Genomic DNA, 57,426 nt, shown 5'->3' on the forward strand with positions numbered 1-57,426 from the left:
GAAGAATGTCAATATATCCCGAAGCATAAGTTAAGTGTCGGCCGTGGATGTCTATAATAGAACTTAGTAGAAAATTTCTTATTCAATAAACCCTATCTCTTCATAGTCTCCTAACTTTAGATATTTGTTATATTGACTTTATGGTATTATGGTCATACCAGTTTCATTTATATTTTATCATATAATTCGCATAATTTCTACTATAATTATAAATTATACACATTTATCATATAAATTCCATAATAAATTTTAGTTTTAAAAAATCTTAATAATAAAAATAGCTAAAATAAAATCCAATAGGAAATCATCTTATTACTTTCTATTAAATCTATTTGATCTTATTATGCACATAAATTCATAAGTCTAATATTTTACTTAAATATATTAAGACATTACCCAAAACCTTTAAAATAGTTTTGAATAATGTCTCTTTTAAGTTTCTACACATTTAGTATTAATATTTTTACTTATAATTCAGTATATATTAAAATATTAATGACATTCCCTTATTTTAAATTCAATTTAGCTAAAGCATCTGCTAACGCTGAATTCATTGGCGCTTCGGTTTCTTTTTTTATCTTCTTCATGTAATTTGCCACATCTCTTTTACTGTTCTTGCCTTCCTTGTTGTCAAATCTCTTATTGAAAGAGGCCGCTTTTTCTCTAAAGGTACAAGTTGTACATACATAGATTTGTCCTTCTCCCTGTCCTCTAAGCTCAAGCTTCTTATGACAATTCGGGCATCTTGCATTTGTTAATCTAGCTAAATTTTCTCTATGTCCGCATTCCCTATCTTGACATACTAACATTCTGCCCTGCTTACCTTTAACTTCAAGCATATATTTTCCACAATCAGGGCACTTTTTTCCTGTAAGGTTGTCATGTCTAAACTTATCACTACTTCCTTTAACATCCTTAACAAGTTCTGTTGCATAATTCCTCATTCTATCTATGAATGCTCTAGGATCTTTCTTTCCTTTGCTTATAAGCTCTAATTCCATTTCCCACTCTGCTGTTAGTAATGGAGATTTAAGTTCATCTGGCACTAGCTCTATAAGCTGCTTTCCCTTTGATGTTGGAATAATATCTTTTCCATTTTTCTCTACATAGAACATATTAAATAATTTTTCTATAATATCAGCTCTTGTAGCTACTGTTCCTATTCCTCCAGTTTCTCCAAGGGTTTTAGCATGTTCTTTATCAATATTTACATATTTTTGTGGTTTTTCCATAGCAGATAATAAAGTACCTTCATTAAACCTTGCTGGTGGTTTAGTTTGTAGCTTTTTGCTTTCCACTGATGTTACATTTATTTTATCACCCTTTTTAATAGCAGGTAACTCTTGACTATCTTTTTCATCTTCGTCTTCACTTAAATCACTATCTCTATCATATACCTGCTTCCATCCCTTTGACTTTATAACATTACCTTTTGCTATAAAGGTTTCTCCATTAATATCTGCAACTATAGTAGTTTGTAGGTATTCAAAAGGTGGTAACAGAACAGATAAAAACCTTTTAACTACAAGGTCATAAACATTTCTTTCTTCATTGCTTAAAAGTGCTATCCTTACGGTTTCCTCTGTTGGAATTATAGCATGGTGATCACTTACTTTACTGTTATCTACAAAACCTTTATGTCCATTTATCTTACCCTTTAATATTTCATTTGCACAGGTTCTATAGTTACCTATGGATATTGCTTTTAAACGCTCTGGTAAAGTAGGTACTATATCTGTAGAGATATATCTTGAATCCGTTCTAGGATAAGTTAAAATCTTATAATTTTCATATAATCTTTGCATTATAGACAAAGTTTGTTTAGCTGAATATCCAAAGATTCTATTAGCATCTCTTTGTAGTTCTGTTAAGTCATAAAGAGCTGGAGCATACTGCTTCTTATAGCTTTCTGTGACAGCAACTACATTAGCCTCTTTGCCTTTAGTAGCATTCAGTATTTTATTTGCCTTATCTTCATCAAAGATATTACTATTATTATTTTTATCTCTCCACCCTAAAGTGAATCCTTTTGCCTTTGCATTTATCACAAAATAATCCTTAGGTTTAAAATTCTTTATTTCTTCCTCACGGTTAACTATCATAGCTAATGTTGCAGATTGTACGCGTCCTGCAGTAAGCTGTGCATTATGCTTACAGGTAAGAGCTCTTGTAATGTTTAATCCTACAACCCAGTCTGCTTCTGCTCTACACTCAGCTGCCCTATATAAATTGTCATATTGTGCTGCGGGCCTTAAATTTCTGAACCCTTCTAAGATAGCCTTATCTGTTTGTGATGATATCCAAAGCCTTTTTGTTGGCTTATTCACTCTTGCCTTTTCAATTATCCATCTTGCAACCAACTCCCCCTCACGACCGGCATCAGTAGCAATTACTATTTCCGTTACATCTTTTCTATTTAATTGTTCTTTAACTGCATTAAACTGCTTACCACTTTGCTTTATAACCACAAGCTTTAAATGCTTAGGCAGCATTGGTAAATCTTCTAACTTCCAACTTTTATATTTATCGTCATATGCTTCTGGATCAGCTAACGTAACTAAATGTCCTAGTGCCCAAGTTACAATATACTTATCTCCTTCTATGCATCCGTTACCTTTTTTGCCACATTTTAAAACTCTAGCAATTTCTCTAGCAACAGATGGTTTCTCTGCTAAAACTAATATTTTTCCCATATACATTTACTTCCTTCCACAAATAAAAATAAGGATAGATAAATTTACTTCCACCCTTATACTAGACTCATATTAATATTAGTAAAACCATTATTAATAAAGTATTTCTTGTCTTTAATTCATTATATCAGAAAATTAGCAAGTTTATAAACTACTTTTATTAAAAAATATTTAAATTAATAGATGATATTATCGTGGATTTATGATATAATATCGCGCAGAGTGTCAAAATTTGAATATGAGGAAGGTATTAATGTGATTACAGTAACAAATATAAGTTTAAGATATGGTGAAAGAAAACTTTTTGAAGATGTCAATTTAAAATTTACTCCTGGTAACTGTTATGGTGTTATTGGAGCAAATGGTGCTGGAAAAAGTACTTTTCTAAAAATTTTATCTGGCGAAATAGAAGCTAATACAGGAGAAGTTAGTATTCCTGCTGGTATAAGAATGTCTGTACTAAAGCAAGATCATTACCAGTATGATGAATATCAAGTTTTAGAAACAGTTATAATGGGTAATGCTAGACTTTATGAAATAATAAAGGAAAAAGAGGCTCTTTATGCAAAACCTGATTTTACTGATGAAGATGGGATAAAAGCTTCTGAATTAGAGTGTGAATTTGCTGAATTAGATGGATGGGAAGCTGAAGCCGAAGCTTCTTCTCTGCTTCAAGGACTTGGTATTCCAACAGACTTTCATTATAAGAACATGGCTGATTTATCCGGTGGTGAAAAAATAAAGATTCTTCTTGCACAAGCCCTATTTGGTAAGCCAGGGGTTTTAATCCTTGATGAGCCTACAAACAATTTGGATATAAAATCTATTAATTGGCTAGAAGAGTTTTTAATAAATTTTGAAGGTACTGTTATAGTAGTTTCTCATGATAGACATTTTTTAAATAAGGTTTGTACACATATGGCTGATGTAGACTTTGGAAAAATCAAATTGTATGTTGGAAACTATGACTTCTGGTATGAATCAAGCCAATTGGCTCTTCAAATGATGAAGGACCAAAACAAGAAAAAAGAAGAAAAAATTAAAGACTTACAAGAATTTATAGCTCGTTTTAGTGCTAATGCTTCTAAATCTAAACAAGCTACTTCTCGTAAGAAATTATTGGATAAAATCTCTATAGATGATATAGAACCTTCTACAAGAAGATATCCTTTTGTAGGTTTTAAACCTGAAAGAGAAGTAGGAAATGACATATTAAGAGTAGATGGTCTTACTAAAACCATAGATGGAGAAAAAGTTCTAGATAATATAAGTTTTATAGTTTACAAAGGAGATAAGATAGCTTTTGTCTCAGATAATGAAATTGCCAATACAACACTATTCAAAATATTAACTGGTGAACTTGAGCCTGATAGTGGTGAATTTAAGTGGGGAGTAACTATTACAACCTCTTATTTCCCAAAGGATAATTCAGAATTCTTTAACGATGTTGACCTTAATTTAGTAGATTGGCTTCGTCAGTTCTCTGATGAAAAATCTGAAAGTTATCTAAGAGGCTTTTTAGGAAGAATGTTATTTTCTGGCGAAGAAGCTTTAAAAGAAGCAAAAGTTTTATCTGGTGGAGAAAAGGTAAGATGCATGCTTTCCAAAATGATGCTAAGCAGCGCTAATGTTTTAATATTAGATCAACCTACTAACCACCTTGATCTAGAATCTATTACTGCTTTAAATAATGGCTTAAGAGATTACAGCAGCAATATATTATTTACATCTCATGATCATCAATTTATCGAAACTATAGCTAATAGAATTATCGCAATTACACCATCTGGACTTGTTGATAAAAAAATGACTTATGACGAGTATTTGGAAAATCTTAATTTGTAAAAAAATATATATAATCGATTAACTTATCCCTTAAAGTGGACATGCGGAGAAAAACTCTGTAAAATCTAATTTAAGGGATAAGTTTTATATTTTGCAAAACTCAAAAGCTTAGGAGGCAAATTTATGAAGATACTTCTATATTATATACTTATCATTAATTTATATGGAATCTTAATTATGTATTGTGACAAGAATAAATCCATAAAAAAACAGTGGCGAGTTCCTGAAGCAAGAATTTTTTTAATATCATTCATTTTAGGAAGTCTAGGAGTAATTTTAGGCATGTACTTATTCAGACATAAAACTAAGCATATGAAATTTACTCTAGGAATTCCCCTAATATTTATTATTCAAGTTTACTTTCTCAGTAAATTTGCATTTCATTTGTTTTAGTTATTTATAATCTTAAGTTCTAAAAATACTTAAATTTATTTTAAATTCAAAATATACAATTTTAAAATCATTGTTAGTATTATAAATTTTTTCAATTAAAATTGTTTTTATGAATAATTTTAATTGAATATTTTCATAAATTGTCTTAATATTAAAATAAATGATATTTACCAAAATAATTTTCATTATATTTTCACTGTAAAAAACTTATTTAATATATTATTATAAACTTATTTATAAATAAAAATTAGGAGAAGATACTTATGGATAGAAAAATACAAGATTACTATTTTAATATATTTCTGAATTTATTAAGGGCTACATATATGAATTTAGAAAAAAATTGGGAAAATGTGGCCAGGGAATCTGGTCTTACTCACGCTCAGCAACATGCTTTATGGATTTTAAAGTTTTTAGACGGATTGACTTTAGAGCAACTTGGCAGTATAGCCTTATGGAACAAGTCAACTACTTCTGCTCTTGTAAGCCGATTAGAAAAGAAGGGTTATATAAAAAAAGATAAATTCTTAGATAATAGCAGAGTTATAAAAATTCATATTACTGATCAAGGAAAGTCCATAGTAGAAGAAAGCTTGGCTACAAAAACAGCTTTTGAATTTATGGGGATTTTTGAGCATTTCGACAATAGTGAATTAGAATCATTTTTGAAAACTTTACATAAGATTGCCGATTTAGTAGGAACCTGGAACTTAAATGACTTTGAAAATTTTTTAGAGATATCTTCTTCGAAGTTATTGAAAAATGAACAAATGTCTTAAAATTTGCTTTTTCAATATAAAAAGCACTGTAAATTCACAGTGCTTATAAAGGGGACTTTATGAATATAATTTTGTATGTTTGGGTTTGTTATTTGGTGTACAGTTTTATTATAAAATCTAATTATGGAGCAATTATTTATTTTTTGGAAACATTTTGTTAACAACGTAAAATATTAATTTGTACTTAATTTTATTAGTAACTCATAAGATTTAACTTAAGACTTTTTCCAATATATCCTTTAATTCATTTAAATATTTTTTTCTTAAATCATCGCTTACATTTGGTACATCTCCAAAAAATTTATGCTGAACTACTTCCATTCCACAGAAACTAAATATTCCTATATCTGAAGTTTGTTTCATCGAATTAATCATTCCATAATTATCATAGGTTTCATTTGGAGTTCCCATGGTATTCACAATAAGGACCCTTTTTCCCTTTAATAAGGCTCTATTGTTATCCTGTTTATTTTTTGATTCAGAATTAGTTTGTTCAGAATTCTTATGTTTTTCATTATCATTACTTGATTTTTTCTTAGAGTTCTCTTCTGAATCATTTGATTCTTTAATTGAAATTTCTTTTTTATCTTCACTTCCTCCTTCATCCTTTTGGTCATCTTTCTCTTTATCTTGAACCAGTTCACAAGAGAATACTCTATCTATATACCCCTTAAGTATAGCTGGCATACCGGTCCACCATATGGGATATATAAAAGTAATTAAATCTGCCCATTTTATATAGCCGTGCTCTCTTTTAATATCCTCTGGAGTTTTGCCTCCGCATATCCCTTCGAAATCAGCAGCTCTTAAAACTGGATCAAAACCTATAGAATATAAATCTCTAACCTCTGTTCTACAATTTTTTTTCATAGAACATTCTTTAAGTTCATCTAAAATTGCATTAGAAAAACTATTTGTACTTGGATGTGCATAAATAATTAAATGATTCATAAAGCTGCCTCCAAAACTTAATATTTAGAATACATATAAGATTATTTTTACACCTATTCTCGTGACTTATCCAGATAAATTTAAAATTCTGTAATTTATTTTAAATTTACAAACAAAAAAACCATAATTTAATAGTTTTTCACTTAGTAAATTATGGTTTTAAAATTTTATACAACTAATCCTTTGGCCAAGGAATTATATTATCATTTTTCTTTTCACATTGTTCTCTATTTTTTATTCGTGGATTTCTTTTCTTTTTTTTATTTTGTAGATGATTCATAAAACAACCCAACAAATAAGTATTATTTTTCAAAAATTTATAATACTTATTTCTATTTTTATGAAAATGTATTGTCTTTTCATAAACTGATTTTGGGGTAACTTTACTATTCCGTCGCGGCCAGAAAACCTTTTCACTTAAATTTATAGCTACTGCCAACACCACAAGAGTCATCAGTATAAACAATAACACCATATTATCACATCCTCCTAATATAAATAGAATATATATAATAACATTTTGTTATTGTAAGTATATTATAAAAATTAAAAAGATTCACTACTTTTGTTCGAAATTTTAAAATAAAAATTTACCTTTCACTTTAAAAACTAAAAAACACCTACAAACAGGATCGCTTGTAGGTATTCATAACTGTATTCTTAATTGTTATTTTTTAACTTATTATATATATTTTATTTAAACAATTTAAACTTGCCTCTTGTCCCATTTTCTTTATCATTAAACATAACTAATATGTCTTCTTTATCTATAACATGAATGTCATTATTTATGCTCTTAATAATGGTATCCTTTGAAGGATTATTTCGTCTTCTTCTCAACTTTAACCTCTCCTTTCTCAAATTATAATATCCTTTTCAAAAAGATTTTATCCTAGTTTTTAATAACCTGATTATTAATATTTCTTCTATGTTGGTAAAATAAATATCATATTACCTATAACAGGTTTAATATAATAATATCATAAATTTTCCATTTTTGCTTTCATATTTTCATTGTATTTTACATAATTTCATTATAAAATAAAGTTGAAGTAATAATAAATTTGTCAAAAATTATTATATTAAGAGGAAACAAGATGAAAAAATTTAAAATCGTTACTGATAGTTGTTGTGATTTACCAATCACATATATTGAAAAACTTAACATACCTTATGTTAGCTTAACTTATCACTATAACAATGTAGAAAAGTTAGATGACTTCGGTACAAGCTATTCACTGAAAAACTTTTATGATGATATAAGAAATGGTGAAATGCCTAAAACATCTCAACCTAGTACTCATTCTTTCTATAGTGTATTTAAAAACATATTTGATGAAGGTTTTGATATTTTATATATCGGTGCTTCAAGCGGTTTAAGTGGTACTGTTAACAATGCCCATATAGCTAAGCATATGTTAGAAGATGAATATTCAGATTTAAATATTTATATAATTGATATTCTTACAGCATCTCTAGGACAAGGGTTAATGGTCTTAAAATCTTATGAAATGCAAGAACAAGGTTCTTCTATTCAGGCTATTGTAAACTATTTAGAAGAAACTAAACAAAATTTAAATACTTATATGATAGTAAACGATATCAATTACCTGAGGAAAGGTGGAAGAATATCTGCTACTGCAGCATTTGCAGGAATGCTTTTAAGTATAAAGCCTTTCTTAACCATAAGTAACCTAGGAAAAGTTTTACCTCTAGATAAATTTAGAGGAAGAAAGAAGGCTATAAATGCTCTTTTTGAAAAAGTTTTAGAAAAAATAGAAAAACCAGAAGAGCAAACTATAGCCATATCTCATGGTGATAGTATAGATGAGGCATTAAATCTTAAAAATCTTATATTAAGCAAAGTAAATGTGAAAAATGTAATAATGAGTTATGTTGGACCTGTGGTAGGATCCTATGGTGGTCCAGGAGCTTTAGCTGTATTCTTCTTAGGAAAGAAACGAGAAGTTCATACTGAATCTTAAAGTATAAATAAAGAACCCTAATTTTTTAGGGTTCTTTATAATGCTTAAAACTAAGCATTATAGGAATTGTATTATAGCATACTATAGAGTTTATCCATGTTTTTAGATTTTATACTACATAAACTTAAAATTAAATATCTATACACTATACTACTTATTATTACACAATTAGTTTAAATTGGACAATTTTCATGTAATTATATAGGTTAATAATTTTACAAATGTATAAACTGTAGTTATAAAACAAAATTAACTACTACAAAATTACTATTATAAAATTAAAGGAGGATTTCACTTATGGCAAATAGAAATAATAGAGTATTAATTCCACAGGCTAAGGAAGGTTTAAACAGATTTAAAATGGAGTCAGCTAAAGAAGTAGGCGTAAACTTGAAAGAAGGCTATAATGGAGATCTTACTTCAAGAGAAGCTGGATCAGTAGGTGGAAACATGGTTAAAAAAATGGTTGAAGCTTACGAACAAGGTTTAAAGTAAATTAAATATGTAATATGAACTAGGGTTAGGTAGCATTATTCTACCTAACCCTAGTTTACTATTATTATTATTTAAAAATTCAAGTTAAATCACTGTTATTGTAGTTCTCCCTGATTATTACACATAGATAAAAAGTACTTATGAAATGATAAATTTTCTGTAAGCTCTGGATGGAATGATGTCACCAGAATTTTGTCTTTTTTAGCTGCTACAATATTTCCATTTAACTCACATAATACTTCAACTTCAGGTCCTACTTCTGTAATATAGGGTGCTCTTATAAACACGAGTGGTATAGACTCTTTTGAAATTTCATCAATAACAGCTTCCTGCTCAAAGCTATCTATTTGACTTCCATAAGCGTTTCTTCTTACTTTTATATCCATAACTGAAAAATATGTGTTATTTTCATTTTCAATTTTTTCTGCTAATAATATCATTCCTGCGCAAGTTCCCCAAACACCCAAGCCAGAAAGTATTTTTTCTCTAATTGGTTTAAGCAAGTTTCTTTCTTTTAAAATCTTACCTATTGCAGTACTCTCTCCACCCGGAAGTATTAATCCATCTATATCTTGCAAATCTTCAATATTCTTTATTTCAACTGCTTCAGCTCCCAGTGATTCAATATGCTTAATATGTTCTATTACTCCACCTTGAATTGATAGGACTCCTATTTTCATTCTACCATCCTCTTTCAGCATACTTATTACTTAAATCTCTTAAATCTATTCCACTTATAGGTTCACCTAAATCTTCCGAAACTTCTGCAAGTACTTTAGGATCATTGTAATAGGTTGTTGCTAATACTATAGCCCTTGCCCTTTTTTCTGGTTCTGATGATTTAAATATTCCAGAACCTACAAAAACTCCTTCTGAACCTAATTGCATCATCAGTGCTGCATCCGCTGGAGTCGCTACACCACCAGCAGCAAAGTTAACTACGGGTAATTTTCCTTCCTTCCAAACATATTTCACAAGATCATAAGGCGCTCCCATTTCCTTAGCTATTGTCATAAGCTCTTGTTCTGAAGCATTTTTTACCTTTCTAATCTCATCCATCATGCATCTCATATGACGAACAGCCTCAACTACATTACCAGTTCCAGCTTCCCCTTTAGTTCTTATCATTGATGCTCCTTCTCCAATTCTTCTTAAGGCTTCTCCAAGATTTTTAGCTCCACATACAAAAGGTACTTTAAAATCCCATTTATTTATGTGAAAAGCTTCATCTGCAGGTGTTAAAACTTCACTCTCATCAATGTAATCTATTTCTAAGTTTTCAAGTATTTGTGCTTCAACAAAATGGCCTATTCTAACTTTAGCCATAACTGGTATTGTCACTGATGCCTTAATTTCTTTAATCATTTTTGGATCAGACATCCTTGCTACTCCACCTTGTTTCCTTATATCTGATGGAACCCTTTCTAAAGCCATAACAGCACAAGCTCCTGCCTTTTCTGCTATCTCAGCCTCCTTGGGATTTACAACATCCATTATTACTCCACCTTTGAGCATTTGTGCTAAATTCTTGTTCAATTCATAGTTTTTCATTATTATACCTCCGACATATTTATTATAAATATTATAATAAAGTAAAACTTCGTTAGCTTCAAATGTATCGATACATTCATGTTGTAATATTTATATAATGTCGTGATTATCTATATTTACTTATAGTCTTCTGCCTTATAGTCTGCATCATAGTTTGGTGCTAAATTTTTCTCAAGACCTTCTGCTCTCATTATTATTCTTATATTGTGTCTCTCCACTGCAGATAGTTGCTTTCCTTCTCCCGTAAATTTAGTATCAGGCTTATACCATGACTTTCCTTTAAAATAGCTTTCATAAGGTTCTCCTTCAAAAACGTATCCATGCCTAGCAAATATCTCGTTTCTTGCTAACGCTAATTTTTCCTTGCTCATGTTTTTAACATCTTTTGCAGTTAAAGGTTTTTTATTGCTATAAGGAAATATATATTCACCTGCTTTACTATTTCCTGAATTGCTATTCTTATTTGAATTGGAGTTATTATACTCCACAGTTTGATTATTTCCAATTTCTGTATTTTGATTACTTTTTGTATTGTTACTTACATAGAATATGTATCCCCCTATAAAACTAAAAAGAAAGAGCACTCCAAGAATTATATAAAAACTTTTTCCTATTCTTAAGCCTTCTGTATATCTTTCTTCTTCCTCACTCCTGTAATATTGCGAATCATCCTGTAAGTTTTCATTTCTTGTAAAATGATCCTTTTCCTTCTTATCTTCAGGTATACTTATTCTGTCTGTATTCCATTTACATTCCTTGATACTATTCATATCAGAATTGGTTTTATTTGTTGCAGTCTCTAAATTTTTTGTAGTTTTTTCTTCAACTACTATATTTTCTGATTCTCTCCTTGTTCCACAAGTACTGCAGAACTTATCATTTTCGTCAAAAGGGGTTCCACATTTTTTACATTTATCCATTTTCATCAACCACCTCAACTATATAAAGCGTAAAATCTTATTTGGTAAGTCTAGTCTTAATCTTTAAAATAAAATCATTAATCTTTTTATAAATACCATATATCTTTCTCTTATATTTATTTAAATCTTTCAATTGATGCTCGTAATCTGTGTTATATTTACGCCCACATCCTTCTTCATTCTCTTCAGTAATCATAGTTTCTTCTGGATTTAGTGATAATGGATTAAGAATATTATCATAGCATCGAATATCCAGCTTACTGTCATCAATAGAGGTCTGTGCTTTATAGAAAAATTCATTTAGCTTTTCTTTATTCTCTATGTTATCCATAATAAAATCCAAAAATATGTGTTCCTCTTCATCAATACCTTCTAAATGAAAATTGTTATCTGCAATATTAAAAATATATCCAGACTTTAGTTCAGTATTTATTCTTTTAATACTTCCTTTACATAAAAAAACTATATTTATTAGCTCTTTGTTTTTTGGCTCTTTCATGTAAGTTATAAAGCCTATTCTTTTTCTTAAATCAAGAGGAAGTGCTCTATATAGATATTTTAATATCCCCTTTGCCAAAATTTCCATGTTATCTAAATTTGAGTCTAATACTATATATATTTTTTTCTTATGTTTAGCTATATCAAAACATGCTCTAATTAGATTTAAAAAAGTTTCTTTACATAGATTAGTCGATGAAAACAGCTCATTTATTGAGCCCAAACAGTCTTTTTCTCTATTTTCCTTAATTTTTAAAACTTGAGATATGACCGAACCTTTATTAATATCATAGTCTGATACAAATCCTCCCGAAAATATAATCTTCTCAGGATTCTCTATGTACTCGTTTCTTTCATCTTCTGAAATGACATAATTATGAGTAAAATATCTATTTCTCTGTCCCGTATAATCCTTTCCACAGAAAACAGATTGTCCTAATATCATCCTGTTATCCTCCGTATTTACACAAAACAGAGAAACAGGATATTTTGATCCATCTTCCTCTCCTGCAAGAGATGCTGGTATTTCGTAAAAGCATAAATTATGAAGTGTACCGATTATAAATTCATCCTCCAATTTATTACTTTTAGCTATTGTATCATAACCAGGAGTCTTGCTATATATTCCTTTTCTTTCTCTCGTATAATAGTGTTGATCGATCATTTACTACTCTCTTCCTCCATCCAAATAATTCATTTGATAGAGCAGCCATAAAAAGGGTTCATCCACTCTTATGGGACTTATATTAGTACTGCTATCTATCTTAAGATTTTGAGGATTACAGCCTAATGAAGAAACAGCAAAATATCCTGTAATTCCAAAATAAGTGTCCATAGCACCTTTGAAAGCACCATCAACCTTTCCTAAAAATTTTCTAACTTCTCCATCTATGTTCTCATATTCATTTAAGTTAAAAAATTTTCCATGTTCATAATTTTTGAAAATATTACTATTTGAACCTATATACTCCTCATCATTTAAATTCTTAAGCATATCACTTTTAGTAACCACGATTGCCGTAGGTATATTAGTTTTTTCATTAGATTGCTTAGATATAAAATTCTCAAATAAATATACAATTATATCTTTTGGTTCCTGATACTTTTCCGTAAAATCCCCCTTAAACTCTTTATTAGCAAGACTTATTTTCTTTCTTAAGGCTTTCATCTGTAATGGATCTATTAGAAATATTATACCATCAGAATTTTTTATATGGTCTCCATGTTTATCTATGTATCCTCTATCTGTCATTCCTTCACCAGGCACATCATAAAATATTAGAGTGAGAGGAGGTATTTTATCATTCTTAAATTTAAGATTTTCAATTAGCGGCTCCATATGCTGTTTAGGTGTAGGATCCAACATTATATTTTTATCAAAAATCCTTTCTTGATTTTCTCTTATCTCATCGTTATAAGCAGAGCTACCTGCAATAAGTGATGCATCTATCCTTTCACCAGTATATCTCTCTAATACATGCAGAAGAGTTGTCATATATACAGACTTTCCAACCTGTGAGGCTCCTACCACCGAAATAATCTTAGAGGGTCCTCTTCCAGAAGTTATAGGAAGTTCATTATGACAATAAGGACATAATCTCTCACTAGTGTTTGTATCATACTTATCCTTAACTTCTATGAGCACTTTATCTACTCTAATTTTATTACTTTCTGGAAGTCCTTCTACTTTAATTATAGGGTTTATTTCACCATATACTCCCTTTCCAATCCTTTTATTATATTCATTAAGCAATTCATCTACAGCTTTTTCATACTCGGGATCTCCTTTTTCTGAGTGAGATGCCCTAAAAGCTACCTGTTCAGTTTTAAATTTTTTAAAACAAAAAGGACATTTTATCATAAAAGGCCCTTTTTCATAAGTTGCCTTTCTATAATCATTGTTCTGTTTCTTATTGTCATTCCGAAAAAGTCCAAAAAAGCCCATAACACAATGCTCCTTTCATATGTACGTTAAGTATCGTCCGTCGACATCTATATGTATATAGCCAACCACGGCCGAAAGTTGATTTGGGTATCTATACCTGCTTTAAATCATATATGTTTCCATATTTCTCTACATCTTTTATAAAAACCTTCACATATTCATTTTTATCAACTACTATTGGAGGCATACTATTTTCACCTGCTTGAATGTTGTTAATGAAATCAAAACATATTCCATCATCCTTGCTGACAGGGTAAGAACCATGTTTTTTCACATAACACAATGCATCTTTAGGTAAATGCATCTCTGAGTATACAGATATTTCTAAAGATTTTTCCTTGGAGAAAAAGCTAGTTAAAGACCTTTTTTCCTTAATCTCATATAAAACTTCAGGTTTACCTGTGCTTACTATTATCTCATTCTTTCCATCATACTGCTTCAATAATAAAATATCTCCATCTGCCTCAACTGCTGGAAAAATCCAGTATTTATATTGGTTAATCTCTTTGATAGTCTCGCAATATCCATTAAACTCTTTATACTCTTCTCTAGTATACAGTTTTACATTTCTATCACTTATATTATCTAAATTAAAGTCTTCCAAAGCATTTGTTTTTAATACATATACTAAGTTTATATCTTTAGGCCATTTCCATTTTATACTAAATTTTTCTTTGTCTATATCAAAATTCACATCATATATTCCTTCATTATTAGGAAGTTCAACTACCCTCACTACATTACCTTCCTTCCTAGCTAAAATTATTGAAATTTTTGCCGTTATATAATTCGAGTTCTTTATTTTTGTTTATATAAGAGCCTTTAGAGTAATTCTTTACATCTACCTTTATAGGAATAAGAGTAAATATTAATGCCATAATTATATCGGCAAAAGCTCTATGCAAAAATCCAAGCCATGGAAAATATAAAAAACCTATTTCAATAATTGCCCCTGCTACAACTCCTCCAATAAAACCACCGACTAAGAATCCTTTTAAGAGATTTTTGTTATCGAAGGTAAGGCTTACTCCTGCAGCTATTAAGCATCCTATTACTGCGATGAATAAAATTCTAAGTATCATATAGAAGGATGATGACTCATAAACTCCATCTCTCTTATCTACAAGCAGCCTCTGTTGTAGATCCATATATATTTTATTAAATACCCCTTTTAAATCCTTAACTTCTTTTACACTATAGTAGTTACCATTGCTTTCCCTTGATATTTTCTTTAAAATGTAAAAGTTATTTTCACTTAACATTCCAATAGTGTATATAGGAATACCGTTACTTTTAAAAGGTTTCATTGTTTCATCAAACTTCTGAGCTAAATCGTATGTATCTCCACCATCCGATAGTAAAATTACCATGGCATTTCTGCCAGAATTCTCTGATGACTTTATTTCATCATAGGCCTTTAAAAGTGCCTCTCTCATATTAGTATTACCTTTTGCATTTTCATGCTGTTTTAATTTTTCTTCTATATCCTTTTTAGTCTTATCTGTAACTTTCGTCATGGGAAATATCTGCTCCGCAGTGTCATCAAATCTATAAAAAGAAACCCTATTCTCTTCATTCATACTATCTAATAAATCTAAAGCGGCAGAAAATCTCTCATTATTTGGATCGGTTTTACTCATACTTCCTGACGTGTCCATAACAAATACAACATCGCTAATTTTCTTTACTTTTCCAATACCAGTTTCATATAGAAATTGAAAGAGCATTCCAGCAATAAAGAGCATAATCAATGTGCATGGGATTAAAAATTTAAAAGAAGTTTTTAAATAATTATTTTTCCAACTAAACCCATTAAGCCTGGGATTTATCATCTCTGCTATAAGACACATACCGCCAATGCACAATGCTAAAACTCCAAAATACACTCCCATTAAAACACTATGAGATAACTTATACCTATAAGCACCTATTATTACTTCTCCAATAATAAAACCTACAACTCCCCCTATTGTACTCATTACTAACATAGTCAAATTTATTCTTTTTTCTACCAAATAATACACCCCCACTGTAAATAAAACTGCTTTAAATTATTTCTGGCAAATGTGACTCATCAATTCCATGAAGCTTATATTCATTTTCTATGCAATAGTTATAGAAATCCAGAGCTGTTCTAACATATATAACATCTTTAGCCCCAAAGCCTCCCATTAAATTTAATTTTTCAATACCACTATTTCTTCTTTCATGTATGTACCCGATTTTGTAATTTCTTGTTTTTCTATCGAAATCAAAAGCATATTTTATAAATTCACTACTGTAATCTCCAAAAAAGTATTTTTCCTGATATCCCTTTACATCATAGTTCATTAGATAACTTTTAAGTGCTGAATTATCATCGAGAATATCATAAAGCCGACGATAAAGTTCTTCCTTTGAAAGCACCTTAGTATTCAAGTCCTCCACATTGACATTTGCCCTTTCATTAAATTCATCTTCAAAAGATCTATCAAATTCTTGCTCCGTCAAAATATAACTACTACAAAACTGTGCTATTTTAGCAAGTAGCTGCTCCTTTCCTTTTTCTAAATTTTGAGATAAATCCCCAATATATTTTTCTTCAAAATAAAAAAACTCTCCGTGCTTCTTTTCTAAATTATCAACAATACGCTTTACTACACTAGTATAATAAACTTTTACATTTTGAGCAGTGTATTCATCCTGATACTTAATTATTTCATTTTCATACTCTTTAATATCTTCACTAATTAAATTAATGTGATCTATCTTCTCAAAGAGTTCTCTATTGATCTTAAATAATACATTTTCATATTTTTCCAGGACTTTTCCAGTAATAATCAGCTTTAGCTTTTCAAATTTTTTTCCATATAACTCTAAAAATATCTTTTTTCTTGCATCCTTTAGTTTTCCACCTCTATTAAAAAGACCTTTAAATCCAATCCCTTCCGTGAGTCTCGATTGATATAATCCTTCAATTTCTCTAGTCATGTTCTCAATGTGCCTACTAAGCAAATCCCTCTTATTTCTTATGTATTCTATTCCTGCACCGTCTTCAGTAGTCCATCTCCAGGCACAGTATAATCCTAATTTGTGATTGTTTAATATGTTTTCCTTTATTAATTTTCTCATTTCTTTTTCCAAATTCATATTTCGGAGATTATCTTCCGCAATTCTTACAAAATTTTGGTCAAAAAAGTTTTGGCATCTATCTTCATACAAACTTTCTTCTATTTGGCTTAGTGTAATTTGAGAAAGCCTTTTTTCAACAGAGGAGGTATTTAACATCATAATGCCATTCATGTCCATTAAAGTTATATCTGTATCTAAAATAGTTTCCACCTTTAAATTTATATTACCCTCATCTATTTTTAAGGTTTCAGCTATAAATTCTTTATCTTTTATTGAAAACTCTTTTAGCTTTTCTATGATATTTTCATAAAAGGCTCTCATCACCGTCACAGCAATAGCACCATTAGGTCTTCTTACTTTTGAAAGGCCTGCTGTAATATATCTATTAATAGAGTCCTCAGCACCTATACTTGATTTAAATCTTCCATTATCATAATATTGATTTTCCGTGTCTGAATAAGTCTCTACACTCACATTTCTATTCTTTAAAAGATTTATATAAGATATTATTTCATAATTGTTTTTCATAGATGCCGCTGGTATTATCCCTCTCTCATTTTTCTCCTCCAGCAAATACGTCATATAAAATACAGGTCCTTTATAATCTACTGTCAATTCTCTTCCTTCTCCGTAAATAGCTATTTTCTCATTAAATACAAAACTCTCCTTTTGAGCATATTCTATTTCTCTAAAAAAACTTACTGAAGAAGCTTTAGAAAAAAATTCGTCTCCTATATTTTTTTCCTTTATAAGAACGTATAAATCTGCAGCTCCAAGCTTAAACACTTCTAACATTCTTTTTTTTATAAGTATAGTTATCTCTGGAAGTATTATATTTAAAGGATCATCCGCCATAGTAACTACAGAAATATTAATTTTTTCAAAAGAATTAAATAAACTTCCATGTGATAGAATTCTATCCCTAGTTATGGTTATCTTATCATTTAAATTCTGCAATAGTTCTTTGTCATTATAAAACTTATCTCTTATACTTTTTCTTAGGCATTTATTATCAACTAACTCATAATTAAACTTAAAGTTGAAATAGTTCTCTATATCTTCATAGCCTTCCGTCATAATATTAACAAAACAAACACCATCTCCGTTATCCCATTTTTCCCTTATAGTATTTCTAATATGTTCTGAAGCCTCTTTAACTCTATCTCCTATAAATACAAATAAAACAGGGTTATTTGCACTTCTCTGAGCATCACTGCTATATATTGTTTTATCTACTTTCAAATCATATTCTCTAGCAAAGCCCCTTAATATATGATCCATAAAAATTCCTCCACATTATATCTTAAGGAAACGGAAGGTAAGGCTGCCCCTCACCTTCAAAACTACTACTCTAACTGTTTTTTTACCTCTTGTACTCTTAAAAGCATATCACTATAAAAAGCAAACAACTCGTCTCCATTTATTAATTGATATTTTCTTGTATCTAATTCCTCAACTATATCTTTAATATTTTCTAAAAGAGTACTTACATTTAAGATGAGTGTTTCAACTCCTTCTTCCATTGAAAGCTGCTCAAGCTTTTTATCTGAAGTCTTATCTACAATTACCCTCTCCCTTTCGTCTAGCGCAACATATTTGCGAAATATTGCTTCATGCTGATATTCTTTTTGTTTTAAAGCATTTATAAAAGGTTCTATGCTTACCTTACTTTCTTCTCCACCGTTGTAAACATAGAATAATCCCTTTTTAACTATAGTATTTGTATACAGTGCCCTAAGGAAATTATCTATATTCATTTCTGCTTTGCTCATATCTTTTATTACTTTTTCAAGCTCATTTCTTTTTCCTATAAGTTCTTCATATTTTTCAACCTCTTCTCTTACTAGTTTAGTAAGTTCAGGAGTTCTTATTAGATTATTCTTTGCTTTCTCCTCATTGCTGCTTTCAAAAATATAATATCTTTGCATATCACTATTTTCTATAGGAATAAAGCCATTATCTAAAATCTTGTTAATATCTACTATTGCTTTTTTTATTTCACTAATATTGGGAATATCACTTTCTAAATTAATTGAGTATTTTTTCATAAATTCATCAACATCAAATGGTTCTGTAATAATACATTTATAATTTTCATTACTTCCCTTTTCAGTATTTACTATACATTTAAGTTCCAAAGCACGATCAAATATTTTTCTTACTTCATCATTATATTTTTTTACTCTTTCGTTATCATAAGTCGTTCCCCAGGATTCCTCAGGAATCGGTGAAGGAATGTATATCCAGTTTTTATCTCCATTTTGATATAAATGTCTACCTATTCCATCCCGTTCAAGCAAAGTTTTTTCATATATCTCTTCATAATGCTTTATTGGTGCATAAGAATATAGTGGTACTCCATTTTTAGTGTTCAACCAGAATATTCTGTTTGTTACCATACTTTCCTTTATATTAATAGAATCTCCTTTATGCGAATTTTTTTTATATTCTTTAATACCTTCAAGTATTTTCTTTGCATTTCTAGGAACTGAAACCATACTCCAGGTTGGGAAATTCACTGCTTCAGTATTGCTTATATGAAAAATCGGTACTGCATCTTTGTCAAGCTTTGGAGCAATTTCATCTTTGATTATACCAATAATAGACTTATCTTCTCCATATTCTAAAGATAAGAATTCCTCCATTGATTGAGTTATTACTTCGCCATACTCTTCAGATACAAAATTTGAGATTGATCCTACAACATCTATACGAACCTCATCAAGCCATTTTTGAGACTCTTCTAAAAGCTTATTTGAAAATCTTCTTACAAGCTCATCAGCAGTCTCTTTATTCACAATTTTTTCCATATAATCCGTCAAATCTGGAACTTTAACAACTGTCCAGGAATATGTTCTGCCAAGTGCTCCCTCTATCTCCTCACCTTTAGCAAGGATATCTCCATCTTCCTTGAATAGTTTATTTAATTCATTAAGTATCTCAGTATATACTCTATAAATTTTATTATTTAAATCACTTATATCACTAATTATTCTACTATAAAACTCCATCATTCTCACAATTCTGTCTTCTTCAGCCTTTAACATATACTCTTCACTTTTAGCTTCTATATAGTCATTTTTCTTGCCTTCTTTAGTAAATAAAATTGCTTTTTTAGCCTCAATAAGCTTATCTTCTGCTACCTCTCTTTTGTACTTTATTTCCTTGGAAATGTTGGCTAACCTTTCCCTTAAGGAAGCTATCTCTGAATCTAATGTTTTTACTACACAAAAGCTGCTGGAAAACAGCATTCTTGATGCGTAAAAAGGACCTTTCTTAGGATCTTTAAATATCAAATCTACACATTCTATAATGTTTTTTTGTATTTCACCAGGATATTGAGTCTTTACTTTATTATATTCATTTGAACAGTCTCTTAGATATTCCTTCATTTCATCATCAATATCAACGGCTTGCCTTTTTATTACATTGTCATAGCTATATTTCTCTCTATTCTTATATCCCGATAGTGGTTTTCTGCTTTGAAGATTCTCTTCAAACCTTTCAATTACCGAATCTTCATCCAGCTTCAACTGTCTTATAAATCCATCTACCTCTTGTTCTGCTGGTATGTTATCAAACATATATTGCATTTTTTCAAAAAGCTTATAAGCAAGATAAGTAGTTATCTCCTCAAGGGGCAATACTGCTGAAGCTGCTCCTATCATTATATACTTATAGTTTGCCATATATGGTTTTGCCATATTATCTGTGTTTTGCTTTAAATTGCTTATATAATCCTGTATTGCAAAGACTCCACCGGACTCTCTTACTTCATTGGACATAAAATTCACTATATTTTCCGCTGTAACATTCATACAATAATCATATGCATTGCTCATAGGTCTTCCATCAATATTAGTAGCAGAAATCAAATGACAGAGGTTAAATGGTGGCATTGGCGAATCAACTGTAAGTCTATTTCTGTATTTCTGTCTAAATCTCTCATGTCTATCTCCTATACCCATAAGGTAATCTAATTCCTTAAGCGCAGCAAAACCATTCTTTATAATATAAGATTGTGAAGATTGATTGTCTGCCGCTCTTGATAAATTAACATCAGGAGTAAATAAATATCCCATAATATTAACTTTATCTTCACCTTTATTACCATATATACTATGCATAATTCCTCTTATTATATAAGCTATATCTATAAAGGTTCCACTTCCGGTTCCCCCTGATAGTCCAGAAAGAATAAATACATGTAGAACTTGATCAGTATCTTCCTGAAGAAATCTTATCTTCTTCTCAATACAATCTACTATTTCATTAATCTTTGTAAACAACAGTAATCTTCCTATTTGTCTTACTCCACCAGCTCCATCTGTTCCACTTTCTGAAGATAACTCTGGAGCTAGCCATTCTTTTATACAATCATCTAATATTTTACGATCATTTAAAATAGATCTTACTTCTGCATTGGATAACATTACAAGTTCACTTTGTGGGTCAAGTCCTACTCCTCCACTTGCTGGATATCTTTTATTCTTCTCCCCTTGATTTGTTTCAAAACCCAAAAACTCTACTTTCTTAGGCTTATCTTTTCTTGTATTTGATATTGTGTCCTCATCTAAGAAGAATCTTTTATTGATCTGATATTTTAGTCTGAGCATAGCATCTATTCCAGTTCCTCCAAGGCCTATTATAAGTACTGGATTTTCTATGGTTTCTATACGTATCTTATCACTTATAATTCCTCCACCCTTGCTCACATCAAGGTCCTGAAGATGTTCTCTTATCCTAGTGTTCATATTTATTCCTCCAATTTATAGCTTATTTAACATTAAACTGCATTACTATACTTTTTGGTACTTTCGTTAAAAATATTGTTATTTTGTTTTTATCATATAATACAACTTTAGAATCGTTATCTAACTTTTTACCAGACCTCTGAATAACACATTCTGATTTGTTTATTACATCTATACTATCATCATTATTAAATATAAATCTTATATTCTCAGTTTCTCCATATTCCTCCTTAAGACCTAATACATCGAAAAGTGTGAAACTTCCCCTATATCCATCTAAATTTCTAAATTGAGGTGGTAATAACTCCTTTGTATTTTCGTCTCTTATCTGCAGCTCCACTCTTCCAAATCCCAGAATATTCTTCTTTTTCATTAAAAAATATATTAAAAATAGAACTATAGCTGCTAAAACACCTCCAATGCTATACAGTATTATAGGGTTTTGGAACACACCTTTTTTAGAAGTGCTATCTATTGAAGCTTTAGTTGAAGAATTTCCTATAACAATAGGCGTGCTTTCTCTGTAAAAACTATTTCCATCTACCCTTACCTTAACTTCATATTTCCCATCACTTGGAATTTGATATTCTCCTCTAAATACTCCTTCTCCAGTAGTTAATGCTATTTCCTTGATGGAATTATCCTTTAAGTTTTTAACAATTAATTTTGCTTTCATATTATTGTATAATTCTTTATCTGAAATTTTCTGTCCATTACTGATAAAATAAGCTTCTATACTTATTTTATCTCCATTATTAGGCTTTTGTGGATTAATACTTGCTTCAATTTGGAGATCGTAATTAAATATATAACTTACTTTTATATTGCTTCCATTTACACCTTTAACTCTTACAGTCCATTGACCCTCTACAGGTTTTACGATTTTAAGCATTGAATATTTTTGAGAGGATGTAAATACTGCATTTGCTGATGGTATTGGTATTTCTTTACCTGAAGGATTTATAAGCTTCAATTCAACAGGTTTATCAGAAAGCATAGAAATATTTGCCTCTAAGACATTTGAATTTGGAATATCAACCTTCAAGTCTTGAAAATCTCCATTTCCTATAATTGAACCTCCATCTTGAATCTTTAGCTTTGAGTTATCTGCATATATATCAGTAAGAATTTTAGGAAGATCTGCCGCAGTATTCGTTATGTAGCTTTTTCCATTCGTTGAATTAGATATCTCACTAAGTTGGTTTTTATCGACAGTACCGTCGTAATTCAAGCCTATAGTATATACAGGATACCCTTTGCTTTTACATATGCTAAGTGCATTATTCAAATCATTTAGAGACTCCTGAGCACTCCTTTTGGGATCATTTTTTCCATCTGATAATAAAATTATCAATGGCTGGTGACTTTTATCGTGTCCACTGTCTAGTAATTTAGTCCCTTCAATTAAACCGTATCCTGTATCTGTTTTTTGTCCAAGAGGAATACCTGAGGCCATAGTTTTTATTCTATTTTTATCTTCAGTTGAATTCATATTATCAAGATTATGTTCTCTTACTATATTGTCTGAATAGGCCACAAGTCCTGCTTTATTTCCTTGTATCTGTCCCATATCAAGAAACATTTTTATAGCTTCTGTTCTTATCTCTTCCGGATCACTTTCCTTCATAGACCCACTTGAGTCAAGCACAAAAACCACATCCATGTTTGAAGATATTGGGCTTGCATATACCTTTGAAAAAGGTATAAAAATTATTTGAAATATGTACACTAAAATTATACATGAAGCATACTTAATTTTAGCTTTCACCATGCTAACACTCCTTATTTTATTTCGTTATTTGCTTGAGCTAAAACCCAACTTATTATCTCTGCAACTCCTTGATCACCCCTAAATTTCCTATTATTAAATTGTAATGAGCTGCAGGAAAAAAACTTGTATTTTGAAAAATTATATTGAAACTTTCTTATTATTTTTTCTTCCTCAATCTCCTTTAAAAAATCTAAAGCAGCTCCTTTATAATTTATTAAATCTATTTTATTTAAAACAATTGCTATTGGAATATCAATAAACTCATTAGGCTCAACTTCTTTAATCTCTCTTAACGCTAGTATAAAACGATCAACTAAATCTTCTATGGCAACAGTTTGGGTAATCTCATTTTTATCTGTGATATACTTCACTGAACTCTTTATGCAAAGTGGATCTATAATAAAAATCAATCCATTAGTATATTTATAATAACTTTGTCTCCTAACTTCAGCTCTAATATCGAAATATTCCCCTGCAATGTCATATATATACAATAGCTTGTCGCTGCGAAACTTACCTGATTTTATAAAAATATTATATGGTACTGTATCCGCTTTGATTGTTTTCCTTGGTGGTATTCCTTTACTAGCTAATTCTAAAAGTTCTCTAATTCTTTCTTCATCTTCTCCATTTAAGAAACTAATATTCCAGTTATTCTTTTTTGAAACATCATTTATTAAACAATCTAAAGCTGAGTAAACGAATGAAGTTTTTCCTGAGGATACCCCTCCTATAATTGGTATACATATTGGTGATGCCTCTCTAACTTCAAGTCCTCTAGAACACACTGGACATATTGACTTGAGACTATACCTTCCTGTTAAATTAGTTGTAGGAATAACTTTTCCACATTTACACACTCTTCTCATAATACCATAGGGACCTGGCTTCAATTGCCTATGTAAGCTTCCGCATTCAGGGCATATATAATACGGTATATCAAACTTAGCATGACAATGATAACAAATGCCAGTTATTTTTCCTCTGATAAGCTTTAAATTTTCTATAGCTGCTATCCCAAAATAAAATATATATCCTGGGATACTTATAAAGGTCACTATTAAAAAATGTATAAAATAGCAAAATATATTCATTAAATTGCCAACTATATGTATAGTAGCCTGTTCAGCTTTTACTCTACCATATGTGAAAGCTCCTTTTTCTTTTAATTTCTGTCTTAATACAAGTATGTTTCCAGTATTAACAGAACAAGCACTTTTATAAGTATTATTTAAATCCTCATATTGTTTATAAAAAAAGTAATTTTCCTTTGCTGGTTCACAAAATTCTCTCTTACTTTTTAATGAATATCCTTTATGAAGGCTATAGCTTAAACCTTTAAAATAGCCTGTGAAAGATTTTAAAAAACCCTCACTTATTCCTATAACAGCACCTAATATTCCCTCGAATAATGCTGAAACAGACGCTATAATTCTCCCCAAAAAAACACCTCCATTTTTTGTTAACTATCCATTAATTATTTTTTAAAAATATTAAAAGGAGTTCTCTTTTGTTTTTTTTGTTTTACATCATCTCTAATCTTTATCCATTTATATACAATCTCTGTTTTATTAATATAGGAACTTACTTTTTTTTCAATATAATTACTATACGTTTCTAGTTTCTTTTCTGAGATTTCTTTTAATATATTAGAAATTTTATCATTTAAGTATGTTTCTAATTTTCCACTCATATCTAAATCATTTTTAAACAAAAATATTAAAAAATCCATAAATATTTCGTGGCCTTCTATGCCTCTTAATTTTAATATTTCTTTATATTTCTTAGTAAAAATGATATCATCTAAAATATTTAGGTATTCTTTATAATAAATTTCTACATATTCTGAACAAAATAGAAATCTTCTCATCTTATCATGTTCTAGTGGACTTTTAAGATATGGACATAAATTATTCAGAAACCAGATCAAACATTTTGCATATTTGTCAGCATCCATATTTGAAAAGTCAACTTTCAAGTTTTCCAAATGTACTATTTTATCTGATGGACTACTATCTTCAATTTTACTCATGATATATATCATTTCCACCATACTATAAGGAGTCTTTATATTATATTTTTTCTTTATTTCAATTACTTTTTTAATAGTATAAATTTCTATTCCTATATTCTCTACATTAATCTCATTTTCAAACCCTGTAAAAAGTACTTCAAATACCTTTTTATCTATGTCTTCATTTAAAGATTTTGCACTTATATAACTTATAACTTCTTTATAATCTTCCAATAAAATATCATCTTGGCATAAGTTCAAATATAAATTAAGTGCATCTGAAAATTTTCTTTTTCTATAATCTTTAAAAGAATTAAATATTCTATAACAATAATTCATAAAAAAATTTTTCTTGTTATTCTGATTTTTTAATTCTAAACTATATATGGAAAATAAAAAATTGTTTCCATTAGTTAATTTACTTATTTCCAAACATATTTTCTTTTCCCATTCTTTATCTTTCCTTCCCTCTTCTATAACAAATCCAACTAAAGTTTCTTCAATACTTTCATTTTTGTATAAATAATTGTTAATAGAATAAGCTCTTACAATTATTTCTGGAAGATACTCATATTCATACTTAAGGCTGCAAAAAACATCTACAATATCTTCTGAAAATTGTATAAGTATACTCAGACACTTGTTTAAAAATATGGTTATATTTTTCGCATCTTGTGACCCTATGTTAAAAAGACCTATTCCATCAGTACTTGCATATTTACTGTTAAATGTAATTATGTCACTAATCACCGATTTAAAATAGAACTTTGCATGTCTAACTTTACCACCTTCTAAATAAGTTTGAAGCCCTTTTATTCTATCCTTATGTATAGATAACTTTACAAATTGACTAATTGTAACCTCTTTTATAGACCTTATGTTTTTATATAAGGTCAATATTTCTTCTACTTCAACCTCTTCAGCATCCATAATAAGATAATGTATAGAATTAAAGAAAAACTCGTAAGCCTTAATTATGTGTTCTCCACTATTTGTTTCTTTTCCTACCATAAATAAAAATTTTGTTATTATGTCCGCTAATTCAACATCTACTTGTGTACTAATTTTTTCCAAATTATGATTTAGAAGTTCAAAAAGCTGCTTATATGCCTCTACTGATTTATAGTTAACTGCAAAACTCACAGCATTTTTAACATCTTGTATATTGATTTTTTCAATACCTCTATTAACCATGTTATACAAACATACACAGTTATCAATATTCTCATCTAATATATTGTACTGAAATTGTTCAATAAAAGTTAGAAGAGGTAAAAATGTCTCCTTAGAAACTGTATATCCTACTTCCGCTCTTTTCACAAAACTACTGTTATAGTTTGTTTCTACGACCTGCATATCAATAAAATGAAAAATGTTGTATTTATAAAGTTTTTGACTATCCTTAAAGTTGAATCTACTCCCATTATTGTCTGCGGCACACAGCATATAAGGAACATCTTCTGGATTATAACAGTATGTAGTAAAACTAAATTCCTGGGCCAATTTTTTAGGTAAGGACATTTGTACTGAACCAATCCAATACGAAATATTATCTTTGTAGTCACAAATAACTATTTTTTTTCTGTTACTACTGAAGCCTATACAACAATTCATTAATTCGGTAAATCCTTTTCGCCTTTTTCCGCTACCTGCTTCTTTTAAAAAGTTGCCTATTGAGTCGAAACTAATCAAATTACCTAAGGGGATTTCATTTAACTCTGGAAGATATTCTATTTCCTCCGCATTTTCTTCTTCATAAGTTAAACTGCTTCTAAAAATAGCTGATCCATAAAGTTCTATTGGATAAAATGGCCATGCTTTGTCAGATATAAATACATGACAAAAATAATTTCCATACCTACCGGAGTAATCCTTGCCAATATATTTAGCAGAACAAATGCAGTTCTTACCATTCTTTAACCTAAAGGAGGAAAAGGCTATTGGAAATAATTCTTCTATTTCTTTATCTGAAGGTTGCGTTGGCAGATTGTCTGGTGGTATATATACACAATATCCTTCAATTTCTTTTCTCTCCTCATCACTTATGCCTTTGGACATAGAATAAGTCTGAAATCCCATTCCTGAAGATAGTCCTTTCTTACATGAGGTATAAAAAAGCTGCTTAACTGCCATTGTCAAATCACTTCCTTTTTTCCGCCTTTATCAATTTATACTTATATAACAACCATAAAAACGGATCTTCTACTCTATGTGGTCTTAGCTTTGTAATTTTACTACTTTCTGGATTACAGCCAAGCGCTGTTACACCAAAGTATCCATAATCTTTAAAATTTGCATTTAACTGATTAGCAAAATTTTCTCCACCCCAACTTCTAACTAATGACTCCATAGTTCCATTCATATCTTCAAAATCTGAAATATCAAAGCAACCTTTGTTTACATGTTTGCTTGAATAATTTATACAGCTTGATGGATCTATTAGAGAGTCTACTGCATCCATTTTTGAAAAAGCAACAGCTACTGGTATATCAATAAGCTTATCTATTTTTATATTATTAGCTTTTCTAATAAGATTTGCTGTTCTTGAAAGCAAATCTTCTATTGCCGTATTTTGTTCTGGCAGGGAAGTTTCTGGTGGAAGCACATCTCTTACATGCTCCAACTGAAGTGGATCAAGAATAAATATGATCCCCGAAGAATTATATATGTATCTATTTACCGTTTTCATTGTGTCCTCAGAATCCAAATCTTCGCCTGCTGTATCAAAAAAGGCAATAGTAACTACATTGCTTATTTTGTTACTTTTAAAGAAGCCTCCAAACATTCCCTGTTCTTTAAACGCAAGATTATAAATAAGTGGTTGTTTTACAGAGGAATCTGTTTTAGCTGATCGGGTTACCCTTATAAGTTCGCTTCTTTTAAAAACAGGATTATAAAAATCGTTTCTATATCTGCTTATCGTTGCATCATTTGCCGCTGAAAGACTGCAATTAAACGCAGATCCTATTTCATTCATTATTTTATCAATTAGTACAGCTATGTAATGGCTTTTTCCAGCTTCCTTAGCTCCTATAACTGCAAATACCAAATTATCATATTCTCCTATGGCATAAGGCAATTCTGCATGACATGTAGGACATACTTTCACATTTGTTTTTTCACCACACTCAGTACAAAAAACAAATTCAGGCATTTCATTTTTGTTTTCTGAACTTTTGGATTTCATGAGAACCCCGTCTCTTGCATTGTTGCATTTTTCCGGTTCATTTTTACAAGCAAAACTTACATCTGTTAAATCATGTTTAGAAAAGCAATATGGACATATATAATAATCTTTTTTTTTAAAATTTAATTTCATTTTACTTATCCTCCCATATGAGTTACTTAAAATACAATTTTTCCTTTGCTGGCGATATTATTCTATATAGCTTGCTGTTGCTATCATCTAAGAAGAATAGCTTAACATACATATTTTTACCGATATTTTCAACCGACAATTCTAAAACTAATGGCTTATCTAAACTTATAGTTTGATAATCTGTTTTGAATATTGTTTCACCATCAGATTTTTGAAGCGGCATATTTCCGCATTTACTAACTAATACAAGCTGAGGTAAATTCACCTCTTTATCTGTTGTTGATAAAACAAGTTCTACTCCCTTTAGCTTGCCAAGAATAGTTTTTCTACGCTTTATTTCATAAAATATTTCTGATGGTCTTTTATTTACTACCAACCTTCTTGTACCTTCTGAAAATATTGTTTTCTGATTATGTTCAGCTACAATATAAATGCAAAAATAGTAGTTTCCTTCAATTACTTTATGGATTATATAGCCTCCATTTTCAGTACTATCTTCTCTATTAATTAAAACCTGTGAAGCAGAAGAATCTGCTGCACCAGTAGGAAACCTATCCATTCTATAGCTTATGAGAACTTTCTCTATCCCCTCTGGCCATCCCCATTCTAAAGAAAGTTGTCCATACTTAGTGTCAGCTTTCACAAAAGTGACTTCTGGTATGTTGTCTTCAGTAAATATAATTTTCTCCCTAATCTCATGATAAAGTCTACTCTCTATTATAGACTCACTTTTAAAATTCATGTCAAGTTCATTATTTTTAGCTGTATCTTCTTCTCTATCATCTTCATTCATTTTGTTATATTCATTAATTATCTCTGATATACTAGGTTCATCTGAATTATCCTTTTCTTCTTGTGTATCGATTATCTCCGAATTTTCTTCATTATTTATATATAAACAATTCCCAGTAATCTCCTTAATCCTACTTCTTATATCATTTTCCGATAGCAAGTGAAATTTATTTGTAAAATTATCTATTTCCTCATTAGAAATATTATCTTTCACAGAAAGTATTATTTCTATTTCATCTGATAATTCTTCAAGTTCTTGTTGCTTCTCATCAATCATTTATTACACCCTCCGTCCGCATCGGATTGTATTATTAAGACCTTAAATTCATAATTAAATTTTAAAATATAGTATAAATCAGTATACTATTCCTACTATAAATATTTTATCACACCTAAATAGTTTTTAAAGTAACGTTACAAAAAGTTAAGCAAAATATAAGAATTTAGTCTTAAATAGGCTTGAAATATAGAAAAGGCTATTGCACTTATAGTTATTCACGACCGGCAATTAACTTATGCTTCAGGCTATATTGCCATTCTTCCGGCACAATAAATACTTTTGACAAGTCTAAATCTCAGTATTTAGAAAGTCTAAGGACCATTGATAAACTCGTACCTCGAACAAATCAATAGTCCTAAGACTTTCTAAAATACTTCGCTAAGACTTATAATAAAAGTATTTAAATGTGCCTTCCAGAATGTCAATATATCCCTGCGCATAAGTTAATTGAATGGTGTAAATATCTTGTATAAGTGCAACAGCCCTTGTTGTGAGTAATTATATATATTGAATCTCTTTAGTTTCCTTCCACTTTGTAACATATTCTTCTAATATTTTGTGAAGAACCTCTCCGATTTTAGAATATGCCTCATCGCTTAGATTGGCAAGGGATATTCTTATTGACCATTCTGGGCCATGAAATCCACCGCCACTTAGTAGCACTATTGATGATTCTTCTGCTAAACGGAATAGAATATCTACAGGTTTATGATTATTTTGTAGATACTTAGCAAACTCATCTCCATAGTAATGATTCGCCCATTCCAGCAAGTCAAATTCTGTATAATAAGCTGCATCATAAGGGTCTTTTCTTAAATTTATTCCAAGACTATTGAATAATAACATCTGACGGCGTCGGCAAATATCCTTTGTTAATTTTTTATAATTGTTTTCTCTATCAAGCAAAGCAAAAGCTGAAAAAAATGCCATTTGAACCTGCTGTGGAGTTGATAATCCTGCAGTGTGGTTAAGCGCTACTTGTCGACTATCCGCTACAATTCTATTGATAAAAGGCATCTCCTCTGGATTAGTAGAAAGAGCTTCATAACGCTTATTGAGTTCCTTCTTTTTTTCTTCAGGTAACTCTTTTAATAATTTATCAAATATATTATGCTCATAAAGTGAAATAACCCCTAATCTCCAACCAGTTACCCCAAAATACTTTGAAAAAGAATAAACACCAACTGAGTTAAAGGGCAAATCCGCTACTACAGATCGGAAATTATCAACAAAAGTTCCATATACATCATCTGAAATGATCATAATATTAGGGTTATATTTTTCAACTATTTCTTTAAGTATTTCTACCGATTCAGGTTTCATTGCTACAGAAGGCGGATTACTTGGATTTACTATAAATAAAGCCTTTATACTTGTATCCTTAAGCTTATCCAGCTGTGATTTAGGATACTGCCAGGTATGTGTCATATCCTCAGTCATTTCTTCTGCAATAATCTCAATAACTTCAAAATCATATCGTGGCAAATGGGGAATTTCTAAATAAGGAGTAAATATTGGTGTCATAACTGCAATTTTATCACCTCTGCCTAATAATTCATTAGCAATTAATGAGTCAAATATATAACACATTGCTGCAGTAGCTCCTTCAACAGCATATAAATAAAACTTACCAACTGGTGGTTTGTTATAACACATTTCCTGAACAAGGTAATCATGAACAATTTTTTCAATGTGTATTAGCATTCTATCTGGTACTGGATAGTTATCACCAATAATTCCATCTGCTAGTTCATGTACCCATTCATCTGGCTCAAAGCTTTTTTCCTTTATTCCATAATTAATTATATTGCTAGCCAATTCTATACCTGGTTCTCCACTATGCCTATTAATATAATTTTCAAAACGTTCTGCAATGCCTTCTTTTCTAGGCATTCCAGCTAAATCACGATTGTTCCATACCCTTCGCGTCTCCTCAACTGCAAATTGACCGAAGGCAAAAAAGGCTTCTCGTGGTGTTGCGGCAGTCCAGTTAGGATTGCCTCTACCCGCGTCTAACAAAGCATGCACACTTTTTTCCCTTTGTCCATTAGCCAAATTAATTAATCTATCTTTTAATTCAAAGGGACTAATTTTACCATAAATAGCTTCCAATTCTTCACGTTGAACATTATGAGTATCCATAACTATTACTCCTTTACATAACTATATAAATTCAGAATTTATTTTCTCCATTTTTTTTGAAATGTATTCTTATGATTAAAGTTGTCAATAGTGATATAATAGATTGGTAAAATAGGTTATAAAAGTTTACATACTGCTAATTTGATAACATGGTAAATAATTCTACAGGAGTGAATATATTTGTTTGACATTGATGAAGATCTAATATCAAGTTATGGATACGGTGAAAGTTATGAGAAAGGTATTAGTTACTATTTAAGTAATAAAGTACATCAGATTGATGTAGCCATAGAAAACAAAACCAATTTCAAAAAAATTACAATTTCTGCAAAAGTTAATTCTGAATCTAACTTTTCTAAAGAATATGATGTAAAAGTGTACTTTACAAGCTATTCAACATCTATACATGGTGTTTGTAATTGTAAATCCTACCCAAGAAGTTATACTCAAGGAAACATGTGTGAGCATATAATAGCAGTACTCTTTAAATATTGCAGAGAAAAAAGAGAAATATTAAAAGCAATAAATACTAAGCTAAATAACTCTTTATTTAATCAAATTAAAGATAGTTTCTCAACTGTTAAATTTAAAACTGAAAGTAAGTTATTAAATGTAGACTTAAAGCTAGAATCTGAAGGTTTAAATAGTTCTTTACTTTCTCTTGAACTTAAAGTTGGTTTTGGAAGATTATATGTGGTAAAAGACGTTAAAGAATTTATTAAATCAATACTAAATAATGAATGTATGGAGTTTGGAAAAAATTTTACTTTTAATCCCAGCCTCCATAAATTTAGAGAAGAGGATAATGAGATATTAAATATTTTATTTGACATATATGATATAGATAAGACTTCTCAATCTTTAGCTGGTATTAAGGAAAATAACTCTAAATTTATAGTAGGTAAAAAAGTATATCTATCAGAAAATTATATAAAAAAATTATTTTATTTACTGGAAAATAAAAAATTCGAACTAATTATGAACGGTGATAAATTCACTGATGTGTTAGTTATAAAAGAAGATTTTCCTTTGGAATTTAAAATTGAGACTAAACATAGTGAAATAACACTATATCAGTCCTCTCCATTAGCTATTCCTATAACAAATGATAGTAATTTCTTTTTTTATAATAGCAATATATATATGCCGTCTTATAATCAACTAAAAACATATAAACCTTTTTATGATATTTTTATTAAAAAAGGTGAAAATAAAATTAACTTTCATGAAGAAGAGATATCAAATGTTGCGTCTTTTATTATACCATCATTAAATAAAATTAGTAAAAAATTAACAATAGATAAAAATATTGAGGAAAAACTTTATCAAGAACCTTTAAAATCAATTATATATTTTGATAAAGACCATGAATTAATAACAGCTACAGTTCTATTTAAATATGGTGAAATAGAGTTTAATGCTTTAAAATACAAGGAGAATAAACCTATTTCTAAGCCATTAGTTAGGGATATATCTAACGAATATGAAATAATTGCTACTCTTGCGAACTTTGGATTTAAAGAAAATAGCTACAACTTTGTAATACAAGATGAAGAAAAGCTTTTGGATTTTATGATTAACGGTAAAGATATACTTGAAAAACTGTCTGATATCTATTATTCTGAAGAGTTTAAATCTATAAAAATTTATACTCCTAAAAACTATAGATCCGCAGTAAGGCTTAATAATGAGGATCTATTAGAATTTAGTTTCGATATTGAAGGTATTGATAAAAGAGAATTAAAAAACATATTTGATTCTATAAAACAGAAGAAAAAATATTATAGATTGAAAAATGGCGGCTTTGTTCCACTTACTTCTGATAAACTTCTACATATAGCAGATATGATAGATTATTTAAATCTATGCAACTCAGATTTACGAAAAGACAAAATACTTTTATCAAAATACAATGCAATTTACATAGATACGAATTTAAGAGAAAATAATATTGATTTTGTAGAAAGAAAAAAATCCTTTAAAGACTTAGTAAATAATATTAAAGATATTACTGAGCTAGATTATGCTCTTCCAGATAACTTAAACAATGTTATGAGAGGTTATCAAAAATTTGGATTGAAATGGTTAAAAACGCTCTCACGTTGTGGGTTCGGCGGAATCTTATCAGATGAAATGGGACTTGGAAAAACGCTTCAAACCATAGCTTTTATAAAATCAGAAATAGTTGAAAATTCTACTAATATTCCTACTCTAGTAGTTTGTCCAACATCTTTGGTATATAATTGGGCAGATGAAATAAAAAAGTTTCAATCTGATTTAAAATGTTTGGTTATTTCAGGAAATAGAAATGAACGAGAGGCTCAAAGGACTGCGATAAATGAAGCAGATATAGTTATAACTTCCTATGCTTTAATTAAAAGAGATATAGAGGAATATAAAGATATTAAATTTAGATACTGTTTTTTAGATGAAGCTCAAAATATTAAAAATCCAGATTCATTAAATACTAGGAGCGTAAAAAGTATAAAGGCAAATGGATATTTTGCACTAACAGGCACACCTATTGAAAATTCCCTAACAGAACTTTGGTCTATTTTTGATTTTATTATGCCTGGATATCTCTTAAGTCATAGAAAATTTACTCAAAAATATGAAATACCTATTATTAAAAAAAATAGTAGTAAAGCCTTAGAAGATTTAAGTAATCATATAAGGCCCTTTATTTTAAGAAGATTAAAAAAAGATGTAATTAAAGAGCTTCCTCCAAAAATTGAACATAATGTAACTATAGATATGACTGATGAACAGAAAAAAGTGTATGCTGCTTTTCTTGCAAAGGCTAAAGAGGAATTAGATACCGAAATACAGTACAAAGGTTTTAACAAAAGTAAAATCAAGATATTATCTATACTTACAAGACTTCGCCAAATATGTTGTGATCCTTCTACTTTTATTGAAGATTATAAAGGTGAAAATGGAAAACTTGAGATATTGCTAAATATTGTAGAAAATAATATTAATGCAGGACATAAAATACTCATATTTTCTCAATTTACTTCAGTATTAAAAAATATAGCTAAAAAGTTCATAGAAGAGAATATAAATTACATGTATTTAGATGGGACTATAAAATCAGCCGATAGAACTATTCTAGTTAAAGAATTTAATAAAGGTGATACCCCTATATTTTTAATATCTCTTAAAGCTGGTGGCACAGGACTTAATTTAACATCAGCAGATATAGTAATACACTATGATCCATGGTGGAATCCTGCTGTAGAGAATCAGGCTTCTGATAGAGCTCATAGAATCGGTCAAAAAAATACGGTAGAAGTTATAAAGCTTATAGCAAAAGGAACTATAGAAGAAAAAATCTATAGTATTCAAGAAAAGAAAAAGAAAATGGTTCACAATGTAATCAATGAAAGTTCTAATCAAGATATGCTTATTTCTGGGATGAGTGAAGATGAACTTTTAGAACTTTTTAAATAAAGTATCTAAGGATGAATACAAGCTAAATATCCACGTATTTAGCTTGTACTTAAAATCTCTAATTCTTTACAGCTCCAAAGTATTTTACCTTAGCAAAAAAGCAATTTTCAACATCTCTTATAAACTCTACCTTATAAATCGATAGGTCTTTAATTTCAAACTCTTCATTATTTCTTAATATAATTATATTGCTCTCATCATTATTGATGATTGCCTTTATAACTCCTTTTGTTGTAGTTTTAAAATAGTTTATCGTATCCTTAAAATTTAGTACTAGTTTATCTTGAACTATTTTATAACCATTACTTGATATGATATTATTGTCCATTTTTTGACTTCTCCTTTATAGTATAATTTTTAGGATTAAATTTCACCTATTACTCCATTTGTTTCTAAAAATAGAATTCATCTAATAGTTTAATAATACTAGTTAATTGTTATATTTATGTATTGCAAGCTTTAATATATAGTAAATTTTTATTTCTAATTATACTAAAAGTTCAATACGCATTTGTAAACTTTTACACCATTATATATATTATATTACAAAATTTAATAAATTCAACATTTTGTAAATTAATTTAAATAAAAAAAACAAATAAAAAGAAATTTAGTAACAAAACATTGTTATCTTTCTTTTCATTTGTTTTAGTAAATTTATTGTAGATTGGCGTAAATAACATCTCCAATATATTTATAGCCTTTATCACTAGGATGTCCGGTATTGGTTCCGCTGCCTCCAGAATAATCATTTCTTGCCATTCCAAATAGTCCTTGTTGTTGTGCTAAAGTATAATCTTTAAAAAAAGCTTCATAAATATCTATAATTCCAGTATTATAAGCACTTGATATTTCATACATTGCTGACACATAATCTGGCCAAATTTTTGTCCATGATTCAGCAGGCTTTTGATTTGGCACAATGCATACATCACTACCCCTTCCCTTCCAGTAAGTTACTAATTCTACCATATTTGTTTTATAAGTTTCTACTGGAATATGATTTGATGCTTCATTAAGGCCAAAGGACAAAATTACCAAATCGGGATTAGGAATAGTATTCCAACTGCTTTTTTGCAAAGGTGAATTAAAGTAACCAGCTCCTTTGCTAGAAATTGATATCTTATCTACTTGAACTCCAGTTTTATTTGATGAAGAAATTGCACCTTCTATATAAACATTTGATTTTGTATTAGGAGTTATTATCAATGTATGTTCAGTCTTACTTAAGCCTGAGTAGGAAGTTTTATGCGAAAAACTTGATTCTTCGCCAAAGCAGTTTATAGTATCTACTTCCTTACCATCTATTGCTACTGTAGCTGTACCTCCATCTTTTGTCCTTGAATATAACAAATCTAAATCTGTTCCAGTAAAAACTAAAGTTGCAGAGGAAATGTTTCCAGAGGAAGATCCATAACAACCACCAAAACCACCGACATTAGTATTAATAACATTAGGAGCACCATAAACCTTCCAACCACTTCCCACTGCCCATCTAGGCTTAGTGCCAGGAGGCAGTGCACCTTCGTATATACTAATAAAACCTTCTCCAGCATCACCATATTGATTCTGCAAAGATGTTTTCATTACACCAACCCAGGACTTGTTTACCTCATCGCTGGAATATTCTCCCCTTGTGTTAGACTCACCTATGCAATATATTTTTACTTTCTGAGTACCTGAATTCTTTAGTGCTTCTTTATATTTTGATAACCCCTCATCTATGTTATGTCCATATTTCTTATAAGGTGATTGCTCTTGGGTTGTTTTTACTGGTGCCTTGGTGTTTTTTAACAAATTGCTTTTCTTTGACAACCCTATAAAAAGCATCACACAAAATACAGCTACAGCAAAGATAATCTTTAATAGTCTTTCTCTCATGTTCATACTCCTTTATAGATTTTTAATATTTTAATATCTATACCTAGTATATTTTAATATGTGTAAATATAGTTTATTACATACGTATCGTTGCAAACCCTCCTTAATTTATAGCTTGAATTTTACAAACAAAATAAACACCCAGTCTAACCTAAGTGTTTATTTATAACATATATTTATATGTACTATATTAGGGACTATTTTCCTCTAAGGTTCTGCTTCCTTAGGACGCTTAATGTTATATAATGCATTTTTAACTTTATATGGCTTGTACTATTTGTTTTATTCATTATATTACTACCGCTGCTTACTATATTTATATTATATTCTATATTTTCTAAATTTTCAATCTTTTAATTGTGAATTTTTATTTAATAAAATGTGTCTAGTTTTTTCTACACCACAAAAATAAAAATAACGAATTAATTTCTTTAACATTACTTACAATATTTCAGCATTTTCTATTCCATACTTTCACCTGTTTTTAATTTGTTACATGTATGGAATAGATGTCTCTAATTATGCCTAGCTAACTTTATCCTCATTAATTATCAAGCAACTTCTCTCTAAAATACAAGCATCAAATTTTCTCTCTGTTCCATTAGCAAAATTAATATCTATATAGTTTCTATCTACTGCTGTTACTTTTCCTTTACCAAAAGCTTTATGTACTACTTCGTCTCCTATTTTATATGGGTTAACATAGTCTCTATTGTCTACTTCTTCCTTAATTCCTAGGCCACATTCCCCTATGAATCTAGATAATTCTTTTCCTTTACCTTTTAATACCCTAGTTGAAAACATGTTTAAATTTTTAATAGCCCTAGTTACAGCTACATAAAACAGCCTTCTCTCCTCTTCTATATTCTGAGGAATGCTGTTTATATGAGGTACTACTCCTTCGTCACAGTTAACAATAAATACATTGTCAAATTCCATTCCTTTTACTCCATGAATAGTGCTCAGTATTACACTATTCTCATCTGGAGCCCTTTTACTCATAACTTCTTTGGTTTCATCTATGTGAACGAAAAAAGAAGTTATACTATTAAAGTCTTCTGCTGCATCCTTGAATTCCTCTACTACATCCATTAATTCAGAAATATCTATTTTTATCTTTTGACTATACTCATATATATAATTATAATAACCTAAATCTGTAATTATAAAATTTATTGCATCCTTTAAAAACATCTTATTTAATCTGACTACATCCTTTTCTAATTTATCAATATTTTTCATTTGAAATATAGGCATATCTTCTAGATTTTTTAAGACTTCAAAGCAATTTTCTTTTACAATATTTCTTCGTACCTTTTCAATATTAACTTTACTAATATATCTAAAAGGTTTATTTATTATCCTTATAAAACTTTCCTTGTTACTGGTATCAATACTTAACTTTAAATACGCTATCATATCTTTACATATAAAATGCTCAAAAAAATTATACTCCTTGTCAACAAGTTTAAAGGGAATATCTTTTTTTAGAAAAGCATCTACAATGCTTCTACTTTCTAAATTAGTTCTAAACAAGACTGCTGAATTGTTATATTTCTGCTTATTTTCTCTAACAAGTTCTTGTATCAACTCCGCAATCCTTGTTGATTGATTTTTTTCGTTCTCTAAGTTAAAAAAATTAATTTTTCCCTTTTCCTTTTTATTAGCCTCTATTTCTTTAAAGTTTCTTGTTTTATTATTTTTTATAAGTTTTTTTGATAATTGAACAATATCTTCACTACTTCTATAATTCATTCTTAAGAATACTTTTTTTCCATTATTAAAGTATTTATCAAAATCCACCATACAATCCGGCCTTGACCCTCTAAACCCGTATATACATTGATCTTCATCACCTACAGCAAAAATGGAATTGTTATCTCCTAGATCTTGAAGCAGTTCTATTTGCAGTTTATCACAATCCTGAAATTCATCTATTAATATGTATTTAAAAAGTCTTTTATAAGAATTTAAAAGCTCTGGTCTATTTAAAAATAACTTTTTAGCATTAATTTGAAGATCATCAAAATCCATAAGATTATTTTCAGATTTAAAATTTTCATATGCCTTCAAACATTCTATAAAAATACTTTTATCTATTTTGGGTTTATAGTATTCTATAAATTCACCACTGTTTTTAAATAAAGATATATCATTTAAAACTTCTTTTACTTTTTCTTCTCCTACAGAATCCAAATAAGAAACTAAAATTCCATTAACTAATCTAAATCCATCGCTACTTTTTATTATATTTATCTTTCCTAAATGCCTACTCAATATTTTATAAAAAAGTGCATGAAAAGTTCCAAAAAAAGGAGTTTTTCTATTGTTAGTTAATTTTAAATACCTGCTTTTCATGTTTAATGCTGCTGCCCTTGTAAAAGTTATTATTATCATATTATCTGGATTTACCTTTTTTTCTTCTATAAGATAAATGGCTCTATTTATAATTACTGTTGTTTTTCCCGAACCTGGTGGAGCTACTATGAGAACGTTTTTATTCTCAGTGTAGACCGCTCTTTGCTGATATATATCTAAATCTCTAAACATGTTTTTCTCCTTCTACCAATTTATATGCCTTTTACAGAATGCAAATTTAAAATTTAACATATCCCACAAAACAAGTCAAATTTCAAATATACTATTCCACATAAATTTTTTCATATTTTATTCTCATGAATAAAGTGCTCTAATATCATATTATATAACATATTACTAAGTTTTTTGAACTATTGTAATAACATTAGTAAAGTATTACAATATTGATATATATAATTATTACCACTTATTAATTTTATAAAAACTGATAGAGGAGATTAAATTATGGAATATACCAAGAATTTTGACATAAGAAATGGAAGAAATCTTACGATGTTAGTTGATTTCTATGAGCTTACAATGGGAAATGGGTACTTAGAAAGCGGAGCTGGAAATACAATAGCTTATTTTGATATGTTCTTTAGAAAAATTCCTGATGGTGGCGGATATTGTATTATGGCAGGTGTTCAACAAATAATTGAGTATCTTTCTAATTTGAAATTTACTAACGATGATATAGAATACCTAAGAGAAAAAAATATATTTTCGGAAAAATTTTTAGACTATCTAAAAAATTTCGAATTTTGTTGTGATGTATGGGCAATTCCAGAAGGAAATCCCGTATTTCCAAATGAACCTCTAGTTGTTGTTAGAGGTCCTGCAATTCAGGCCCAATTTATTGAAACAATGATACTTTTAACCATAAACCATCAAACTCTGATAGCTACAAAGGCTAATAGAATATGCCGAGCCGCTAAAGGTAGACCAATTATGGAATTTGGCTCTCGAAGAGCTCAAGGCTATGATGGTGCGATCTATGGCGCAAGAGCTGCTGTTATTGGAGGATGTGATTCTACTGCCTGTACAATTACTGAGCAAATGTTTGGAATACCAGCAGTTGGAACCATGGCCCACAGTTGGATACAATTATTTTCTAGTGAATATGAGTCTTTTAAGGCATGGGCTGATGTATATCCAGATAATTGTGTTCTACTTATAGATACATATAACGTACTAAAATCTGGTCTTCCAAATGCTATAAAAGTCTTTAATGAAGTGTTATTGCCTAAAGGTTATAGGCCTAAAGGAGTAAGAATAGATAGTGGTGATATTACATATTTAACACAAAAGTGCAGAAAGATACTTGATGAGGCTGGATTTAGCGATGTAAATATTGTTGTATCTAACTCTCTGGATGAATTTATTATAAGAGATGTTTTAAGCCAAGGTGCTAAAATTGATTCCTTTGGTGTAGGCGAAAGATTAATAACTGCAAAATCAGAACCTGTTTTCGGAGGAGTTTATAAACTCGTTGCTGTGGAAGATGACAATAGAAATATTATACCTAAAATAAAGATAAGTGAAAATGAAGAAAAGATTACCAATCCAGGATTTAAAAAAATCTTTAGAATATTTGATAAAACTGATAATAAAGCTATAGCAGATTTAATAACTCTTCAGGAAGAAGTTATAGATCAAACTGAGTCTATGGAATTATTTGATCCAGTTTTCACCTGGAAAAAGAAGAGAATTAAAGATTTTTATACAAAGGAACTTTTAGTTAAGATCTTTGATAAGGGAAAATTAGTATATGAAAGTCCTGATGTCATGGAAATTAAAAATATTGTAAAAGAAGAAACTGAAAAATTTTGGCCTGCTGTTTTAAGATTTGAAAATCCCCACAACTACTACATAGATTTATCGAAAGGACTTTGGGATTTAAAGCAGCAATTACTTCATGAATATTCTAGTGAATACGAAGAATAAAAATAATAAGATAAAAAGACAGATTTCTAATCTGTCTTTTTATCTTAAAGATATTGATTATTTTCTTCTAAAAACGAATTTCTAAGAAAAGGATAGTCTTTTTCATAAAAATCAATTAAATCCTTCCTACTCCTTGATATAATTCCAGAATATTGAGAAAATTTTTTAAAGGGACAAATACCACCTGTGCCCTTATACTCATACAAAGCGCATCCTCTAAAACATTCTACACCTTTTTCATAAGTTGATAAAAATGGGCAATCATCCATAATAACCTCTCCCCTTCCCAATCGGATATGAATTAAACTAATTTCATTATACATTAATAAACAGTAAAATTGAATATAAATTACCATTTTTTTATTTTTTTTACATAATTGAGTTATAACAAATTATCAACCTCATAATTTGAATAGAATATACTTAAATGATATAATTCTATAAGTAACACATTACTAATTTAATAAAAATTAAATGTTATAGATATGTAATTATAATCATACTAATTTATTTAAAGGAGCATAATCTAATGGAAAGCGAATGTAAAATCATGAAAATAAGAAATAAAGAATATACTTGCTCAATGGAGTTAACCTTGGACATCATCGGTGGAAAATGGAAAACTCTAATACTATGGCATTTAGGTGTTGGAGGAACAAAAAGATTTAGCGAAGTAAAAAAATCCCTTCCTGGAATTACTCAAAAAATGTTAACTCAACAGCTCAGAGAATTAGAAGCAGATGGAATGATAAACAGAAAGGTTTATCCTCAAGTTCCTCCAAAGGTCGAATACTCTCTAACAAGAGAAGGACAAAGTCTTATGCCTGTTTTAGATACTATGTGCAAATGGGGTAAGGAATATTATAACAAATACGAGAATGAATAAGTAGTATAATTATTTACTACTTATTTTTTATTTTTGGGTTAAACTATTATTATAAAATTCATATGCGGGGAGTTGTTATAATGTATCTAACAAGTATATCTTTCTCCTACTTTTTACTTGGAGTTTCCATAGCCTGTATAGCAGCGTATTTATATTTCAGACTTTTATTTACCAAAACATCTCCAGAGAGTAATTCTAGAGATAAAATAATTGGACAGATGAAAGATCCTGAAACTTGGAGATTAAAAAACAAACAGGTTTCTAATGTATGCATGTTCTGGTTTATAGTTTCTATATTAATTTATGCATCTATAAAGTTTTTATTTTCAATACAATTAATTCCAATAGTATATTTATTAATATATGTAGTTCTCATGCTGCTATCCTTTATTTTTTCTTTAAGAGTAAAAGGGAAGGCATCTATATAAGATGTCCTTCTTTTTTTGCGTCATTTTTTATTATATCAACAAAAGCTTTTATGATTAGCGCTGTAAATCCCCATATTATATAATTATCATATTTGTAAAAATATTCAGGAACCTTTCCAGTTCTAAATTTATAATTTTTTCCGTTTCGTATAAGATGGTATGGAAACTCATCACCTGGATCTGATGTTATTGATAGTTGATACAACTTAGGATAATTTTCTAAAAAAAATTGTAAGGGAACCTTGAAAACATGATCAACTTCACTATTATTGGGATTTATTTCAGACTTTGTAATTCGAGCAATAAATGGATAAATTATAAAATTGTATGGTGTAACAATATAGTCCATATTTCCTATAAATTCTATATCTTCCCTTTTTAAATTTAATTCCTCCATTGATTCCCTTATTGAAGCTTCCTGTGGAGTTTCATTCTTCTCTATCTTACCCCCAGGTAAACATATATCTCCTGGCTGATGTCTTAAGTTTAGTGATCTTACTTCAAAAATTATATTTGTCTTATCATTTTCTTCGCAAAGCAAAATCATAACTGCACTTTTATTGTATGTTCCTATCATTTCCTCTTCTCTATTCATAAATATATTTTTTATTTTATCTATCATTATCTTCACTCCCAGTTAATATAATTTTGAGTTTTCTATAATAAATTTATTAAATCTAATTTAATACAGTCGATTGTAAAATTTCATTGTAAGTGTTATACTGAAAAATGTTATGATTCAATTATAATATTTTATATAAAATCTGTACACAAATTTAGGATAAACGGAGAGATGAACATTGAAACAAAAAAGACTATCTATTTTTTTTATATTTATTTTTATTCTTTCTTTAAATACTAATGTTTTTGCTGATAATGCTCCTCAAAAACCAGATCCACAAATTTATGGCAAAGCAGCTATCACAATAGATATGCAAACAGGTGAAATTATATATGCTAAAGATGTAGACAAGCAAATGTATCCGGCAAGTACCACTAAACTTTTAACAGCATTAATTTTTGCAAAAAATAAATCAAAGACAGATGTTTTAACTTACACAGCAGACGCTAAAGTACAACCTAATGTATCTTTAAATGTAAATCTTCATCCAATAGATATAGGTGAAACAATGACTGCTCAAGATGCTATGGATGGGCTTCTAGTGTACTCTGGTAATGATGTTGCGTATATGATTGCTGAGAATATATCTAAAAATGCAACAGATTTTGCGGATAAGATGAATGCAGAAATTAAAAACTTAAATTTAAGTAATACTCACTTTGTTACTCCTAACGGCCTTCATGATCCAAATCATTATACAACCGCTTATGATTTAAGTATTATAGCAAATACTGCTTTTCAAAATCAATGGATTAGAGAAACTATGAGTAAATCAAAAAGCAGTATAAAGACATCAAAAGGTACTACATTTCTTATAGATAACACAAATAAACTCTTGGGAAAAGACGGCTGTATTGGTGGAAAAACAGGATATACTCTTCCTGCTGGAAGATGTTTGGTAGCATTTTATGAGCGTAATGGAAGAAAAATTTTAGGTGTTGTTCTTAATTCTGTGTATGATCAAAAAGATTCTTTTGTTTTTGACGACATGAAAAAAATCATAGATTGGAGTTATGACGCTAAACCAGTAAATCTACATAAAAAAGATTCAGTTATAACTACTAAAACTTTTAAATATAAGCCTTTAGTCTTTATAGGACCTGAAAAGACCATAAATGTTCCTGTAATAATTAAAGATGATATTTATTATTATAGTAATGAAATAAGTAAAAAAGAATTAAAAGAAGTAACTAAGTTAAATAATATAACGGTTTCTGAATTAAAAGAAAATGGTCAGGTTGGTACATTAACAATAAAAGAAAGAAACTCATCTAAGGATTATAAGCTATACGCTAATTTACCTAATGGTACTTTACTTAAAAATAATCTACCTATTTACGGAGTCACTTTACTTGTAACATTAGTCGCTATAGGCATTATAGCTTTTGCAGTGAAGAAATTATTGGATTTAATTAGAAGAAAAAAAAGAGGAAAATATACATGGTAAATAAGAAGTGATTTTATCACTTCTTATTTACTTGAATTTATAATTTATGCTGATAATTAAAAATCCATTAGCTTTAAATAACTAATGGATTAAATGTGTTTTTTGTATGGTTGAATTTGTGGGTTTAGATTTAGATATAACTCAACCTACAAGCGTGAAAAGTTCAATATAATTGAACATTATCATTATATTCTAATATGCTTTAATATGTCAATATAAAAATAAAAAAGTAATATTAAACTTTTCTTATGTATTTCACATAAGTTCTTTATATTTTACTAATTTTAAATTCTTTTTTCTATCTCAAGCTCATAGCAGAGTATATAATCTGTTGTAGTATTAAATAATTTAGCTAATTTTATGATTGTTAGCGTTGGTGGAATTACAACACCTGATTCATATTGTGAAATGGAGGACTTTTGTGTTTTTAAATATTTTGCTACATCCTCTTGACTCAGATTATTTAATTTTCTTAAATCTTTTATTCTTTGACCTATAGTACACTTTTTAGTTCTAAAGAATTCTATTGATTTAATTACACTTTCAATACTGATAATGACATTTTTAAAATCACCACTTTTCTCGCAGTATCCTTGAATATTCAAATTTTTTAATACTTCTAAAGCTGGAACATCCTCAGCATAACCTGTAAGCAATAATGTGTATATATTGCTATCAAACTTTCTTACCCTTTCTATTACATCACTTCCATCTAATTCATCAATGTAGTAATCCAATACTAATAAATCAAATTTTTTTTCTTGCAATCTTTTTAATCCTTCTAACGAATTTGTAGCCCCTTCAACATCATATTTATCTCCAAGAAACACCTTTAGTGAATCTACTATTCCACAATCATCATCCATAATCATTATACTTATATCTTTATCCATGCTGTTCTTCATCCTCTTTCATTAATGGTATTTTTACAAAAAAAGAAGTTTCTATGTTGTTACTATAAAAATATATTTCTCCATTTAGACGACCCTTCACAAGAGATTTTGCTATATACAAGCCTAGACCTGTTCCATTTTTACCTTTCGTAGTAACCATCTGCTGAAACAGCTTTTTCTGAATATTAGTAGGTATTTCTTTTCCAAAATTTTTTACATAGAATATAACATTTTTATCTTCTTCATATACTCCTAAATTTACTTCATTACCTTCTGGACTTGCCTCAATTGCATTAGTTATCAAATTATTGAGCACCTGTATAAGAGAATTAATGTCACCTCTAATCTTTTTTCTTTGATTGATATTTATTTTTTTATTGATTTTACATTTCTTTTTTTGAATTTCAAAAGACATGAGCAATAAAATTCTATTTATTATTTCTTCTATTGAAAAATCGTTTTCTACCTCATTAACTTCTCTTAGTTGACCCTTTATAGCGTTTATTATATCAGTCATATATATCAGGTATTCATTGCTCCTGAACTGCCATTCTCTTATTTCATTTATTGCTTTCTTTACTTCATCTGTTTCACTGTTATTGCTCTTGATATATTCATAGATTTTTTCTGCATCTTTTTTAATTATTTCAATTCCTCCAGATACACTCATCAATGGTGTTTTTAAATTATGTGCCACCCCTCCTATAAGCTGACTTAATGATAAAAGCCTTTCTTTTTCAATTAATTGAATTTGATTTTGCTTAATAAGCTCTAAATTCTTTTTATGCTCTGTAATATCTTTGAATAAAAGAACTGACCCAAAGTATTCATCTTTTATTTTCACAGCATTAACCTGAATTTCGAAGTAGTTGTTCCTATTTTCAATATTAACCAATATTTCCAATACTTTACTACATTTTTTTGATTGCTCAATTACATCTAGTAATTCTTTTTTATATTTTCTAATACTGCTTTTTTCAATTATATCATAAAAATTTTTATATACCTTATTCGATACACAAAAGCTATTTAAAAAAGTCTTGTTAACTTCTATAATATTAAGTTTTTCGTCGAGAATAATAAAAGAATCTGATATGAATTCAATCACATTATCAAAGGCAAATTTATATCTGTCAACTTTTAATCTAACACCCAAAACACCATACCGATTTGCAAAATACAAAAAAGTCAAAAAATGTATAGGAATCAAAATAGCAAATGCCTTCCAATTATTATCTATACCAAAATCTCTAAAAATAAAATTAAATAATATTAGATATATAATGCATGGTAAAATTATTACTAGGTTCAAGGATTTATATCTTTTCATTAAACGTGATTTTTCTTTATTATACGAGTATATTATTAGGTAAACAGCTGTAAATAAATATGGTACGCTCCATGTAGATAGTATTCTAATATGGTGAACCACTTCTTCTGGTGTTCTTAAATAATTGCTTTTTATTGGTAAGTATATAAAGCTTAAAATTACAGGTATAAACAATATACCATATATCATTTTTTTATTATTTTTTATTATATCAGAACAAGATATTGAATATAGTAGAATACAATATGGAGCCATATAATGAGAAGTTGTAGAAAGTATAGCATTAATAAAATGTATTAAATTCATACTTTCTTTACTGAGCTGTGTTACAAAATAATTCTCTTCAAGCATTACTGAAAAAGAGCCTAATCCTGTAGAAAACAAAAATCCGGCTAGCCAACAAGTTGATTCAGTTTTATAATCTTTTTTAATCATCACTAGTGCTGCTATAAACAGTGCTAGTGTCGTAAACGTCATATACATATATTATATCCTTTTATTTATAAATTCTAGAGTTTCGTTTCTAATTTGTTTTTTATTAAGAACTATTCCCGAGTGGCCACATTCCAATAGACTTCTCTTAGGTTCACCCCAATTTTCCCAAAGTATATCTGTATCTTCACCAAGGACATATTTATCATAAACTCCTGATATTAAAAATACTCTATCTAAATCTATTATTGGTTTTCTTAAGCTTGGATTTATAATCCTCCAACAATCATTCAAAAGATTCACACTAAAATCGTGCTTACAAAAATCTTCTTTGATAAACTTACCTGGTATAGATTTAAAAGCTGTAAATGCTAAATTATTTGCATAAAATAAAGAAATTAACAAGTCAATATCCTTTTCAAATTCACAAATTAAATTTGTTACTAGACCACCCAAAGATAAGCCCATTAATATCACTTTTCCTTTTTCATTTTCTTTTATATGTCTTATCAAAGCTCTGACATCACTAATACACTGTTGGACTGATTTTAAAGTTCTATTTATATTTGAACTAAAAAAATATTCTCCACTATATGATGTACTAGGACATCTTTCCATATGAAAAGGTAATATGTACCTATATATGCTGTATCTTTTATTTATAAAACTTTCCAAAAATATACTTTCTAATCTATTTAGTTGTTCTGATCTCCAACCATGTATCATAATAACATTTATGTTTTCTTCCTCTTTACATAAATTATAATAAAAAATGGCTTTTTTGTTGCTATCTCCATTTTCAATTTGACTTGAGAATTCTAATTTTCCATTTAAATATACGCCTTGTCTCATATTATTCTCAAACTTTATTTCTGGCATATTAGGTCTAAAACAAAACTTGTAGTATTCACTGTTAAGTTCTTGAACTTCCTTTTCATTATAATAGAACTGATCTATTTTACTATATTGTTTATGTAAGTCATATATCCCATAATTATCTCCAATAGTTGCTATTATTCTTTTCAATGCAATCTCCTCCTATTTTATTTTTTTAATTTTCTATAAATATTCATGCTAAATTCATATATTTTCTATTATAATACTACTATTTAAAATAGAAAACTTTTTATTTAAGGTCAAATTTCGAAACCATTCTTCAAAATATTTTAACAATTCTAAATTTTATGCTATAATATAAATAACAACACGTTTAAGGGGGAATTTACATGAAAATAGAATTTTACGGCGCAGCAGGTTGTGTTACTGGTTCCTGCCATCTTTTAAAGGTAAAGGATAAGAATATTTTGTTAGATTGTGGTATGTATCAAGGAAGAGATGAAAAAGAAAGAGGCAATGAAACCTTTAATTTTAACCCTAAAGATATAAATTATGTTATTCTAAGTCATGCCCATACAGATCATTCTGGGAGAATTCCACTTTTATATAAACAAGGATTCAAAGGTGATATTTTATGCACTGAAGGCACTCTAGATTTATGCAATGTTATGCTAGCCGATAGTGGTCATATACTCGAATCTGAGGCTGAGTGGAAAAATAGAAAAAGATTAAGACAAGGGCTTCCTCCAATTGAACCTCTATATACTTCAAAAATAGCACAAGTTTCTATGTATCTTTTCCAAGGATATCCTTATGATCAATGGATAGAATTATTTGATGGTTTTAAATTTAGATTTAGAGATGCTGGTCACCTCCTAGGATCTGCTATAATAGAAATGCTCATAGATGAAGATGGAAAACAAACAAAAATAGTTTATACTGGTGACTTAGGTAATAAGGAAGTACCTATTTTGAGAGATCCTACTCTTATTGATTATGCCGATTACGTTATTATGGAAACAACCTATGGTGACAGACTCCATACTAACTTATCTTCTGAATTAAAAGACCTAGCTAAGATAATAAGAGACACTCTAAAGCGTGGTGGTAACGTTGTTATTCCATCTTTTGCAGTTGGTAGAACTCAAGAAGTGCTTTATACACTAAATAGGTATGTAGAAGATAATGTTCTAAAAGATGTTTCTGTATATGTTGACAGTCCCTTAGCATCAGAGTCTACTGCAATTTTTTCTAGGCATCGCAAATACTATGATGAAGAAGCTAGTAGACTTTTAGCAAATGGTGATGATCCTTTAAATTTTAAAGGATTAACCTTTACAAAATCTGCGGAAGAATCTGTCAACTTAAACAAACTTCAACATGGAGCAGTCATAATATCTGCTAGCGGCATGTGCGAAGCTGGTCGAATAAAGCATCATTTAAAGCATAATCTTTGGAGAAAAGAATCTTCCATAGTATTTGTAGGATATCAAGCAGAAGGAACTTTAGGAAGAACCATTGTTGAAGGAGCAAAAAAAGTTAAGATATTTGGTGAAGAAATAGCTGTTAACGCTAAAATATATATGCTTCAAGGATTATCTGGTCATGCCGATAGAAAAGGTCTTCTAGAATGGTTATCCAGTTTTAAAACAAAACCTCAAAAAATTTTACTAGTTCATGGTGATGATGGGGCTGTAGCTAGTTTCAATGATCTTCTAGTATCAAAAGGATATTCAACTTTCATGGCAAAATCTGGAGACACCTTTATTCCTGGAATGATACCACAAAAATTCAGTTTAGCAAGAAATAAGATTATAGCAATTCTAAATGATGTTGAAGACTTAGACTCTATGGATAAAAACCTATTGCTTGATCAAATAAAGGAAGCTATTAAAGATATTTAAAATTAGAATAATTAAAAATTAGAAGGATATAATAATTATCACAAAGAGGGTTTAATGTAGAGGTATAAAGAATATTTTAGGTTTGTGATAACCTTTATTTTATACCATCAAATCTATATTATTCTTTCTACAAACTATTAATAATATATTAATAGTTTGAGGTAGGTATAAAAAACTATACCTACCTCTTTACTTTTTTGTTGATACCTATATTGTGAGTAAAAAACAAATAATCTATAATATGAACTATATTTAAATCAAAAATTATATTTATATTATTATACTAAAACTACCACTATTGCTTATGATATCCTTAATTTCTATAAAATTAAATTTATCTTTTAAATAGTCGTTTATATCCACAGTAAATTGTTTTGAATTAAATTCACATGAATTTCCACTTACACTAAATCCCAATCTATCTAATAATGAAATTATTAGTTCAGTAGGTCCTTTAGATGAAACATTAAAAACAACTTTTCCTTTATAAAACTTATTATAAGTCAAGAACAGATTAAAATTAGGACTCAATATACCTGGAGAAATTGTTATTTTTATTTTATTGTATTCGCAACATATCTGATTTACTTGTTCTGGCATTTTAACACTTTTTGATAAAATATCCACCAATTCATTTAACTCAAAATTAATTGAAGCCATAAAGCATCTCCCTTTGTTGCTAACTAAAGGTTAGCATATTTCATTTTTTATTAATATATATGCAAATTTTTATATATTAATTTTAAAAATAAAAATTTAACACAATTTTTTATATAAAAGTATAGTCATTTTCATTTATAAGGTTATAATAAATTTAGAGACAAATTTCGTAATTTTTTCCTTAACTTGTTTTATCCATAAGTTATGAAATTTGTTCTTTAAAAAATAAACTTATCAGAGGAGAGATTAATTATGGAAACAACAATTATGGCTCTAACTATTGATCCAAGAAGTGCTCATGCACCTCAAGTTCAAACAGTATTAACAAAGCATGGCTGCATAATTAAAACAAGAATTGGACTTCATGAAACCTCATCAGATTCTTGCTCAGAGCGTGGAATAATACTCTTACATATTAATTCAGCATCTGACGAAGTTAAAGATCTAGAAAAAGAACTTCTCAATGTAGAAGGTGTAACTGTAAAACATATGTCTTTATAGATTCTCATCTCTAACCTAAAAAGTTTACTTATCTTAGCGGATAAGTAAACTTTTTAGCTCTAACTTTATATTATTTTACATTATTTATAGCCGATTCATTACATATTGTAGAACACAAACCACATACATAGCATTTGTTTTTATCAATAAAAGCCTTATCCTTCATGGTTATTGCATCATAAGGACAACTCTTGACACATTTGCCACAAGATGTACATTTTTCCTTATTTACTTCGAATATAATAGCTCCTTCATTGATATTTCTTTCTTCTATTTTTTGTGCAGTTAATCCTCTCATTTCATCTGAACTCTTATTAGCATTTCTTTCTTTCATTTTTTGTGCAGTTAACCCTCTTATTTCATCTAAGCTCTTATAATTATGACTATCAAGCCACTCATCTACTTCTTTTAATATTCTAGCATATGCTCCTGGTCCTTCTAATATAGCTGCCGTACCAATTTGAACTGCTGATGCGCCTGCCATTATCATAGCAATTACATCTTCTCCTGTTGAGATTCCTCCTACTCCAATTACTGGTACTTTAACAGAGTTTGCTATAGTATAAACATATCTTAGCGCTATAGGATTTAATGGCTTTCCTGAAAGCCATCCATAGCCAAGTTCATTTCCTAAGTAAGGCAAACCTGTTTCAACATCAATATGCAAACACGGCCCAAATGAATTTACTGCTACAAATCCACTGGCACCTTCTTCAACTAATCTTTTTACATACCATCCTATTTTAGTCATGCCTGGGTTTATTTTTATATAAACAGGTTTATCAAATTTTGTTACTGACTTTAATGCCTTTATCACAGGTTCTATATCTCTCTCCATATAGTGCATGGATAATTCGATTATATCAGCATATGGAGCAACTAATGGTGCTAATTTTTCTATTTCTTTTTCTGTATAACCTAAACTTATAATAAAAGGTACTCCTAAAGTTCTGCATTTTTCATATTCTTCTCCTATCCATTTATCAATAGGAATCTCAGACCATAGCTCACTATTTAAAAAAGCGCCACCTTTAGTTTCTTGTAAAAAAGGCTTATGTGCTAGCCCAAGTGTTTCAGATATGGTTTTTGTTACTAATGCTCCTACTCCTTGTCTTACACATTCCATCATACGCTCAGCATTTCTAACTAGTGGTCCAGAAGCTGGCATAATTGGGTTCTTTAATTTAATACCACGAAGATTTACACTTAAATCTGCCATATAATTCACCCCTAAAATTTTATAGTCAAAATCTGCAAAATAAAAATCAAATTTTTTAATTTCTATTTTAATATTCTATAATATATAATTTCTACATTCTTATTTATTTTCCTGCTTAGTAAATAAAAGTAATAAAAAAGATCATACAGTAACTATTATATTCCTGATTAATGTTATATATGTAAACTGTAAACAAAAACAGAAAAGATCATCAAATATTATTTTAAGCAAATTTTGATGATCTCCTATTAGCACTATTTAATTTTAAATAAATCTATTTTTGTTCTTAGTTTTGAAGAATCCTTATCTACATTACTTGCCATATGAGAAACTTCTTCCGAGGAAGCTAAAAGCTCTTCTGATGAAGCAGATATTTCTTGGGAGGTTGCAGAAATATCTTGTGCAACTGCTGATATCTTTTGAATTTTTTCCAATACTATCTTATTGTCTTTAACTGCATTACCTAAAGTATCTTCTGTTTCATCTATAAATTTAGGAACACTCTTTACTGATGATATAATGTCTTCAAAGGATATTATAGTGTCATTTGCAGTTACTGCCTGTTCTTCTAATAGTTTGCCTACCTTATTAGAATTTTCCATAACCTCATTTGTTTCACTGGTTATTGACTTTACTAAACCTATTATTTGCTTTGATGAAATATTTGATTCCTCCGCAAGTTTTCTAACTTCTTCTGCAACTACAGTAAATCCTTTTCCATGTTCTCCAGCTCTTGCCGCTTCAATAGAAGCATTTAGAGCTAATAAGTTCGTTTGTTCTGCAATATTACTTATTGCATCTGTTATCTTTCCTATTTCAAAAACAGTAGACGATAATCCATTGACCTTTTGAATTACTATATCATAAGATTGTTTTATTTTCACAATTATGTGTATTAATTCATAAATCTTATCTTCCCCCTCTACTGCCTTATTTTCTGCACTCTTTGTATTATTGTTTACTTCTGAAAGTTTCTGCTCTACCATATCAATCTCTCGAACTAAGTTTGTTAATAATCCTAGAACATCTGACAATTCTTCTGCTTGTGATGTAGCTCCCTTTGATATTTCCTGGATAGAATATGAAACTTCATTGGCGGCTGATACCATTCCAACTGATGTATTTGAAAGAACTGAAGCCGATTCTCCAAGCTGTAAAGATGCATTTTTAACAACTCTCAAAGAGTCACTTACACTGTTTAAAGTTGTATTTAACTTATTTGACATGTTTCCTATTTCATCTTCGCCTTTAATATTTAATCTTATAGTAAAATCTCCTTGTGCTATTTCATCCATAGATTTTGAAACTTTTTCTATCGGTTGAGACATACTTTTTCCTATAAATATTGCCATAATTGCTGATAAAACAACACATAAAATTGTTATAAATAATATTACTTTTATTATTGTTACATTAGCTTTCGTAATTTCACTCATCGGCACTGTAGCTACAAAAATCCACCCTAAATTTTCATTATAATCATAGGCAGACAACTTTTCTATTCCACCATAATTATATTCCATTATTCCTTTTTTAGTTGAAACTATTTTTTTACCAAAATCATTATTTAATATAGTTTTATTAAGTATTTCACTTTCATTAGGATGTGCTATGGTTGTACCATCACTTTGAAGTATGTATATATATCCTGTTTCACCAACCTTATTATTAATAATATATTTTTTAGATAATAACTTTAAATTTATTGTTTGCACTATTACGCCTAACAATTCACCATTTTTATCCAAAACCGGTTCAGATATGGCGAAGACTGGTTTTTTAGTTATATCGCTTTTACCTGCAGGCGAAATATAAATTCTCTTTTGCTTTTTAACTTCCATAAAGTAATCTGTTTTGCTTAAATCTTTTCCTGAAGCTCCACCTACTGCATCAAGTATTCCCATTCCATTTTTATCAATTAGTATTATATCTTCGTAAAATTCATAATGAATTTGATATCTTTTAAATTCATTAATAATCTCATCTTCTAATACAGAATCTTTTTTACCAAGACTTGTTTCAGACAAGTAATCTATAATGTTTTTAGAATAAGACATTTCATTTCCTATTTTCTCCATTATGGCCTCTAAGTTCTCTAATGATGTTTTTACGGATCTTTCCTGATTGGTAAGATTATTCTTGGCAATATCTGTACTTATTCTACTATTTATGAAAAATATCAAAATTCCAGCTATGATTAGAGGTATAATTGAAAAACTGGTAATAATCATTATAAATTTACTCTTTATCTTCATGAAATATCTCCCCTCACTATTTCAACCTGTTAAAATAAACTGACTTTTTTGTTTTATGCAATATAATTTCTGATATAATTCAAACAACATAATAAATCTAAATATATTTTAACTAGTAAAAGTTTTACTAATTATTGTAGAATAGAAATAATTGTGCTTGTACAAAAATTATACTAAATTTCAACAAACTTTTAAAGTATTCAAATAAGATATTTGCATTTCATTTTAAAATTCTTATATTTTTTATGAAAACTATAGATGTGTATAAGATACATTTAATAAACTATCTTCATAATGGTATTAATAATATTACTCTTAACTGCATGCTAATGCATATAGAACTTTCAGCACCTAAAATTCAACTTGACAAAAAATGTTCATTATTATATTATTTAGTAAGGATAATTATTGATATTGTGCCTTTCATCTATAGGATGAGAGGTTTTTATTTTAAATAATAGGAGTGAAAAGAATGGCAAAAATTAGAACAAGATTTGCACCAAGTCCAACTGGATATATGCATGTTGGAAACTTGAGAACAGCGCTATATGCTTATTTAATAGCTAAACATGAAGGTGGAGACTTCATATTAAGAATAGAGGATACTGATCAAGAGAGATTTGTTGAAGGCGCCCTAGATATTATTTATAATACATTAAAAGCTACTGGATTAAAACACGATGAAGGTCCTGATATTGGCGGCTCTGTTGGTCCATATGTTCAAAGTGAAAGAACAAGTATATATTTGGAATATGCTAAAAGTTTAGTAGAAAAAGGAGAAGCTTATTATTGTTTCTGCACTAAGGAAAGAATTGATGCTTTAAGAACAGAATCTGAAGCACAGAAGAAGACTCCAAAATATGATAAACATTGTCTTCATCTTTCTAAGGAAGCGATTGAAGAAAATTTAGCCTCAGGTATTCCATACGTTATAAGACAAAATAATCCCGAAACTGGTACGACAACTTTTGATGATGAAATATATGGATCTATATCAGTTGATAACTCTGAACTTGATGATATGATTTTAATAAAATCAGATGGATTTCCTACATATAATTTTGCTAATGTTGTAGATGACCATTTAATGGGCATAACTCATGTTGTACGTGGTAGTGAATATTTGTCTTCATCTCCAAAGTATAACAGATTATATGAAGCTTTTGGTTGGGACGTACCTACATATGTTCATTGTCCTCCAATAATGAAAGATGCTCAACACAAATTGAGTAAAAGAAACGGCGATGCTTCGTTTGAAGACCTAATTGCAAAAGGATATTTAAAGGATGCTGTTCTTAATTTTATAGCATTATGTGGTTGGAATCCTGGTTCTGATAAGGAGATATTTTCATTAGAAGAGTTAATAGAAGTATTTAATTACAAAACTATAAATAAATCACCTGCTATTTTTGATGATGTAAAGTTAAGATGGATGAATAGTGAATACGTTAAGAAACTATCTTTAGATGAGTTTAACGAATTAGCTCTTCCATATTACAAACAAGTAATAATCAAAGACTTAGATTTTATGAAAATAAGTGAATTAATGCATACAAGAACTGAAATATTCAGTGACATACCTTCTGTAATAGATTTCTTTGAAGAGTTACCTGATTACTCAGCAGATTTGTATTTGCATAAGAAAATGAAGACTACCTATGAAAACTCTTTAAACAGCCTTGAAAAGATAGCACCTAAATTTGAAGCTATTACTGATTGGAATTTTCAAAATATCGAAAAAGCTTGTATGGATTTAGTTCAAGAATTAAGTGTTAAGAATGGAATAGTTCTATGGCCTGTAAGAACTGCTGTATCTGGCAAACAATCTTCTCCAGGTGGAGCATATGAAATAGGTGAAATTCTTGGAAAAGAAGAAACTCTTAGAAGAGTTCAAATAGGCATAGAAAAACTAAAAAGTGCATTAAATTAAAAACTATAGGATGTCTAGTTATTCACTAGACATCCTTTTTTACTATACTAACATTCAAAACTCAACTTACAAGAGAACGTGCATAGGTTTGTGTAAAATAGAATAGACAAGTTTAAATTTATTTGGAAATTACTATGGGAATTCTTTTCCATAGTAATTTTTATTTTTTGGGGAATAACTAGATAAGGAGAAAGTATAGCGTCTG

43 protein-coding genes are annotated in these 57,426 nt (G+C 29.2%); 13 read left to right on the forward strand and 30 right to left on the reverse strand.

Features of this window, described 5'->3' with window-relative positions; translation table 11 throughout:
* Positions 1-506: 506 nt before the first annotated feature.
* Positions 507-2,693 (reverse strand): DNA topoisomerase III, encoded by a 2,187-nt coding sequence (locus tag I6U48_RS09385; protein ID WP_218320154.1) that lies wholly within the window; start codon positions 2,691-2,693, stop codon positions 507-509.
* A gap of 255 nt (positions 2,694-2,948) precedes the next feature.
* On the opposite strand from I6U48_RS09385, the gene I6U48_RS09390 reads away from it, so the two are divergent.
* From I6U48_RS09390 to I6U48_RS09400, 3 genes are all read left to right on the forward strand, one after another.
* Positions 2,949-4,538 carry an ABC-F family ATP-binding cassette domain-containing protein gene (locus I6U48_RS09390; protein ID WP_218320155.1) on the forward strand — a complete coding sequence of 530 codons (1,590 nt, stop codon included), beginning with the start codon at positions 2,949-2,951 and terminating at the stop codon, positions 4,536-4,538.
* 123 nt (positions 4,539-4,661) lie between these two features.
* Positions 4,662-4,931: a DUF1294 domain-containing protein gene (locus tag I6U48_RS09395; RefSeq protein WP_218320156.1), complete on the forward strand. Its 270-nt coding sequence runs from the start codon at positions 4,662-4,664 to the stop codon at positions 4,929-4,931.
* A gap of 263 nt (positions 4,932-5,194) precedes the next feature.
* Positions 5,195-5,710 (forward strand): MarR family winged helix-turn-helix transcriptional regulator, encoded by a 516-nt coding sequence (locus I6U48_RS09400; RefSeq protein ID WP_218320157.1) that lies wholly within the window; start codon positions 5,195-5,197, stop codon positions 5,708-5,710.
* A 210-nt stretch (positions 5,711-5,920) separates the two neighbouring features.
* Here the strand turns inward: I6U48_RS09400 and I6U48_RS09405 are convergent, their stop codons facing one another.
* From I6U48_RS09405 to I6U48_RS09415, 3 genes are all read right to left on the reverse strand, one after another.
* Positions 5,921-6,661, reverse strand: a complete 741-nt coding sequence (locus I6U48_RS09405; RefSeq protein WP_218320158.1) for an NAD(P)H-dependent oxidoreductase — start codon at positions 6,659-6,661, stop codon at positions 5,921-5,923.
* Between the two features lie 175 nt (positions 6,662-6,836).
* The gene (locus I6U48_RS09410; protein ID WP_218320159.1) at positions 6,837-7,136 is read right to left on the reverse strand and encodes a hypothetical protein; all 300 of its coding nucleotides are present in this window, start codon (positions 7,134-7,136) and stop codon (positions 6,837-6,839) included.
* Between the two features lie 218 nt (positions 7,137-7,354).
* The gene (locus I6U48_RS09415) at positions 7,355-7,501 is read right to left on the reverse strand and encodes a hypothetical protein (RefSeq protein WP_218320160.1); all 147 of its coding nucleotides are present in this window, start codon (positions 7,499-7,501) and stop codon (positions 7,355-7,357) included.
* A 257-nt stretch (positions 7,502-7,758) separates the two neighbouring features.
* On the opposite strand from I6U48_RS09415, the gene I6U48_RS09420 reads away from it, so the two are divergent.
* Entirely contained in the window at positions 7,759-8,646 is an 888-nt protein-coding gene (locus I6U48_RS09420; protein WP_218320161.1) for a DegV family protein, read from the forward strand.
* A gap of 297 nt (positions 8,647-8,943) precedes the next feature.
* The gene (locus tag I6U48_RS09425) at positions 8,944-9,141 is read left to right on the forward strand and encodes an alpha/beta-type small acid-soluble spore protein (protein ID WP_218320162.1); all 198 of its coding nucleotides are present in this window, start codon (positions 8,944-8,946) and stop codon (positions 9,139-9,141) included.
* Between the two features lie 95 nt (positions 9,142-9,236).
* On the opposite strand, the gene pdxT is transcribed toward I6U48_RS09425, so the two are convergent.
* The 15 genes from pdxT to aspD all read right to left on the reverse strand — a co-directional run bounded on the left by pdxT (position 9,237) and on the right by aspD (position 32,238).
* Positions 9,237-9,821 carry a pyridoxal 5'-phosphate synthase glutaminase subunit PdxT gene (gene pdxT / locus I6U48_RS09430; protein ID WP_218320163.1) on the reverse strand — a complete coding sequence of 195 codons (585 nt, stop codon included), beginning with the start codon at positions 9,819-9,821 and terminating at the stop codon, positions 9,237-9,239.
* A 1-nt stretch (position 9,822) separates the two neighbouring features.
* Positions 9,823-10,692, reverse strand: coding sequence for a pyridoxal 5'-phosphate synthase lyase subunit PdxS (gene pdxS, locus I6U48_RS09435; protein WP_218320164.1), 870 nt, complete (start codon positions 10,690-10,692; stop codon positions 9,823-9,825).
* Between the two features lie 116 nt (positions 10,693-10,808).
* A complete protein-coding gene (locus I6U48_RS09440) occupies positions 10,809-11,612 on the reverse strand; it encodes a YARHG domain-containing protein (protein ID WP_218320165.1) in 804 nt (267 codons plus the stop codon).
* Between the two features lie 37 nt (positions 11,613-11,649).
* Complete coding sequence (locus I6U48_RS09445) at positions 11,650-12,774, reverse strand: GAP1-N2 domain-containing protein (protein ID WP_218320166.1); 1,125 nt, start codon at positions 12,772-12,774, stop codon at positions 11,650-11,652.
* 3 nt (positions 12,775-12,777) lie between these two features.
* Complete coding sequence (locus I6U48_RS09450) at positions 12,778-14,055, reverse strand: TRAFAC clade GTPase domain-containing protein (protein WP_218320167.1); 1,278 nt, start codon at positions 14,053-14,055, stop codon at positions 12,778-12,780.
* A 91-nt stretch (positions 14,056-14,146) separates the two neighbouring features.
* Positions 14,147-14,791, reverse strand: a complete 645-nt coding sequence (locus I6U48_RS09455) for a hypothetical protein (protein ID WP_218320168.1) — start codon at positions 14,789-14,791, stop codon at positions 14,147-14,149.
* 16 nt (positions 14,792-14,807) lie between these two features.
* A complete protein-coding gene (locus I6U48_RS09460; RefSeq protein ID WP_218320169.1) occupies positions 14,808-16,070 on the reverse strand; it encodes a vWA domain-containing protein in 1,263 nt (420 codons plus the stop codon).
* Between the two features lie 31 nt (positions 16,071-16,101).
* On the reverse strand, positions 16,102-18,447 hold the full coding sequence (locus I6U48_RS09465; protein WP_218320170.1) for a hypothetical protein: 2,346 nt from the start codon (positions 18,445-18,447) through the stop codon (positions 16,102-16,104).
* A gap of 65 nt (positions 18,448-18,512) precedes the next feature.
* Entirely contained in the window at positions 18,513-21,920 is a 3,408-nt protein-coding gene (locus tag I6U48_RS09470; protein ID WP_218320171.1) for a tubulin-like doman-containing protein, read from the reverse strand.
* A 22-nt stretch (positions 21,921-21,942) separates the two neighbouring features.
* Positions 21,943-23,691, reverse strand: coding sequence for a vWA domain-containing protein (locus I6U48_RS09475; protein WP_218320172.1), 1,749 nt, complete (start codon positions 23,689-23,691; stop codon positions 21,943-21,945).
* 11 nt (positions 23,692-23,702) lie between these two features.
* Positions 23,703-25,133 carry a TRAFAC clade GTPase domain-containing protein gene (locus tag I6U48_RS09480; RefSeq protein WP_246615271.1) on the reverse strand — a complete coding sequence of 477 codons (1,431 nt, stop codon included), beginning with the start codon at positions 25,131-25,133 and terminating at the stop codon, positions 23,703-23,705.
* Positions 25,134-25,168: 35 nt separating this feature from the next.
* The gene (locus tag I6U48_RS09485) at positions 25,169-27,838 is read right to left on the reverse strand and encodes a GAP1-N2 domain-containing protein (protein ID WP_218320173.1); all 2,670 of its coding nucleotides are present in this window, start codon (positions 27,836-27,838) and stop codon (positions 25,169-25,171) included.
* A gap of 7 nt (positions 27,839-27,845) precedes the next feature.
* Positions 27,846-29,024: a zinc ribbon domain-containing protein gene (locus I6U48_RS09490; RefSeq protein ID WP_218320174.1), complete on the reverse strand. Its 1,179-nt coding sequence runs from the start codon at positions 29,022-29,024 to the stop codon at positions 27,846-27,848.
* 22 nt (positions 29,025-29,046) lie between these two features.
* Positions 29,047-30,093, reverse strand: a complete 1,047-nt coding sequence (locus tag I6U48_RS09495) for a hypothetical protein (RefSeq protein ID WP_218320175.1) — start codon at positions 30,091-30,093, stop codon at positions 29,047-29,049.
* Between the two features lie 501 nt (positions 30,094-30,594).
* Positions 30,595-32,238, reverse strand: coding sequence for an aspartate 4-decarboxylase (aspD, locus tag I6U48_RS09500; RefSeq protein WP_218320176.1), 1,644 nt, complete (start codon positions 32,236-32,238; stop codon positions 30,595-30,597).
* 180 nt (positions 32,239-32,418) lie between these two features.
* Here aspD and I6U48_RS09505 point away from each other — a divergent pair, with 180 nt between their 5' ends.
* Complete coding sequence (locus I6U48_RS09505; RefSeq protein ID WP_218320177.1) at positions 32,419-35,691, forward strand: DEAD/DEAH box helicase; 3,273 nt, start codon at positions 32,419-32,421, stop codon at positions 35,689-35,691.
* 58 nt (positions 35,692-35,749) lie between these two features.
* On the opposite strand, the gene I6U48_RS09510 is transcribed toward I6U48_RS09505, so the two are convergent.
* The 3 genes from I6U48_RS09510 to I6U48_RS09520 all read right to left on the reverse strand — a co-directional run bounded on the left by I6U48_RS09510 (position 35,750) and on the right by I6U48_RS09520 (position 40,122).
* A complete protein-coding gene (locus tag I6U48_RS09510; protein ID WP_218320178.1) occupies positions 35,750-36,019 on the reverse strand; it encodes a hypothetical protein in 270 nt (89 codons plus the stop codon).
* Positions 36,020-36,348: 329 nt separating this feature from the next.
* Positions 36,349-37,572 (reverse strand): SGNH/GDSL hydrolase family protein, encoded by a 1,224-nt coding sequence (locus I6U48_RS09515; RefSeq protein ID WP_218320179.1) that lies wholly within the window; start codon positions 37,570-37,572, stop codon positions 36,349-36,351.
* A 525-nt stretch (positions 37,573-38,097) separates the two neighbouring features.
* Positions 38,098-40,122: an ATP-dependent helicase gene (locus I6U48_RS09520; RefSeq protein WP_218320180.1), complete on the reverse strand. Its 2,025-nt coding sequence runs from the start codon at positions 40,120-40,122 to the stop codon at positions 38,098-38,100.
* A 273-nt stretch (positions 40,123-40,395) separates the two neighbouring features.
* On the opposite strand from I6U48_RS09520, the gene I6U48_RS09525 reads away from it, so the two are divergent.
* On the forward strand, positions 40,396-41,877 hold the full coding sequence (locus I6U48_RS09525; RefSeq protein ID WP_218320181.1) for a nicotinate phosphoribosyltransferase: 1,482 nt from the start codon (positions 40,396-40,398) through the stop codon (positions 41,875-41,877).
* Positions 41,878-41,921: 44 nt separating this feature from the next.
* On the opposite strand, the gene I6U48_RS09530 is transcribed toward I6U48_RS09525, so the two are convergent.
* Positions 41,922-42,146, reverse strand: a complete 225-nt coding sequence (locus I6U48_RS09530) for a hypothetical protein (protein WP_218320182.1) — start codon at positions 42,144-42,146, stop codon at positions 41,922-41,924.
* Positions 42,147-42,406: 260 nt separating this feature from the next.
* On the opposite strand from I6U48_RS09530, the gene I6U48_RS09535 reads away from it, so the two are divergent.
* The gene (locus I6U48_RS09535) at positions 42,407-42,763 is read left to right on the forward strand and encodes a winged helix-turn-helix transcriptional regulator (protein WP_246615272.1); all 357 of its coding nucleotides are present in this window, start codon (positions 42,407-42,409) and stop codon (positions 42,761-42,763) included.
* Positions 42,764-42,843: 80 nt separating this feature from the next.
* A complete protein-coding gene (locus I6U48_RS09540) occupies positions 42,844-43,191 on the forward strand; it encodes a hypothetical protein (RefSeq protein WP_218320183.1) in 348 nt (115 codons plus the stop codon).
* Here I6U48_RS09540 and I6U48_RS09545 read toward each other — a convergent pair.
* Entirely contained in the window at positions 43,184-43,813 is a 630-nt protein-coding gene (locus I6U48_RS09545) for an NUDIX hydrolase (protein ID WP_218320184.1), read from the reverse strand. The genes I6U48_RS09540 and I6U48_RS09545 overlap by 8 nt on opposite strands.
* 178 nt (positions 43,814-43,991) lie before the next feature.
* Between I6U48_RS09545 and I6U48_RS09550 the strand changes: the two genes are divergently transcribed.
* Positions 43,992-45,260, forward strand: coding sequence for a D-alanyl-D-alanine carboxypeptidase family protein (locus tag I6U48_RS09550; protein WP_218320185.1), 1,269 nt, complete (start codon positions 43,992-43,994; stop codon positions 45,258-45,260).
* Positions 45,261-45,544: 284 nt separating this feature from the next.
* Here I6U48_RS09550 and I6U48_RS09555 read toward each other — a convergent pair whose 3' ends face one another.
* Genes I6U48_RS09555 through I6U48_RS09565 form a run of 3 tightly spaced genes read right to left on the reverse strand, consistent with a single transcriptional unit; the run spans position 45,545 to position 48,941 of the window.
* The gene (locus I6U48_RS09555) at positions 45,545-46,153 is read right to left on the reverse strand and encodes a response regulator (protein ID WP_218320186.1); all 609 of its coding nucleotides are present in this window, start codon (positions 46,151-46,153) and stop codon (positions 45,545-45,547) included.
* Positions 46,146-47,966, reverse strand: a complete 1,821-nt coding sequence (locus tag I6U48_RS09560; RefSeq protein WP_246615273.1) for an ATP-binding protein — start codon at positions 47,964-47,966, stop codon at positions 46,146-46,148. The genes I6U48_RS09555 and I6U48_RS09560 overlap by 8 nt, the downstream gene beginning before the upstream one ends.
* 3 nt (positions 47,967-47,969) lie before the next feature.
* Positions 47,970-48,941, reverse strand: a complete 972-nt coding sequence (locus tag I6U48_RS09565; RefSeq protein ID WP_218320187.1) for an alpha/beta hydrolase — start codon at positions 48,939-48,941, stop codon at positions 47,970-47,972.
* 200 nt (positions 48,942-49,141) lie between these two features.
* Between I6U48_RS09565 and I6U48_RS09570 the strand changes: the two genes are divergently transcribed.
* Positions 49,142-50,656, forward strand: a complete 1,515-nt coding sequence (locus I6U48_RS09570) for an MBL fold metallo-hydrolase RNA specificity domain-containing protein (RefSeq protein ID WP_218320188.1) — start codon at positions 49,142-49,144, stop codon at positions 50,654-50,656.
* A gap of 270 nt (positions 50,657-50,926) precedes the next feature.
* Here the strand turns inward: I6U48_RS09570 and I6U48_RS09575 are convergent, their stop codons facing one another.
* On the reverse strand, positions 50,927-51,316 hold the full coding sequence (locus I6U48_RS09575) for a hypothetical protein (protein ID WP_218320189.1): 390 nt from the start codon (positions 51,314-51,316) through the stop codon (positions 50,927-50,929).
* A 252-nt stretch (positions 51,317-51,568) separates the two neighbouring features.
* Here I6U48_RS09575 and I6U48_RS09580 point away from each other — a divergent pair, with 252 nt between their 5' ends.
* Positions 51,569-51,817, forward strand: coding sequence for a CPF_0552 family protein (locus tag I6U48_RS09580; protein WP_218320190.1), 249 nt, complete (start codon positions 51,569-51,571; stop codon positions 51,815-51,817).
* Positions 51,818-51,887: 70 nt separating this feature from the next.
* Here I6U48_RS09580 and I6U48_RS09585 read toward each other — a convergent pair whose 3' ends face one another.
* Together I6U48_RS09585 and I6U48_RS09590 are read right to left on the reverse strand one after the other, a co-directional pair.
* Entirely contained in the window at positions 51,888-53,036 is a 1,149-nt protein-coding gene (locus I6U48_RS09585) for a 4Fe-4S binding protein (RefSeq protein ID WP_218320191.1), read from the reverse strand.
* A 254-nt stretch (positions 53,037-53,290) separates the two neighbouring features.
* Positions 53,291-55,291: a methyl-accepting chemotaxis protein gene (locus I6U48_RS09590; protein ID WP_218320192.1), complete on the reverse strand. Its 2,001-nt coding sequence runs from the start codon at positions 55,289-55,291 to the stop codon at positions 53,291-53,293.
* A 472-nt stretch (positions 55,292-55,763) separates the two neighbouring features.
* Here I6U48_RS09590 and gltX point away from each other — a divergent pair, with 472 nt between their 5' ends.
* On the forward strand, positions 55,764-57,221 hold the full coding sequence (gene gltX / locus I6U48_RS09595; protein ID WP_218320193.1) for a glutamate--tRNA ligase: 1,458 nt from the start codon (positions 55,764-55,766) through the stop codon (positions 57,219-57,221).
* Positions 57,222-57,426: the final 205 nt, after the last annotated feature.

Source organism: Clostridium thailandense (genome assembly GCF_019207025.1).
Classification (GTDB): Bacteria; Bacillota; Clostridia; order Clostridiales; family Clostridiaceae; genus Clostridium_AM; species Clostridium_AM thailandense.

Bases quoted from the DNA above. Each gene is read 5' to 3' on its own strand.
- I6U48_RS09385 (WP_218320154.1), bottom strand. From the start codon at position 2,693: ATGGGAAAAATATTAGTTTTAGCAGAGAAACCATCTGTTGCTAGAGAA.
- I6U48_RS09395 (WP_218320156.1), top strand. From the start codon at position 4,662: ATGAAGATACTTCTATATTATATACTTATCATTAATTTATATGGAATC.
- I6U48_RS09400 (WP_218320157.1), top strand. From the start codon at position 5,195: ATGGATAGAAAAATACAAGATTACTATTTTAATATATTTCTGAATTTA.
- I6U48_RS09405 (WP_218320158.1), bottom strand. From the start codon at position 6,661: ATGAATCATTTAATTATTTATGCACATCCAAGTACAAATAGTTTTTCT.
- I6U48_RS09410 (WP_218320159.1), bottom strand. From the start codon at position 7,136: ATGGTGTTATTGTTTATACTGATGACTCTTGTGGTGTTGGCAGTAGCT.
- I6U48_RS09420 (WP_218320161.1), top strand. From the start codon at position 7,759: ATGAAAAAATTTAAAATCGTTACTGATAGTTGTTGTGATTTACCAATC.
- I6U48_RS09425 (WP_218320162.1), top strand. From the start codon at position 8,944: ATGGCAAATAGAAATAATAGAGTATTAATTCCACAGGCTAAGGAAGGT.
- pdxT (WP_218320163.1), bottom strand. From the start codon at position 9,821: ATGAAAATAGGAGTCCTATCAATTCAAGGTGGAGTAATAGAACATATT.
- pdxS (WP_218320164.1), bottom strand. From the start codon at position 10,692: ATGAAAAACTATGAATTGAACAAGAATTTAGCACAAATGCTCAAAGGT.
- I6U48_RS09440 (WP_218320165.1), bottom strand. From the start codon at position 11,612: ATGGATAAATGTAAAAAATGTGGAACCCCTTTTGACGAAAATGATAAG.
- I6U48_RS09445 (WP_218320166.1), bottom strand. From the start codon at position 12,774: ATGATCGATCAACACTATTATACGAGAGAAAGAAAAGGAATATATAGC.
- I6U48_RS09450 (WP_218320167.1), bottom strand. From the start codon at position 14,055: ATGGGCTTTTTTGGACTTTTTCGGAATGACAATAAGAAACAGAACAAT.
- I6U48_RS09465 (WP_218320170.1), bottom strand. From the start codon at position 18,447: ATGGATCATATATTAAGGGGCTTTGCTAGAGAATATGATTTGAAAGTA.
- I6U48_RS09470 (WP_218320171.1), bottom strand. From the start codon at position 21,920: ATGAACACTAGGATAAGAGAACATCTTCAGGACCTTGATGTGAGCAAG.
- I6U48_RS09475 (WP_218320172.1), bottom strand. From the start codon at position 23,691: ATGGTGAAAGCTAAAATTAAGTATGCTTCATGTATAATTTTAGTGTAC.
- I6U48_RS09485 (WP_218320173.1), bottom strand. From the start codon at position 27,838: ATGGCAGTTAAGCAGCTTTTTTATACCTCATGTAAGAAAGGACTATCT.
- I6U48_RS09490 (WP_218320174.1), bottom strand. From the start codon at position 29,024: ATGAAATTAAATTTTAAAAAAAAAGATTATTATATATGTCCATATTGC.
- I6U48_RS09495 (WP_218320175.1), bottom strand. From the start codon at position 30,093: ATGATTGATGAGAAGCAACAAGAACTTGAAGAATTATCAGATGAAATA.
- aspD (WP_218320176.1), bottom strand. From the start codon at position 32,238: ATGGATACTCATAATGTTCAACGTGAAGAATTGGAAGCTATTTATGGT.
- I6U48_RS09510 (WP_218320178.1), bottom strand. From the start codon at position 36,019: ATGGACAATAATATCATATCAAGTAATGGTTATAAAATAGTTCAAGAT.
- I6U48_RS09515 (WP_218320179.1), bottom strand. From the start codon at position 37,572: ATGAGAGAAAGACTATTAAAGATTATCTTTGCTGTAGCTGTATTTTGT.
- I6U48_RS09520 (WP_218320180.1), bottom strand. From the start codon at position 40,122: ATGTTTAGAGATTTAGATATATATCAGCAAAGAGCGGTCTACACTGAG.
- I6U48_RS09525 (WP_218320181.1), top strand. From the start codon at position 40,396: ATGGAATATACCAAGAATTTTGACATAAGAAATGGAAGAAATCTTACG.
- I6U48_RS09530 (WP_218320182.1), bottom strand. From the start codon at position 42,146: ATGGATGATTGCCCATTTTTATCAACTTATGAAAAAGGTGTAGAATGT.
- I6U48_RS09535 (WP_246615272.1), top strand. From the start codon at position 42,407: ATGGAAAGCGAATGTAAAATCATGAAAATAAGAAATAAAGAATATACT.
- I6U48_RS09540 (WP_218320183.1), top strand. From the start codon at position 42,844: ATGTATCTAACAAGTATATCTTTCTCCTACTTTTTACTTGGAGTTTCC.
- I6U48_RS09545 (WP_218320184.1), bottom strand. From the start codon at position 43,813: ATGATAGATAAAATAAAAAATATATTTATGAATAGAGAAGAGGAAATG.
- I6U48_RS09555 (WP_218320186.1), bottom strand. From the start codon at position 46,153: ATGGATAAAGATATAAGTATAATGATTATGGATGATGATTGTGGAATA.
- I6U48_RS09560 (WP_246615273.1), bottom strand. From the start codon at position 47,966: ATGTATATGACGTTTACGACACTAGCACTGTTTATAGCAGCACTAGTG.
- I6U48_RS09570 (WP_218320188.1), top strand. From the start codon at position 49,142: ATGAAAATAGAATTTTACGGCGCAGCAGGTTGTGTTACTGGTTCCTGC.
- I6U48_RS09575 (WP_218320189.1), bottom strand. From the start codon at position 51,316: ATGGCTTCAATTAATTTTGAGTTAAATGAATTGGTGGATATTTTATCA.
- I6U48_RS09580 (WP_218320190.1), top strand. From the start codon at position 51,569: ATGGAAACAACAATTATGGCTCTAACTATTGATCCAAGAAGTGCTCAT.
- I6U48_RS09585 (WP_218320191.1), bottom strand. From the start codon at position 53,036: ATGGCAGATTTAAGTGTAAATCTTCGTGGTATTAAATTAAAGAACCCA.
- I6U48_RS09590 (WP_218320192.1), bottom strand. From the start codon at position 55,291: ATGAAGATAAAGAGTAAATTTATAATGATTATTACCAGTTTTTCAATT.
- gltX (WP_218320193.1), top strand. From the start codon at position 55,764: ATGGCAAAAATTAGAACAAGATTTGCACCAAGTCCAACTGGATATATG.